Source organism: Photobacterium sp. 270122K (assembly GCF_059941365.1).
Map to the genome: position 1 here is coordinate 230,686 of NZ_JBPOEN010000006.1, position 57,671 is coordinate 288,356.

Below are 57,671 nucleotides of genomic sequence, written 5' to 3' on the forward strand. Positions count from 1 at the left end.
CAAGGCATCTTGTGGTGAAAGGACGGGCTCCGCATTCGAAGCGGATTGTGATAACACATCGGATAAGGCGGGAAGAGGGGCTGTTGTTTCCACATCGCTCAGCGAAGCAGAAAACGGAACAATACCGGTATCACTCGTCGGAGACGTTTGAGCATGCGCCTGACTACCCGCCACCTGAAGACCCATGCAAAGACAGGCTGTCACAATCACTATACCGGTTCGCTTATCCATACCCTTTCTTACGCCTTCTCCTTGATAATATAACGGTTATCATATCGCGAACCGCCGTCGTTTGCAGCAAGGCGACGGCAAATCAAACAGAGACGCGTATCCAATTCCTGATTTCTTAATTAATGGGTTAGCGTGGAAGGCAATAAAATCGAAATAATGTATTCGCGTAAGTCACATGTCGATATCGCCAGATGACCCGCCTAAGAGGGAATGAAAGAAGAGGATGGAATGGATGATTAATGGTGGACGTTATTCATGATGAGAGATATTGGGTGTATCGACAACGAAAGGAGGGATTCGCTCATCCTTGAGCATGATAAATCACTTCGCGTGCTCTACAGTTTCAGTCGCTTGAGAAGCATTCGCGCTATTGATAATGTGCCCTGTCGCTACGCCTTGAGTAGCTTGTTCCATCGACAATCCAGTCGCATTCGCTTGTTGGATAAGGTCACCGTTTAGACCATTATTTGAGCCTGCTGAACCTGCAGCAAAAGCAGAAAGAGAGAAGATGGAGAGAGCGATAATGAATGCGTTTTTCATAATATGTACCTTCTTCGTTATGGTGTTCTTTAATTGGGGTAGTGTTTAGAGGCTTTCCCCTCTCGACATGAATAAGGTTACTGTGATTCTTATCACATGTAGAGGAAACCCTGACTTTCCACTTTGGAAACCAGAGTGACACACCTCACACAACACCTGTATGCAGAATGAACAGACAGTACAAAGGCGAACGAAAACAAGGGTAATGTTTGCGGTAAAATATTAACGCGCGTTGAGAAAACGAATTCGGGAGTGATAAGTAAGATTCACGCTTTCGTTTGATTAAGCACGCGATTGTAGGCTTGGAATAACCACTCCTTTTGTGGATCATTTTGCTTTGCACGATGGTAACTCATCACGCAATTGATTTTGAGATCGGATAAAATCGGTAACGAGATAGCACGGCAACCACTAGGGATAATTCGCGACATCGTGAATGAAAAATGATCCGATTGACGGACGATATTTTCAATAGCAGATATATTCTCGACTTCCACGCAGGGCGTGATTTGATACCCAACACCGGATAAGCGTTCAAGAATGGGGTAACGCACGTCATTCCAACCGGGATTTCGCGTGATCACAAAAGGATATTGAATGAGCTCATCGATGGTTTGGGCGGGGTGTGCATCTCGCACATAAAAGGTAGGAGTGAGTTCGCAAATCGATTTTTGTAGAATAACCTGAGGCAACGTATCATCATAGGTATTCAATAAAACGGCATTCTCCCCTTCCACCAGACGCGCGCGCGCCTCTAAACTCCAATTACGCATTGAAATTTTGGCTAATGGCGCATCTTTCCGTAACTCCAGATAAAGCTTATCGCCAAAGTTATCCCAGAACAGCGCATGGCCATACAGAATGATTTCCTGCTTCAAGGTTTGTGGGGAAAACTCACTGTGGTGAATGGCGTCGAATGTCGTCAAGATATGCTCAAAATGGACAATGTTCGTATCCATGAACAAGGTAGGCTCAAAGCTATACCGCCCTTGAATGAACAAGGGATCGTCAAAATGGGTCTTCAACTTAGAGAGGATTTTGCTAATCGCGCTAGACGTTTTCCCTAATGCGTCCGCAACCAACTTAACATTGCGCAATTCATACATTTTGACCAAGACATAAATGCTTTGTATGTCTAAATTATGTCCCATAAGGCCACTCATCCCTTCATTCACCCTCTTGGAATATAGAGTTATCAATCGTTAACTCAAAATGAAAGCCAACAGAGTGTGAAGTGCATTACATCTTTTTACCAACGGATAAGTTAATCATCGTTACCCACTCGCTATTCATCGCAACCTGACTTGCGTTTTTCTTATCCTTCTACCTCGCCACATTTTGCAGCAACGTCTCAATACTGAACGCATGTTTCGCTAAACAGTTGCGAAATCAATGGTTTTCACGCAATTTTCAGCTCAGATTCTCCACGCAAAATCATCAACCCCCATAAAAGGTGTGATCATGAAAACCAATAAAACGCTTACCGCCTTATTTATCGCTTCTGCACTGTCGTTCGGTTTGGTTCAACCTGCTCAGGCTCATGAATATACGCTTTCAGTACAAGACGCTGAACGTCTTGGTATCAGTGTGCCAAAGATTAACGTGAATTATGATGTGCTTCCCTACCAACACATTTTGTATGGTTTCCAGCTGCATGTTGAACTAGAGGGGGCAACGTTAAACACAACAAACGTCAACACACTGCGCAACGCCACTACCCTATCCACCCACAATGTTGTTCGTCCTTACCGCGTAAGTGCAAACACCATCAGCTACCGTATTTCGGGTGAATTAGACCATCGTGCAGTGAACTTCATTGATTTCACGCTCGATAAAAGCGTGCTGTCTACCGATCATGATTTGACTCTTCGTATTCCCGTCGAGATCGACGTGACGCCGCCAGACGCACCGCACCCGCAGGCTAACCAAACCGCTACATTGAATGTAGACGGTGTGAAATCTGAGGACTTCCTTATCGACACAAATCGTACGGTATATAAAATCACGCTGAATGACGGGGAGTTTTTACCGGGCTGTTCAGACCCAATCGCGCACAGCATTCTTCGCACCAGCAATGTGGATGGCATGGTACGTATTTGGAAAAAGACCAGCAAGACGGTCGAGTTCATTGTTGAAGGTGGCTACCATACGCCAATCGTCGGCAACTGGAACTTTGAGCTTGAACCAAGCACCACAACGCTGAATAAAACGCTGCATATCAGCACACCTATTCAACACTAACCACGGTTCTCTGCCATAAATAAAGCACTCGTTCGCGAGTGCTTTATTCTGAAAGACCAGTGCTTGCTATCATAGTGGGGCAATATCTGTTTTCTTTATGCTAACCGATATGAGAACACCCCTAAAAAAAGGGGATCGTCGGAAATATTACGATTTATCTCTTCAGGTCGGTAAGAAAAATCATACTGTAAAAGAACCCACCGGCACTTGGTTAAATGCTTTTTACTTGCAGAATTCAAAACAGAGTCTTTAAATGTTGGATAATATGACATATCTGAAAGCAGTTTATCAATCTCAATTAATTTATAACCAGAGCAATTACTTTCTTGATTGGATAATTCATAATATCCGACACCACATAAATCTTGTAATACATCTAACTCACAAAAGTCTAAACTAGCGTCATTCATACCCAACCATATAGAAACGACACCATCCTCTTCAAAACCTTGTTCGTAATAATCATCATCTTCAGAATAATCAAACAATGCCATTTCGTCTCCTTATCATTTTAAATACTGTCGTTTAGATAGACGAGCCAGTATCTTGGACAAAAATAATTTTAAACTTATTTATTTCGCCCATCGGCAGCCCATTTCTCGCGAATTTCCTTTGGTGAGGGAGGCGGAAAATTAACGCCACGATCTATCAACTGTTGCTTGACCTTCACCGCCCATTTATAGGCGTCGGTTTCTTTATCTAATAAAATTTTGCTTAAGCTTTTATGAATTCGCCAAGCCATATCAGATCCAGTCGGTGTACGTTCTGTATGATCTGCACCTAACTCCATTAAATAATGAGCAATTTCATATTGACCGATATAGAGTGCATGATGTGCACTATTCACCTGTCTTTTGTTTGATAAGTTGATATCAGCCCCGGCTGCAATTAACATTTTGATCTGTGACCAGTTAGACATACCTATTGCATCAAACAAAGCAGGATAACCATTTGAGTCCAGTGAATTAGGGTCAGCGCCGGCTTGTAACAAAATTTCAAGCATCTCATCATCATTACCACCCGCAACCATTCCTATGGGTGTAGAGCCAATAGGATCAGGAAAATTGGGGTCGGCTCCTAATTGTAACGCTAGCTTCATCGCAGGCTTATCTTTGTTTATAATCAACCAAAACAAAGGCGTTATGCCTTCTTTGCCGTGAACATTCAGCGAAACACCATCACTGATTTTTTCCTCGGCCCGATTTTTATTACCACTTTGTATATCTTGAAGTAATGCAACCATTTCAGGTTGGAAAAAATCAGATGCTTTCATATCTATACCCTCAACATTACACGCACTCAGCAGCCCTGCGATCAAGAGTGTTATTGACTTTAAATAGCGGCGGATATTTAGCATTTTAATCATCCAATAATTAAGGTGACACCCACTCCACTTTATTATCAAAAAATCTCATCAAACGACTATCAATCATTCCAATACTTTATGCCAACTCTTCCGTAACAAATTTCGAGAAGCTTCATGTAATCCGTACTTTATCTATCAATGTCAGACATGACAAACCCTAGACACTTGGCTAGTTGATAAAGGATGGTATATCAGATTTCTCACACTACCTTTAGCACTTTTCGATTGGTGTTTACCTTTTCCACTTGTTGCTGGCCAAGGCGATCTCCATAGCACATTCCAGTTAACAGGCCTTTACCACATAACAATGAACGCCGCACACAGCGAATAGTACGGTGTTGCTTTCTTGTCTTTGGCATAATAGAAACTTCATGATTGGCCCCAGCTAAAAAATTCTATGCTGTGTCCTGAAATTGAAAATTAGCCATTTTTAGTTCAATTATTAATGTTATCAGGAGTATTAATTAAATAGATTAGAACGACTAATAGCCCTACTCATAATTAAAAATAAATTAAGTAACACAACCTAGAACACAAAAAAATATGGGTGTCCTCTTAATTGAAAACACCCGTCATATTAATTTAACATTAACTGTTTTTCATGCCAAATTATTTATTAAATCAGATAATGATTGTGAAACAAATAATATCGATTCATCACTATCAATATCTTCTTCAACATCAACAAATACAATCGGTGGATTTTCATCACAGTTTCTATAATCATACGCAAAAAAACACCCACCACCACCACTAGAAGCTATTGGAATCAGATCATTATATATTTCAGACCATTTCTTCCATTTTTCAATCACACTATAAAACTTTTGGTCTTCTATACTAACTTCCAAGATGTGGTACAGAGGTCCAAATGGTGATGATTGCAATTCTCCACTTGTTACAATCTCTTTGTTTGGAGATTTACCTTGATTATATTTAACCGTATCTTTGTAATCTTGTGGAAGTCTTATTGCAAGGATAGACTCCAATTTATACAAATCACTTAAAGATGCCTCACCTACAGGTGGTTCCACATACACTCGCCATGAAACACTCATATTATCACCATAAAAATTTATCTTTTATAACCACCACCCCATACTGACATTCCGCCGGTATGGGGAACAAATGCTTCATGTTCCGCCTGTGACACTAACTGCATTCTTCCCGTATCTTGATGGTGATGCCATGTTAAACCAAATGGAGATGATTTATAAGCGGGATCTCTCAAAAAATGATCAACTTGGCTGTCAGTTAAACCCATTTTTTGGGCAATCGTTGGATCCATCTCCAACGCTTCTTTTAACCTCTCGTTAGCATACTCAAAATGAGAGCCTGGATCTCTATTCCCCAACATTTCGTCAGGAACAATAGTATCAAATTTACTATTAAAAATGGGGAATCCATTTAAATCTCTTGTAAGGGTTATACCATCTCGAGTTTCCGATTTACCGGCATTCTTAGACAGAATAATTGTTTTTTCTTTACCAGAATTTTTTCCATATTGAATAATAACTTTGTTATTATCTGATATTTGAACACGTCTAGTACCATCAGTAAACTTTTCTAAAGCAGCAGGATCTATAAAGCTGGTACCTTCCAGACTAAGCACTGAATCAAATTTTACAGCATGATTATCAAGCCTATCATCTATAGTCCTTCTTGCATTACCTCGAGCGCCATTCATACTTAATATGCCATGAGGAACTTCTAGTGTTGCTAACTTTAATCCTGCTTTTGCACCTGTCGCTAAATCAATAACATGTGAGCCAGTATTCGCACCCAACTCAAACATATTACCGGCAATTGCGTGATCTATGGTTTCAGAAGCCCAATCTTTCGTGCCTTCCCACATTGCAAGGCCAGTTTCACCTAAACGACTTTTCGCAGCAAAATCCCCATTAAATGTCGCATTAACAAAATCAGACGTTAATCCCTTAGCACTGTTGAATGCATTGCTGATATTGCCATAAGGATCCAATAGAAACTCTGATAACCCGAGTGCGGATTCATAGCCAGCACCTATACCAAAAGCCCCGACTGGGTTAAGCTGACTTAGTTTGTTAACAGCATTTGCAACATCCGTTCGATTATCTACAAGATGTTGATTTGCATAATCAAAAATATTCTTCCCTCCCTTGCAACTCAATTCAAGCGGATCAACCCACTGCAAGGGATTAGGAGTGAATCGGTTCGGATCGAGTGCATCGAATATATCCCCCTCTTTACAGCTCAACCCCAGCGGATCCACCCACTGCACGGGGTTGGGGGCATATTGATAAGGATTGATACCACCCAGTAGCCCAATGGGGTCTTGATGGATGAAGCGGCCTACTTGCGGGTCGTAGTAGCGGAAGCGGTTATAATGCAGGCCCGATTCTTCATCCCAATACTGCCCCTGAAAGCGTAGCGGGTTAGATATGTGTGCAATGCTTGGGGTCGCGACACCCTGTACGCTGTAATCTGCTTGCCAGACAATCTCGCCGTGTGAATTGGTTAATGTCAGCGGGGTACCGAGATGGTCGAGGTGGTAATGATACACCTGCCCGTTCGCCACCAGCGCGACGGGTTTAAAACTGCCCGGCTCATAGAGGTACCACGTAAACTGCCCTGCGCAATGTTCACCAATGAGCTGATCGCCATCCCACAGGTAATCAATTTGCTGACGTTCGCTGATTTTGGCACTGCGTCGCCCTAAAGCATCGTAATGGTATTGGGTGTATTTTCCGGCTTTTTTGAGGCTAATGAGCTGATTGAGCCCATTGAAACACCGCTGCTCATTCCCTTGTGGCCCAAGGGTTTTGGTTTGGTTACCAAACGCGTCGTACCGAAAATAGGCATCATACCACTGTAATAACTGATCCCGTTCGACGTTGATCCGCGGCGCGGTGTCGTCCTCGCTATGGTCTCGCGGGATCTGCCCATCACACGGTAACGGATTACCAAAACTGTCAAACGCAAACAAGGTTTCTGCCTGAGCGTGTCCTGACGGCAATGGCATGGCGCCCTGCGTGAGTTGATCCAACACATCAAAGCTGTACTCACTGTCACCCCGTGTGCTGTCTTTAATGCCCACCAGTTGGTCAGCCACGCTGTAGTGGTAATCACGCTGATGGTCTGGGTGTACCGGCGAGGTGAGCCGCTGTTGCTGCAGTCGTCCTTGTCGATCAAAAACGTGCTGACTCGTCACGCCACTGGCCCACTGCCGCACCGTTTCGCGACCACTGCTATCAAACTGACGCGTAAACACCGGTTGTTGTTGCCATGCCATGGCGATCAAGCGGCCTTGCGCATCGTAGCGGTACTCGATGCGTTGTTGATCAGGCAATACTGTCACTGTGCGACGACCGGCGTTGTCATACTCGTGCTCTACACACCAGTTGTCTTGCCACACGTCACTCGGTTGCCCGTTGGGGTGATACTGTATGCTCACTTTACGCTGGGCATTATTCGCGTATCTGATGCGACCCAAGGTGTCATAGTGAAAATGATTGGCGTGAGTTAAGCCATTCACACTGCAACGCTGCTCAAGCACACGTCCGCACGCATCACGGCGTAAATGGACAAAACGATCGCCATTTTCCGCCACGCTGATCAGCTTGCCCTGCCCGTCATACTGGTATTGCTGGGTGCGGCCATCAAACCCAACCGTCTGTGTGACCCGTTCCTCACCGTCATACTGCAATGAATACGTGACGCCGTCACTTCGCGTGATCGCGGTGAGATTGCGTTCTTTGTCGTAGCCAAAGGTTAACGTGCTGCCGTCAGGCCGAATATGCTGCGTCGGCTGAGCCAACCCTTCATACGCTAATCGATGCGTGCGCTCCAAGGGATCAGTCATCGTGATTGGGCGACCCGCCCAATCATAACTCAGCGAATAATGACGACACTGATCGGCCTGATCATGAGGATACTCGCTGATCTTGACGATCAAGCCGGATCGATCACGCTCATACTGTGTGACCCAGCCATCGGGACTGATGATCCCGTTCATTTCCCCTAACGCATCGTAGCTGTAACGGGTGATTGCTTCGCCTTGTTGCTGCGCAGTAAGCTGACCTTGAGTCCCCCACCAATAACGTTGATCCTGACCGTCGGATTGTTCAATGTGGATTACGCGCCCGTGGCGGTCATAGTGGTACTGTTTTTCAAGGCCACCGGGCAATTGCTGACTCAGTAACCGCCCGAAGCTGTTGTAATCATTCCGCCAAACGCGATTTTCCCCGTCAGTGATCTGAATGACTTGCCCTAAGCGATTGTATTGGTAACGGGTGATACCACCATCTGGTGCTTGCTGCTCACTCAGTTGGCCGTAAGCGTTATACCGAAAATGCGTCACACCACCACTAGGCGTGATGTCAGCCACTTTGCGTGATCGACTGTCGTAACGGTACGCCCAACGGTGCCCAAGCGGCGAAACTTTGGCTAATAAGCGACCGTCACGATTGTGCTCAAAACGCCATTCATTGCCTAAGCTATCGGTACTGATCGCCACATGATTGGCTTCATCGTAGGTGAAACGGTAGTGGTAGTGCCCTTCATCCCCCCACTGGGCAATGCACTTCGCACGCGCTCCTCGCCCTTGCCATTCAAAGTAATGGCGAAAACCAGAAGGACGGGTTCGCTGAACTAATAAGTGGTTGTCATAGCGATATTTTTCAACGTGTTGCTGACGGTTACTCGCTTCGCACAAATCCCCTTCCGCGTTGTAATGATAATGCGCGAGCACTACCGCGTGGGTGATCCGGCCTTGCTCATCGCGCGCATTGGGGGACGGACTCTGTACTTCCGTCAAACATCCCCCACGATCATAGCGAAACTCTAATTGCGCTCCCCCATTGGCAGAAATACCAATTAAGCGCCCGCCACTGGAATAACTGAGCGTATATTGCAGGGTTTCACTTTCACGAATACGATCCATCACCCAACGGCCTTGTTGCTGAGTGAAACGCAGTTGGCGGCCATTTTTAAGGGTGAGGCGATACACGCTGGGGGCATCATGCAATAAGCTAGCACCAGCAGTCAGGTGATAACTGATCTTGCCGACCGCCACAGCGGGAAAAACCAATTTGTCACCCTGATGATCGACAAAGTGCCACGCTATTTTCCCCGTATCTTCATCCGTAACAGGCGTTAGCTCACCGTGAAAATTACTGCGCCAACCATAACCTAACCCCACATTTTGTTGGCTCAGGCTGGAACGGTAGGTGCGCTGCCAATGTATCGCCGCACTGCCCGTTAACACGACATCAGTCAGGGTGAGGATTTCTTCTCCCGTCGCCATCGACACCGGATCACCACAGTAGGCCATTTCATCCGGTGAAGCGGCGACGGGGCTGTCAGTCACACTGTTTTCACCGGTACCGGCAGCCGGACTGTCATCGCGCCCCCCTTGGGTCGTGACGGTGCGTTTCGCACGCGGCGCAGGCGGGGCTTTCGGTGGCGCGTGCACAACCATTGGCTGAGCGACCGGCACCTCATACACACTCAGCGTTTGATCAAATAACGCTTGGGCAAGGGTTTCTTTCGCTTGGGCAAAAGCACGGCTACCCATTGAGCGCGCACGCACTTCGGCTGAAAAATCCAATAATCCTAATACCGCCAACAGATCGGCCCCCTGAATGGGACGTAGGCGAGAAAATTTATCGATATGCAGACGGGCTAGCTGCAAGGTGTGAAAATGCACCGCTTTGCCTCGCCCCTGTTTAGCAACCGTGAATCGGTAAGCTCTGCCATCATTGGCTTTTAGTTGCAGTAGTCCGTCCATGTTTTTCCACAATCATCCACTAAGGTTGCCACGAATAGAGGGCCGCACCGCGATAGAGCACTTCCGAGCTCTCTAGTTGCAGTGTGGGGTGGCGGTATTCCCCCCGCCGATAACGTTCATACAAGTGCAAAAGGTTATATAAGCCGGAACACGCACCTAACTCACCGACCACAGCGCCGTTCATGACAAAGCGGGTATATCGCCCTACGGCGCGATCTAGGTGGTGATACGCCATCGCCCATTCTTCATTACAGTTCTCTCCCCCCAAATAAGGCGCGTAAAACTGATGAATAGGAAGGCCGCAGGCGTGTTGATAACGTGAAAACAAGGCTCCAACCGCCGCATGTGCGGTATGGGTGGCTTTATCTTTGGTTAGGGCTTCATAAGAAAACCACTCGCGCTGTAACCCTTCTGACGCGGCCGATACTTTTACCAACATGACGCTGTCTGTGGCCGTTATGCTTGAGACATGATCCGCCGAATCGGCATCGAGAAGCGGTGACAGCGGTTCACACAATCGGGGATCACAATCCACCGCCAATACCCACACGTAAGGCTGGTCGGCCAATAGCGCGTCAATACGCTTCCAGGCCAATAACATGGCGCCTCGACCGTATGGGTACAAATAACAGGAAGGGTGGGATGACAACGCCGGAATCGCCTCACAGACACTGCCAAACAAAAGAGGATGTTGTGACTGATCAATACTGCCTAATTGCGGTAATAACACAACGACCGGTGCCGCATGCCATTCAATGGATTGTGTTTGTAGCGCATGTGACAAGAGAGCGGTCAAACGCTGGGGAACCGGGCTTGCCGCTATCGGGATCATGGGGGACACCCGTAAACTGCTGTCACCCAACATCCTAAGATGCGGCGGCTCAGCGGGCATGTCGCCAAAGCCTAATAACTGTTCACTGTCGTGATTGTCACCAATCCAAATGCTGTGTGGCTCAATCACCATCGCCTTTGCCCTCACTACCGCTGTTGCGATCTGATCCTATACTGCTGGGCTTTCTCGCCATGCTTGTTTATCGGTGTGGTGTTAGTTCAACGAAATAGAACCGGCTTTAAGTGCAATCGTGCTACCGTTGATCGATATACTGTTACCTTTAATATCAACCGTGCCATCGCTAGACAAGGTGATGGTCGCGCCACCGGATTTCAATACAATTTTGTTCCCCGCATCAATCACCAACTCTTTACCGATAGTTTCGGTTTGGTTGTTATTCACGGTTGAAGTTAGGTCGTTTTGTACCGTTTGCTGAACATTGTTATCCACGTTCAGCGTGAGATTATTCATGATGTGCTGCAGCGCATCATTTTCGATTAAGACTTGCTGATCGTTTTCAATGTGGGTGTGATGATCTTTCTCGGCATGCATGTAAAACAGCTCTGCGCCTTTTTCATCATCAAACCGGATCTCATTGAAATTGGCGTCGCTGCCTTCTTTGGTTGAACGGCTTTTTATCCCACTCACGGTTTTCTGCGCAGGCAGATCATAAGGCGGGTTATTATCCCCGTTATACAGTGCACCACTGATGATCGGCTGGTCCGGGTCGCCATCAAGAAACTCGACTAAGACTTCTTGCCCCACTCGCGGGAAGAAAAAAGCGCCCCAACGGTTACCCGCCCAATTCTGCGCCACTCGGATCCAGCAGGAACTGGTACTGTCAGCCACCCCTTCGCGATCCCAATGGAATAGCACTTTCACGCGCCCGTATTTGTCGATGCAGATTTCGTCGCCTTCATCACCGGTCACACGGGCGGTTTGTGCACCATAAACACGCGGCTTAGGCGTCAAGAGTAAGGGACGGTATAAGGTTTCTTTCGGCACACAGGTAAACTGGTTTTGAACCGTTTGGTAAGCATTTTTGCTCGCCCCGGTCTGGCTGGTAATGGACACTTCCATATTCAGCTGGGTGATCAGAAAGCTTTTCCCTTCTAAACGCTTATCTTCATGAAACTTGAAAGTAAAAAACTGCCCAGCATTAAAACTGCGACAGTTACTGCCACCAGAGGACAATTCCGCGTCGCGTTGCAGCGCATCAACCGTCATATTGGCCGCATTGGTGGCCCGTGTCAGAAACTCTGACTCGGCCAAATATTCATAGACTTCCGTCTGGCCCTGCTGCGGAACCAACGCCGCATCCACACATTGCCCCTGTGGCTTACTGGTTGGCTTGATGAAATCGTACCCTTGTTTCACACTGCTGCCAGGCACCACTTCCAGCCCGCTTGACCACGTGTGAATATGAGATTCCGCCAAACTGCCAGAGGTAAACGCTACCTGCTCTTCCGCGCAGGGGGCATACGCCGTTAAATCATCGGCCAGTACCAAATAATGGGCGTCTTTTTCGTGCTGGAAGAAATAAAATATCCCTTCTTGCTCAAGCAAACGGTGAACAAAATCCAGATCAGATTCATGATACTGCACTTTGTAATCGTAAATAGGGTAGGTCTGTATAAGTTGGGTCTTCACCCTCACGCCATGCTCAGCCAAAATGCCTTTTACAATCTCAATCACATTGAGTTTTTGAAATATACGGCAATTACTGCGTTGTGAAAGGAATTGACAGCCCGGACTGATCTCTAAAACATAGTCCTGATATTTTTCGCCTTCTGCCATCGACGGTACACGACTGCCTGCAGAGCGAATAGCCGTCACAATACCGTTATAGTATTTTTCCACTATGGCATCGTCGATGGTATTAAGAAGGGTAATTGAAACTGACTGACCAATAATGTCATTTGCACTGATTAATTGGCCATTGGTATAGACATGTGCTTGAATAGAAAAAAGCATGGAAATCCCTTCTTGGATTTCCGCTTTGGTAATATGAAAAACATCTTTGCCTAACGGCGTTTCAATTTTTAGAATGTTATTATCTTGTGACGCTTTTTTCATGGGTATTCTATCCAAGCCACTGCTTTATACCCAAACAACCTCAAGACAGTGTGTTTTTTAGTGAGGGTGCTTGGGTATAAACATAAAGTACGGGATAGAAAACCTATCCCGTAACCATTTTGTTTGCTTACATTTTCTGACCAAGCACACCGCTGTAGCCGTAAACGAACTGGCCATCATTGTTGTTCTGATCGTTAGAAGGAAGCACGGTCATTACCATTTCAGTGTAAGAAATGGTGATCGTTTCTACTGGGCGGTCGTCTTGGATAGACACGCTGAAGTTAGAGATCATGGCATCAGTCAGTTTGATGTTCATGATTTCTTCTACTTTATCACCTTGCTTAGTGATGTAGAAAATCGCTGGTACACCTTTACCAATCGTTGCTTCTTGGAATAGCAACGTTGAAGAACGGTCTTGCAGCTTAGTGATTGTCAAATCGTATAGACGTGCAGCACTGGCTTCACGGTCGTGAGACGTACCGGTGTAAGACGTGATTTCACGGCCTACGCTCCAGTCAACAGACAATAGTGTGATTTTATCTTTGAAACCTTCAGCGGTCGCCTCACCTCTAATTCCGTTATAATCCAAGTAAGTATTCGATTGCATGCTAATCTCCTGTAGCATTAATAATTTACCCTGAGCGGGCATTGTCGCCATTAACGATTTCGTCTGACAAGATTTCGATGACTAATGATGTCTATCATTAATGAATCACTTACTAAGTATTCAATGAAAAATGACATCTTCACCATTAGACCTAACTTATTATCCCTGACTAATTCGCTAGAATTAACCAAAGAAAAATCGGATTATGAATTGCCTCGCAATTTATTCATGTATCCGGATACATCTCAGTGAAAATTCACCTTGTATGTGCCATTTTCCATATCTACTAATATGTTATTAAAGCGAGATTTGTCAGCCAGTCGAGACAGTATTTCTGCTGACAACATAGGCAATAAGATATTTTGCAAGTTATTTTGAATCGCACGCGCACCTGAATTACTGTCAAAACAGTTAATATTCAAGTAGCTAACAACTTCATCAGTATATTCAAAGTGCGCATTATGGTGCTCTTTCACTCGTTTACCAATGCGTCCTAATTGCAGATGAATAATATTGGCCAGTACATCTTGCGTTAAAGGGATATAAGGGATCACGTTAATTCGACCTAAAAACGCCGGTTTAAAGACTTTCAACAAGTCATCCTGCAACGCTTTTTTCAGCCCATCAATGGACGGTGCCGTCTCTTCATCGTCATACAATTCGATGGTGGTATCTGTCCCCACGTTCGATGTCATGATGATGATGGTGTTTTTAAAGTCAATATCACGGCCTTCACCGTCTTTGATCGTCCCTTTATCAAACACTTGATAGAAAATGTCCTGCACCCCAGGGTGGGCCTTTTCCATCTCATCCAGCAAAATCACACTGTACGGCTTACGGCGTACCGCTTCGGTTAGGATCCCGCCTTCGCCAAAGCCAACATACCCCGGGGGTGAGCCCAACAACAACGATACCTTGTGCTCTTCTTTGAACTCCGACATGTTAATCACAGTGACATTATCTTCACTGCCGTACACCTGCTCAGCGAGAGCCAAGGCCGATTCTGTTTTACCTACCCCACTCGGGCCCGTCAGTAAGAATACGCCGTTGGGCTTACGTTCATCACTGAGTTGTGCGCGGGCGGTTTGTGCCACTTTACTGATCAAATCGAGTGCATGATCTTGGCCAATCACGCGCGATTTCATGCGCGCATCTAACGTAAGAATGCTTTCGATTTCGTCACTTTGCATGCGACCAAGCGGGATCCCCGTCCAGTCAGAAATCACTTCAGCCACTAGCACTTCATCAACTTCTAAGAACACCATCGGATCGCTGTTCTCGCCAAGGCTTTGCTTAATGCTCTGCAGTTGCGTTTTATCGTCGGCTTCGTTCTCTGACTCTGCCGCCACCAAGCTATGCAATAACCCTTTAGCTTGCTCAACCAGACCGGATTCACTTTCCCACTGTGCTTCAGCCAGTGCCAAATCAGCACGAATTTGCTCACGCTTTTCCGTTAAGGCGTGGAGCTTTTCACTGTGGTCTGTGCCTGTGATTTGCTCTTTTTCGAGGACCGCCATTTCATCCGTCAGTTGCTGCTGATGACGTGTAAGATCTTCCACTTTCCCCGGCATACTTGCTTGGCTCATGGCGACACGCGCACAGGCGGTATCCAGCAAGGCCACGGCTTTGTCCGGCAGTTGACGGCCATTAATGTAACGGCTAGACAGTTTCACGGCGGCCTGTAAGGCGTTATCCGTGATCACCACGTTATGGTGTGCTTCCATCACCGGCAATAACCCACGTAGCATCACCACGGCGGTCGCTTCGTCCGGCTCTTCCACTTTCACCACTTGGAAGCGGCGCGTGAGTGCGGCATCTTTTTCAAAGTATTTTTTGTATTCCGCCCACGTTGTAGCAGCAATGGTGCGTAACTCACCACGTGCGAGCGCGGGTTTAAGCAAGTTAGCGGCATCATTTTGACCCGCTTGCCCGCCGCTGCCAATCAAGGTATGCGCTTCATCAATAAACAAAATAATCGGTGTCGGCGAAGCCTTTACTTCTTTGATGATGGTTTTCAGGCGGTTTTCAAACTCGCCTTTCATGCCCGCACCGGCTTGCAACAACGCTAAGTCCAACACGCGGATCGACACGGTTTTCAGTACATCCGGCACATCGCCTTGACTGATCCGCTGCGCCAACCCTTCCACCACGGCCGTTTTCCCCACCCCAGCTTCACCGGTTAAAATCGGGTTGTTCTGACGACGACGGGTCAGAATATCCACCATTTGGCGAATTTCGTTATCTCGTCCCAAAATCGGGTCAATCTCGCCCGCACGCGCTTGGGCGGTCAGATCAATCGTATATTGATCCAGTGCCTGCGCATTGATGGATGATTGAGCTTGTGCGTCGCCATCACTGGCCGCTGAGGTCTCACCCGATTCTGCGTCAATAGCAGGCCAGCTGATCAATAACTCTGCCGGATCAATCTGTCCCAGTGAACGCACATTGCGTAGCACCAGTGATGCTAAGCTGTCATCTTTAAGCAGGGCATAAATCAGGTGCACACTGCGGATCTGCGGATCACCAAAATCAATGGTGGCCGCCATCCAAGCGGCACGTAACAACGCGACAATATGCGGTGACAATCCCGGTGTGCTGCTGTTACCCGTGCTCAGTTTCTCCAGTCCTTGGCGTAACTCGTTTTGTAGCGCGGGCAAATCCAAATGAAAGTGCGTGGTAATACGCACCAAATCCCCTTGTTGGTCATCCGCCAACACGGCTAACCAATGCTGGATTTCGACACTAAAATGGCTGCGGCTGTTACATAACGCTGCCGCCGCTTCAAGCTGACTTTTACACTGTGGCGATAATTTATCGACTAACGACTTCAACGTCATTGTTGACATGGAACACTCCCTTATTTTCAATGCTTCGCATCACGCTTAGCGCGTGTGATTTCCAATGCGTTCACTCCGCGATCCCACCGGGATGCGTAATATTTGATCCTTGAGCTGGTGATTACTCATTAATGCCCCACCCAGCCCTAAGCCCAACCCTTTACCGTCCAAACTTGCAACAGGCAGGTTTTGGTACGTGGTCACTAAATACCAATCGACACTGATCGCCGGCGGGACGTAATGCGCCACCACGCTTTGCAGCGTAAAGAACACATCCCCTCGGCTCATCAATGCCGTCGCCGTTTGTCGATCACTCGCTTTGATATCAATATCCAACGCGGACGATAAATCCCACGACCGTTGCCCTAGCATACAACTGACGCCGAGCTGGGCATGTTGCCCTTCGGGCTGCAACGCAGAGCCTAATCGGCTTTGCTCTTCCGGCTCTAAATGGATCCAGCGCCCGACAAATTCATCCACCGTCACCGTACAGCCACTGATCGCTTCCAAGGCTTGTCGTAAACTTTGCGTGTTGCGCACTGGGTTGGCAAACAAGCCCCCCAGATAGACATCCAGCGGCTGAGTCGCCCCTGTTAATGACTGCAACACGGTATCAATGGCAGAAGACTGCCCGTTGAGATAGCGCTCGTGCTGAATGGGATGCTGATATTTTTCCCATGCGCGATAACGCAACGCGATCAAACGGTGATTAAACAAGTCAAAAAATTCACGTATCGCCACGTCTTTTAAGCGCGAACGCTGCATCACGGTTTCCGTGTAATGACGCGGTAATACCCCACTTGGGCCTGTTAGCCCCATAAAATTCACGGTCACATCCAACCGGGGCTTACCGTTAACGCCTCGCGTTTCCGTGACCTGCTCGATAGCGGCACCGGGAAAGCCTAAGTTTTGCGACGCTTTAAACCGGATCCGCTCATTGACGGGCAAGGTATCCGTGCCCACTTCACTTTCTTCATGATCGTCGAGCATCGCCCGTTGTAGGGTGTACACCGCGCGGTAAAAATCATCGTGGTCAATCTGTTTAATGAGTTGGCTGATCTTCACAATAACGCCTTGCCCCCAGCACTGGCTGGCCAGCGATAAAACCGTTCCGATTGCCCACGAAAACGCACGCTCAAACGGATAAAGCTATTAATGGCGGTATATTGAGAGAAAAAGTGCGATAGCACACAGCCAAAGAAAAACAAATTGGTGCCTGACAGTTCAATACTACTGAACTCCAGTTCAATATCGGAACCGTGACAAAAGCCTACACGACCATGCTTTACCACCCGCGCATTGGCCGGTTGAATCCGCATATCGGTGATTGCTTCTATCAAGGCCTTGCTCTGTGGCGTTTGCTCAAAATCGTACAGTTTCAAGGTTTCTTTCAATACATCCAGCCCTTGCTCGCCGGAAAAGTGATTTAAGGTCAGGTGCTTGGCAAACTGCCAGCGGGTTTTATCTAACAGTTGAGGGCGTACCGGTTGAGTCGGCGCGGTTAAGCAGCGTACTTCTTTCAATTTATCGGCGCGTCGCACAATGTTCATGGCTGGTTGTCCACCGCCAAAGGGCAAGCGCACGGGTAAGTTACGGTTGCTGCATAAGGCATTGACGGTCACCAGCCAATGTTCGGCTTCATCGACTTCCACACTGCGCGCATTAGGATCAACAATCGACAGGTAGTTTTCACACCCCGGTTCGTCATGCCCGCCCGCCCAATTGGACTGCTCACGACGTAATGACCAGAACATGTCATTCTCAGTCAGGTAATTGCCCATTCCTGTGCCGTAGAAAGGCGCGATGTTGATCTTATTTCGATGTTTATCGAGTGCACTGACCTGCTGCACCTGTATCACTTCACACACCTCTGCTTCACCATAATTGGGGATCAACGGGTATTCGGTTTGTACGGGTTTGAGCTCGATCGGTTCAAGATCTTGCGAAAACAAATTGATGATCGGCGTACAACCGAGCAAGACATGATCCTCTGTCACCTGTTTAGGCAAAAAATCATCGCTCTCATCAAAATAGATATAGAGATCGATTTCATCGCTATCCCCCAACCAATGGGGGTCTAAATCAATCAAATCGAAAAACAGAAATTTTTCAGGAAACAAAAAGTGCTCAACCAACAACCGATAACCACTGAAGGTCCGCTTTTGATACGGCACCACTTCATGCTCATCCTCAAACCCCACCGCGGCAATATGGCGACTTTGTAGGTAGTGGGTTGCACTGTTCGACCCTTTCGGCGCAATGGCAATCCCCGTGGTCGAACGAAAAAGACGTTGATACAGCGCGTAGCTAATTTGCTCCTGGCCGTTCAGGTAAAAACGGAGTTTGTTTATCCCTAACGTACTCAAGCGCGTATTATCAAACTCACAGCTTAAGGTCAGCTTCAGTACCGATTGGGCGGATTTTTGAAAGTTCGCTTGCGGGGCTTTAAACGGCGCATTCTCAAACCGAGCTTGTGTCACCTCCACAGGCCAAAGTTCAGTGTCGTAGCACGTGGTAAAGCGGCAGGTTTTGAACCCTTCAACCCGGCTTTCTACTGCGCTTCCTCTTGGCAATAAAAAACCGTTATCATTGATGTTCTGCGTCGTCATTTTAATGATGGACATCGACGGGATCGTGGCATGGTAATCGGGGTATAGCTGCCCCAATAGCGCTTCCGTCAACTCCGGAAAACTGTCATCAAGACAATAACGGGTTTGCGCCGTCAGTAACGCAAAGCTTTCAATCAACCGTGACACATGCGGGTCTTCCACATGCTCATCACTCAGGCGTAATCGTCCTGCCACCTTCGGATAGCGCTTGGCAAAATCCGCCCCCAAGTGGCGAATATAAGCCAACTCACGGTTGTAATATTTAAGAATTTCATCACTCATAGTTACGACTCATTAATGCGGATGCCCAAACAAACGGGTTCAACTTCCGAATCAAAAATAACCTCTTCTGGCTCCGAAGTGGCATGGAATAAGGCATGGATACGCAAACGTAAGATCCGATCAAGGGGCTGTTCATCCCCCACCACGGATACCGCAACATCTGAAAAACGGGGTTCAAACTTGCGGATCGTACTTTCAATGATCTGACACAGCACTTGACGCCCATCTTTACTGCCCAACGACATGGAGGAAAAATCGGGTAGTCCATAAGACAACAACGAGCAATCTAACTCCGGGTAATGCTCAGACCACACATGCCAATGCACTTTGGCATTAAGCAAGTTTTCCAAGTCTCTGCGCACGCTATGGCGCATATCCCGCCAGGTAAACGGACGGGATAGGGATTGCGGATTTTCAGGGGCATCATCAAGTAACCGGTCAAGCAGTGAAGGCACTAACGGCTGACTGGTTTTCATGTTTCCGTCACCTTATGCCACCGTGGATGCGCTATCTGTCGTCGCACACCTTATTTGCGAGAGCACCAACGCCTCTTCACCAAACAGCACCATTTTCAACCCGGTGCCCACACACACTTCTGTGCCCAACACTTCACACCAATCCGTTTCACGGCCGAGTTTTTCTGCATCACTCTGGCTGCCGATGTAAGTCATAGGAATGAAGGCTTCACCACATAAACCGCCCTCAATTTCGATATCCACTTTGCGCCAGACTTGCTCGATCAACGAACTGACAGGCAAAATTTCCAATCGCTGCACGGCATCAAACGGGACCAAATAATAGTTACCGTCAGTGCCAAATAATTCGAGGAAACCCGCCAGTGAATCGTCCAGATCCCGCAGTTCACTGTTCGTCTGACCATCAATATTCATCGTGACAGGTTGGCGATGTGCTTCTATCTGATGCGCCCACGTCACCACATCTTCAGTCTGCTTTTCACGCAGGGCTAAACGCAGCTGCAGCATGGCGGAAAACGCATCATCCACCTCACGTACCAAGGTGGCGGTAGCGGCCCCTTGTTCAAAATCTAAACGGGATTGCGCAGCACGCAGTAATTGACGAATATTGACCGCCCCAACGAGGCAATCCGGGTATTGCTTGATCAGTAAATTCAGTTGTTTGTCGGCACGTTCAAATTGCCCGTCAATACAAAGCAATTCAATGAAACTGCTGCGCAACTCAATATCTTCCGGGTTGTCTTTTAATTGCGTAGCGACATAAGTAATTGCCTCAGATAATTTTGCTTCCTGCAACAATGCTTTTAATGCGTTCATGGATAACCCTTCCTAATTATTTTGTGACGACAACTCGGTAATTAACCGGATACTCGATACCATTTGATCCAATTGAAAATGCGGCCGTAAATGAATAATCGAATAATAATGACCCGACTGACCGGCTTTTTCTTTTACCCTAATCCGCGCTTCATTGAGCGGATAGCGCGAACGCACTTCATCAGACGCATCTTCCGTGGCGGTGGTATATTGTAAAATCCATTGCTGGAACTCACGTTCAATACTGTCTGCCGTACTGTGTGACCCGACTTTTTCACGTCCCATCACTTTTATATAATGAGCAAACCGTGACACACATAAAATATATTGCAGCATGGAGGACAAACGGGCATTTACCTGCGCCCCCAGCACATCGTAATGCTTCGGTAAGTTGACCGACGCATTACTGAAAAACACCAAGTACTCACTGTAAGGCACCGGTGAGACAGGGATGAACCCACTGTCAGATAACTGCTTTTCTAACCGGTCGCCCACCTGTAAATCAATCGACGGCTTACTCAACCGCGTACGACGTGATGTCACATAAGACGTCGTCGGCAAGTTAAATACTAAGCCACGCTTAAATTGACTCGGTTGTAACCCACGGATCTGGCTGAACCAGCCCGATTCGGTAAACGCCCGAAGGGCAACCGCAGCAAAGCCATAAGCGGCATTGCCCCATAGGTGATCGCTTTGCGGGTCTTCAATGTGTTCCTTGAAGTAAAACCCTTCCCTGCGAGAGCCATCTTGCTCATAAGGTGCCCGCATTAACACATGCGGTAAGGCTAACCCTAAAAAGCGTGAATCTTCCATTTGACGCAAACTGCGCCAATTGCGATATTCAATTTGTGAAAACTGTGCTTGAATATCATTCACGTTAGCCAAATCGGCATAATGATCCACACCAAAGAATGACGGCGCAGCCCCTGTCACAAACGGTGCAAAAGCGGCCGCGGCGGTATTACAAATACCTCTGAGTGTGTCGATATCGTTATAATGAATACCCGCCGTGGGTTTATGTGAAACATGATAATCCCCGATTAACAAACCAAACGGTTCGCCCCCCGGCATATTTAATTCATTATTATAAACAAGACGGAATAAGTCACTCTGGTCAAAGTCAATTGCGCGACCGATATCTCGACTTAATTCTTTCCATGTCAAATTCAGGACTTTTATTTTACAGCTAAGCTCATTATCAAACTCAGACATTTGTTCGGTTAAATACAGCAACCCACGCCAACTGGCTTCCATTTTTTGAAACGTGTCGTGGTGTAAAATAGTATTGACCTGATCGTTAATACGCGTATCTATCGCTTTTATCGCGCGTAATAACAACAATCGGATGCTGTCTTTGGTACAGGTCGACCAACAAAATTCACGGTCTTTCTCCAACCAAATACGTAATGCCCAGAAGTCATCATCCTTTGCTAAGAATTGATCGATTACATCGGTTTGGGCATACCACGCATCGTCATTGTTGGTTGTCTGATCATTACTGGCAAGCTGCTCAGCATCAATGAAGTGAAGCGTTGACTGCATGTATTCGACATCCTGTCTGACGAGAGAAGCAGGTGATAGTCACCTGCTTCTTGAGGGGGGCGCTTAGTGGCCGATTTCCGGAATTTTCGCCACAAGACGTAGCGACGTGGTGAGCTCTTCCATTTGCAACCATGGGCGTAGCCATGCAATGGCATTGTACGCACCCGGTTGGCCTGGAATTTCTTGCACTTTCACTTTCGCTGCAGCCAATGGGTATTTCGCGCGGATCTCCTGACCGCCCCCTTCCGCCGCATTCACGTAAGTCAAAATCCAACGGTTTAGCCAGCTTTCCACGTCTTCCGCTTCCATGAAGCTACCGATCTTGTCTCGTGCCATCACTTTCAGATAATGGGCAAAACGCGAGGTCGCCATGATGTAAGGAAGGCGCGCTGAAATCGCCGCATTCGCCGTCGCTTCAGGGGAGTCCATGATCACCGGTTTCTGCGTAGTTTGTGCGCCAAAGAACACCGCGTAATCGGTATTTTTGTAGTGACACAATGGCAGGAAGCCCAATTTACCCAATTCCGATTCACGGCGATCGGTAATGCCAATTTCCGTCGGGCATTTCATGGCCGGATCACCTTCATCGCTGACATACATGTGAGACGGCAAGTTCTCAACACGGCCACCGCCTTCCGCACCACGGATCGCGGTACAGAATCCGTACTTAGAAAACGCTTCTGTCAAGCGCGTACCTAACATGTACGACGAGTTCATCCAGCAGTAATCTTCGTGATCAACACGTTGCGACAGACCCGTGATCGGATCCAACGGGAATTCTTCATATCTGAATTCTTCGATCGGTGTCGTTGTTTCGCCGTACGGTAAGCGAGCCATCACGCGTGGCATGGTCAATGTCACGAAACGCGAGTCTTGGCTTTCACGGAACGCACGCCACTTGCTGTATTCCACCGAATCAAACAGTTTTTCTAAATCACGCGGTTTGTTGACTTCGTCCCACTCATCAAAGCCGAACAAGTTAGGTGATGCAGCCGACAAGAACGGTGAGAAGCCCGCAGCGGCTACATTTGACATCAAGGTCAACGTTTCGATATCTTCCGGGTGATTAGTAAATTCATAGTCACCGATCAGAGCACCATACGGTTCGCCACCCGGGGTGCCGAATTCCGCTTCGTACACTTTTTTGAAAATCTGGCTTTGATCAAACTCTACCGCTTTGCTCAAATCCTTATGCACTTCTTTCTTGCTAATATTGAGCATACGGATTTTTAACGTTTGACCGGTTTCAGACTTGTGCACTAAGTGGTGCATGCCACGCCAACTGCCTTCCAACTTCTGGAACTGTTCGTTGTGCATGATTTCTGCAAGTTGAACGGATAGCGCGTTATCCAACGCGGCAATCGCTTCACGGAAGGTGATCGTCAGGTTTTTATTCCACGTGACCGTGCCTTTTAGGGCTTCTTCCGTCAACGTACGTATTAGCTCTTCCGCACGCGCGCTTTCGGTTTGCTTGGTGGCCGAAATAGCCTGCTCAAGCAATGAGCTGGTCTGTTCTTCAACAGCGGCATCTAACGCCTCTGAGATTGGCTGACTCATTCTGCTGGCTCCTTCTTCCCTTGATTCAATTCGTCCGATAATTTTTGTAGATCTTCGGTGTTGCTAAGGACGGTTTCCAACAGATTCTCAAGTTCTTCAGAGCGGTCAACTTTGGTCATGAGATCGCGCAGCTTGTTACGGGTTTCCATCAGCTTACGCAGTGGTTCAACCTGGTTCACAATCGCCGCAGGTTCGAAATCTGACATTGACGAGAAGTTCAAGCGAACGTCTAGCTCGCTGTCGTCATCCGATAACTTATTATCCACACGCAGTTTCAATCTCGGGTTCATGCGGTTCAGAACATCATCGAAATTATCACGATCAATCTGAATAAAACGACGGTCTTTGATCGGCTTTAATGCATCGATATTCTGACCCGCAAAGTCCCCCATGACCCCAACTACAAAGGCTAGCTCTTTCTTAACGCTAGCCCCTTCGGTTTCGATATCATAGGTAATGTGTACCCTTGGTTTACGTACCCGTGATAACTTCCCGTGGATACTTCCCATATTGCTCTCCCTATTATTTACATCTTACTTTGATCATTCGCCAACGAACGCCCAAACATTATGAATCATGATTTTCCGGCACTATACCCACTAAGCGGAAATACCCTTTTCTTGCATCGCCATCTGCGATCAGCTCCTCAAGGAGATCCGGCAATGACATATCACTCCAACGCACAACCTGATCAATGCCATAGGCCATGGGGGAATGTGGTTCGGTTTTTTTGAAAAATTCCGCGATCTGTTTCAGGTTATTGATCGCTTCTTGACGCGAATTCAGTTGCACCACTAAATGGGTGGCGGCCGTTTGCGGTGGGAGGGTATCTGCCTCCCCGTCTGTTTCAGTCATCACATTTTCGACAGGCAAGGGCGCCGCCGCTTTCAACTTGTCTTCAGCGAGGTACTGCACCGCATCTAAACACGCTTGCATCCGCTTGCTGATTTGCGAACTCGGCAAGGAGGATTGGCTGGCTTCATCCATCGCAACCACCAACTGATTAAAACTGGCGATGGCTTGTTCAATATCGTGATGCAGTTGGACATAGAAGTTCGCATCTGTCGCTTTCACCGCAGCCAGCACCTTTTTGAGATCCACTGACCCCATATCGATGCGGTGCTTTTTCTTGTCTTCATCCAGCCGATCAATTTCTAGGGCTTGCTCGTACTCCCATAACGAGTACGCTTTCTCACCATCATGCTCCGTTAGCGGAATACACGCGATCGGCAACAACAACGTGCCTTCTCCTTCCACGCCGTTCAGACCGACAATGGGCGCCATGCGGGTTTCCATTCCGTCTTCATCCGGCATCGGATAAAGTTCGGTCCAAAACTGCTCAATCAAGGTGGTGGCGGTATCAAACCCGACCTTCAAACCTTGGAAGCCATGGTGGCGTGCAAGGGCTTCAATGAACCACGCCGCAAACTCCAAATCTTTGCATTCAGTGGTTAAAATCGTCGGCACGCGATCCAAAATCTCAGTCCAATGATGAGCGAGACTGAATAATGGTTCGTTATCCACCAAGGCATGCCGTTCAGCAGCACGTGCGGTATTGCGCACATCCTTCAACGAAAAGTAAGCGGAATACGGTGACGTATCATGGCGGGGATCGTTCCCCGTCGGCGATTCATCACTGATGGCCGTTTGTAGTGCTTCAAAATCTATCATCTCGACATCCCTGCCTGTGCAATGTCCTTTGCGGGTAAATGCATCATGCTCTGTGGTTTATCCGCGAAACACGGGCACCGTGGCATCATTAACCGGTGTATTCAGTCGCTCTTGGGCATCCGTTTCCAAGCAGGTTGCCCGAACCAAAATACACGTCACGTTATCTGACGCTCCCCGCACCAAGGCGGAATGCATCAAGGCTAACCCTGAATCCGACAGGCTATTGGCCTGCAAACAGTGCGCGAGATGTTGATCGCTGAGTTCTTTGGTCAAGCCATCCGAGCACAGCAGGAATTGGTCACCTAACATCAACGGGCCTGACACATGGTCCACCAGCACGTCTTCATTCACGCCAATCGCCCGTGTGATCACGTTCGCCAGCGGGTGATTTTCCGCTTCTTCGGCGGCAAGCAGACCTTGCTCCACCATCTCCATCACTTGGCTGTGATCGCGTGAGCACTGAATCAACTGTTGCTGACGCAGCATGTACATCCGGCTGTCTCCCACCCACAGGCAATGGTATTCACCGTTTTGGATGAACAACACCACCGCGGTGGTTCCCACCGTTTCGCCTTCCATATACCGCTCGGAATAGTCGAAAATCTGCCGGTTTGCGTCATGCAGGGCGTTATGCAGCAAATCTACCGAAATCATGCTGCTCGGCACGGTACGAATATGTTGCTGCACAATATCCACCAACATTTGACTGGCGACATCACCGGCCTGATGCCCGCCCATACCGTCGGCCACCACCCATACGCCCGAATCGGGACAATCTAACAATGCATCTTCGTTATACGCACGCACTTTGCCCGGGTGGCTCTGTGCATAAGAAAAATAGCGCCAATCTATACGGTTCATGGTTTCTACCAACCCCATTTCGCCCAGTCGCCGTCCATCATGGCAGCGAACTGGCTCACCAGCGGCAACCCACTGGTGATTAACATACATCCTGGCAAACGCGCGGAACCCGCGGTCCACCAAATACAATAACGATCAAACTGTTCACGGTACGTTGCATGCAGCAAATGGTTTGCGTGTAATTCGTCATCACAAAGCAACACATACTGCTGGCTTTGCTCAGCCCCTTGCTGAATGACCGGCAGTTCAGAGGCAACGTCCGGTAACCATTCCGCTTTTTTCACTTCTTCTCCCCAGGCCTGAATATCATTGTCATCATCCAGTACTTTGAAGATCTGCTCTTCGGTCTCATTGCACCACTGGCGTTGATGCCAATACATCACCGGTGGCCCTTCCACTTCGGCCGCTAAGGTCAGGAAAAAATGTCGCCCGACCTGATCAATGCTCGGCATCAGGGTACCCACCATGCCACTGCGGCCACAGGCCCCCGGAGAGAGGGCAAAGTGCCACACGGGGCTGGTGAGGTAGCAATCCGCCCACTCTTCCCCCAGTTGCTCCCGACTCACAGCCAGAATGGCTTGTTGCCATTCACTCCAACTGTCAACGAAAGCACTGGGTAATTGCTCTTGTAAAAAATCGCCACGGGCAGGCACTTTGCCAAAATAGCCAAATTGCCCCATTACAATTTCTCCGGCACGCCAAAGCGCTCAATATCATCCAACCAGAAAGGGTTAGTCACACTGTTTGGCAGCAGTTTCAACGTCACACGGTTTCCTTTGTGTTCTAAGTTGATTAACTTGTCTGAGCGGGTTTTCGGACGCTGTTTCGCCGCATTATCCAGCAGGCGGAACAAGCCCCAGCTGCCCGGATAATTCTTGGTGATCGAATGCCCTGAACGCGGTGGCGTAAAGACCAAGCGGATCGGGGTAGACTGACTACGGTCCGGCCACGTGAACGTCGTCATACGCGGCGGCTCATGGCGGTAGATCATTTCCTGATCACCAAACTCAAACTTAAAGTTGCTGATATGTTTATCCAACGACACTGGCGTTAATCCAAATTCCACGTTTGCCTGCTTGCTGCCCGAAGGGAAGAACGCATCGCGAATGTGTCTTGCGCGTTGGAACACCACCAGTGACTGATCGCTCAAGCCCATATTTTTAGTGAAACGCCAACGTCGCTTAGACGTATCCACAAAAGACGACAAATGCTGATCAAAGAACTTGTCCATCGCCCCACCATGACCAAAGAAATCACCAAAGTCTTTCATCTTCACTTCTTTTACCGCGCCTTCAGAGAACGGATATTTACCCGCAATCGATGAACGGTATTGACGTACCACGGTGTTCTTCCACAAGGTATTCAACTGCACCTTCGAGCCTTGCTTAGCCAGCTTGGAGGTTTGCATCGTGATGTCATCGATCCACAAGGTAAACGGTGCAGGTAGCGCATGTTTCGCTTGCGTCATCGAGCCATTGAACGAGGCTTGCTTGTCCCCACTTAATAGGCTGCGGTAAGCAATTTTCTCGGCTTTTTCCGAATTGCTGATATTGACCAGATGGTTATGTAGCATGGTGAACGCTTCTTTCAGAGCAAGCAGCTCCACTTCACCCACGCTCAACAACTCGGTAAAGGCCTCTTCAACAGGCTGCCCAGGCAGATCAATGTCTATCTGTGGCATGTCGTTAGGCAAATAACGGTTAATGTTGTTTTTCTTTTGCGCCAGCGCCACACTCGCCACGCTGCCCGCCACTTCGGTGGCAGCTTTGGCATTGTTGCTCATCGGCAATGCGGTTAAACGCAATTGCTTTTGCAAGCCAACAATCAGGGTTTGCACTGGCTGTTCAGAGCCTGATAGCACACGCGCCTGATACAAGCCGGCATCGACATTGCCGTAAGGGATCAACTCCAAGTCCGCCAGCAAGGCTTCCCACACATAAACGTAATCACGGTAGTATTTCTCACTCACTTCCTTGATCACTTCATCACGGGTGTCATCGCCTAAATCAATCTTATCGCCGTAAACCCAGCTGTCTTCGGTCAAACGTTTCACGATACGCTGCGTCTCGAGCAAAAAGACCGTGTGGAAGCCACTGTAGGTGTACAAGCTTGGGATCCCTTCACTCAGCGGTGCACCGCTGGCGCGCTGGAAGATCTTACGGCTGTGTGCCCCGAGTAAATCGGTGATTCGGAAGTCCGGTACATTGCTCTTGCTGAACTCGACTTTCAAACGCTGGTAAGCACGCTCAGCTAGTGACATATTGGTCAATTCATGACGCGCTGCAAGGATCACGTCTTCATCTTGCGTCACACCATTCAGACCAGCTTTTAGCAGGTTAACGGTATGCGCCATGAGTGACTCACGCAGCGATAGGTTGATGTCTCCAGGGAACGTACGATCGAAGTACAATGAGAACCAACTCAGTACCTGTGACTCGTCATATTTCTCTTCATCAAACAACATCAGGTACGCTTTCAACGTTTCGTACAGGTATTCCAAGTGCTCACGGTTTTCCGTCATATCATCATGCATAGCATTGATCAGGAACGGGGCTAAGTAACCTTGCAGGCCACGATCGTAAGCAGCAACAGCCGGTTGGCCGAGCTTCTCGCCTTGGTACAAACCCGCATGTTTAAACGCATCTTCATTGATCTTGTTGCCACTGTAACCGGCAGGTAAATCACGCAAGGCATTCAAGGCCTGCGTTAAGGTGATCACATCGGTATCCGGTGTCAGTTCCGGCGCCACAATCTCTTGATAGGCCGCTACGGCCACAGAGGCGTCATCCACCAAGGATTTGTTCCAACTGTAACTGGTGAACCACAAGGCCCCCATCGCCACCATCGCGGCACAACTGGTGGCCAATACGCCACGGCGCAACCACAGGTTCTGCTTCTGATGATGACGGTTTACGGAACCAATGTACTGCTCAGGGAAAATGACATCTTCAAACAAACGCTTGATGAAATAACCGTTGGTTTCGCCGCCCGGTTGTTTCAGAGGGACTTGCCCTAAGCCTAAACTGCCTGAGGTTTCCGCCATCACACGGTCAATGGGCACCCCTTCTTGCGTCGCACTGGCAATGTACACACCACGCAACATAGGGGCTTCTTCAAACGAGTTCGGTACAAAGATCTCTTTAAGGAAGTCATCCGCAGCGGATTGGATCAAACGCAGTTGCTTGGGAAATTCATAAATCAGGGTACGCTTGTCGATATCGCGGGTTTGCTGCATGCGATCATTCATGCGGCTCACCAAACGCTCTAACAAGTGGTGGAATTCTTTATTGAACATGCCCACCACACCGCGTTCCGCGTCAACGGCATGCTCAGGGAAGGTGATCCCCCACACTTGCTCGCGCTGATCGGGCGTGAGATCGGAAAAGTACTCACTAAAACCGGCGACTAAGTCAGCCTTCGTCATCACCACATACACGGGGAAATGCATCCCCAGTTGGTTTTTCAGTTCCTGAATACGTTGCTTGATCGCACGGGCATGCAAGTTACGTTCGGTACGTGTTTGGGTCAGCAAGCTCACCAAACTCACGGTCACAATCGCCCCGTTGATCGGGCGACGGGTGCGGTATTTTTTCAGTAACCCCAGAAAGCCTAACCATGCACGGGCATCTTGCTCACTGTTACTGTCTTGCGTGGTATAGCGGCCTGCGGTATCAATTAACACCGCTTGGTTAGTGAACCACCAATCACAGTGACGCGTTCCGCCCACACCGGCGAGCGGATCATTGCCCAATTGATCTTTGAGTGGAAATTCCAATCCCGAATTGTGCAGTGCGGTGGTTTTACCGGTGCCCGGAGGACCAATTAAAATATACCAAGGCAGTTGGTACACGCTTTTGCCACGGCTTGAGCTATTGAGCACCGACATGGCTTGAACAATGCGATCGCGCAGGGTGTCGATTTCACGCTGTGACGCTTCATCCGCCATCGCGCTGTCATCATTGCCGTCTAAGAGAGACTGCACTGCTTTTTCATTCTGCTGCTTCTTACGGGCAAGATGGAATATATTGACCATCCCCCAGATCAGGGCCAGCAAGAGCAGTACCGATAAACGTGACACCGAGCTCGCCAGCGGCTCCGCACCGGCGATAGCCACCAATGGCCCACCAAACCAGATCAAGACTGAAATCGCCAGTAGGCCTAATAAAGACACCGCCCACTTCGAGCTCAACACCTGCCCGATACGTCTGAACATTCCTTTTTTGAACATGACTTCCGTCCGATCCCTGATTATAAGAAGAGTAAGTCGATCTCGACCCGACGATTGCGCGCCCGGTTTGCTTCACTGTCATTCACGTCGCGCGGCTTAGAGTCCCCCAAGCCTTCCGGCCACAAACGGCCGTGCAAATCGGTTCCCATTGCCATGCGGTTCGCGACAGCGGTTGCACGCGCCAATGAGAGGTGCCAATTAGACGGATACTTACTGGTAAAAATAGGACGATCATCGGTGTGGCCGGTGATCATGATGCGACCGTCAGTGGTTTCCAGCGCACGCGCAATTTTCGACAACACCGGAACCACACTTTCTTGTACTTCCGCACTGCCTGAGGCAAAGAGCTCACTGGACTTTAAGATGACCCTGACGCGGTCGGGTAACTCCACCAACTCCACGCTACCGCGCTCAACCTCGGTTTGAAGTAATTGCTGCAACCGTAACGAGGCCGGATCCGCGGTATCGACCACTTGCTGTGCTTGTGGCTCCCAACGCGCCAGCGCGTTCACCTGATTGAAAACTTTGTTGGAGTAGTCATTAATGTGGTAGTTAAAGCCCATATACATGGCCAAAATAAACACCGAAAACACCGAGACAGACACCCATAGCGGCATATCATTCGTCGGTTCAACGCCTTGCAATACGGCATTTTTCCAGCCCGGAGAGAGATCCGGCTCAGAGTCACCATGCAGGCTTTTCAGTGCTTGATAGACTTGCTCACGGTAGTTTTCCAACTTATCGATGCCACGCTCTTCAAGGCGCATCTTGCCGACAAAACCCAGCGACAAGCACATGTACTGCAGCTCGAGCAGTTGCTGATTACTGCGTGGATCGGTCAATGCACGATCGAGCAAAGTATAAAAATATTCCCCGCCGAACGTTTCGCCGTGAAACGTCGACAATAAGCTTTCAATCGACCAGATCGACTGCCCGCCCCACACGGTATTGAGCACGGTTTCATCAATGAAGGAGCACATGCAATAGCGTGCCGCTTCAATCTTGTCGCCACTGACCGACAGCGAACGCAAACGCATCTCATAATCACGGATTTTTTCAATACAACTTTGCTGCAAAAAACCCACATCACTGTGATTACTGGTGCTGCGAATTTGGCCGACAATCGACAACAAGCCTCCCGCTTCTTCCACCAGCGGGTTTTGCCCAAGGGGTTGTACGCGGCGCTGTTGCCCGCTCGGTTTTACTTTGGTCAAGACCAACGTTTGATCGCCAGCGCCCGTCTTCGTGGCTGACGATTTCGTGTCTTGCCCTTTACCACGGACTCCCGGGCGAGGTTTTACTAAGGTAGCCTCAGACATTGTTATCAATCCTTGCTGTTCGCATCATGCCTAATCATTAATCGCCCATAACTGCATCTCTAAATCCGGGTATTTCCCCGATAAATGCAGTGCGATGCCGCCACTGGCACTCAGTCGCTTCCAATAGTCATGGTGTTTATCCAACTGGAAGTAGTGATAGCCCGCGTGATAAGGGATCTGGCGTGGGGCAACCGGTAAGGCCGCCGTCGAAATACCGGGTAATTGGTTATTCACCAAATCACGAATATGTTCCACCGGACCAATTTTGATTTGAGCCGGGAAGCGACGACGCAACTCTTCGGTTTCCACACTGGCTTTCACGGCCAAGACGAACGTTGCACGCTCCAGCAAGGCTTTATCTGCCACGGGCGCCACGCGGATCCCAAATTTGGTCGATTCAATCGGCAATTTCACGGCCGTTTGTTCCAGTACCGAGCTCATGAACTGGTTAAGCACAACCATCAAGCTCCCCATCACCGTGGTGAGATCATCATGCAGGTAGACGGGTAACTCCGGTGGACGCTTACGCTCACACGAAAAGGTCGATAACTCACCGGCCATGGTCAACAATTGCTGACACAGTACTTCGGGGTGCAGTCCTTCCGTGGTATCGAAATGGCGTACCAGTGGCTCATAACGGTTAAGCATTTGCAGCATTAAAAAATCGGCAATCGAACTGGCTGACCCTTGCCCTTGGCTCAGTCGGTTCGCGATGGTATCGGCACGCAATTTGATCATGCCGCGCAGTTCTGCAATGCAGCGCTTCAGCACGGGGTTTTTCTGTGCGTTTAAGCTGGGTGGAATGAATTTGTCATCGGTGATGACACGGCCTTCTTCCGTCACCTCAATAATGCGCGCGATGGGGATAGCGACGTAACCGGATAAGCTTTCGCTAGATAACTTCAGTTCGACACTCATTTGCGATAACTGCAACACTTCGGTCGCATCAGGACCAATGAGCGAATCAACCACTTCATGATCATCAAAACGGTAGCGCGTGACCTGGCCGCTATCAGCGGGGCTGGTATTGACTGTGCCGGCTTTTTCGATCGGCACCGCCAAATACACTTTTTGATCCCGCACGCTTTTATCCACGGTGATCGCATGCGGACGGGGTTCGCGTTTGGGCAGCAGTACAGCGCTACCATCCGGCATCATGGCCGAGACGCGCGCGACCCCAAACTGACTGTGATTGAGCAGGGGCTCATCAATTTGCAACTCATTGATACCCCAAAAATAGGGTGAATGATGGCCCACTACTTGCGCCAATTCATTTAATAAGAAACGTTCTTGCTGCTGGAAATGCTGAGGCCGCAAAAACATCCCCTCGCTCCAGGCAATACGGCTTACATCACTCATACTCTTATTTCCTTCATTGACGCTTTTTCAGTTACTCGTTGACGTAAACTGACAGTTCACCGACTAGCACGTCGTATTTGTCATAGCCAGAGGTATCGATTTCGATCACTTCACGCCAACGGGCATTCTCGAGGTCTTGATATGCCACCAAAATGCCGGCATAACGTGTGCCCGGAGACAGGGTTAAGTCATACGTCTGCTTCGCACCCGGGGAGAATTCAAATTCATTTTTGGTGATCAAATCCGGCCCAAGCACATTTTTCGGTTCGTCATACAGAGCAAAAAAATCTTGGCTGTCGAACAACGTCCGCGATGACAGTTCAAACACTTTCACCACAACCGGTGATGGACGCCCTTCCATATCCGGGTTCACATCTTTTGCCACATCAAAGTTCAACGTGCTATACGGGTCGACCAGTAGCGTACAGCCGCCTAAAAACAACGCCGCCGCGACAGCCATACCCGCACCTTTCCATATTTTCTTCATGCCCATCCTATTTCCCCCCTTTCAAATATGCTTCGTAAGCTTTCACGAAATCTTCTGCATAAAATGAATGCTTTGCGCTATCCAAATCACTGTTTAACCGTTCATACATTTCGACATACGCGGCCCAGCTTTGTGCTTTCTGACTGCCTGATGCCATGCGACCAAAGAACGACGGCTCCCCGGCACCACGAGAAATAGAGTCCGGTGACAGCTGTTTCATCATGCTCTGTACCGATCCTTCCACCCCCGCTAATAACGCTTGTTCGTGCTGTTTAATGTCATCAAACGCTTCATTGATCGCCCTTTCTGGCGTCAGGAAGCTCGCACTCTTGCGGTTGTATAAGTTGTGAATCGCATCTTCCACTGACGCTGAAAATTTCAGTGGGTTGTTTTCCTGACGCTTGAACAAGGTTTGGTTCAAGCGATTGTTTTGTTTAAAGGCTGAACGTTGGTGCAAGCTGTCCATCAAACCGGTCATAAGCAATTGCATCGATGCCCCCATCTCAAACCACCACTGCTCGGCGTGTTGATCCGGTACCATGGTGCTATCAATACCCAATCCTTGAATAAAGGACGCTAAGGCTTGAGCTGAGGCATCGCCATCCAATAGCGGATGCGGTGCCGAACGTGGCGCAGCAGGTTGCGGTGCGGGTGCATGCACAGGTTGTCGTGCCGTGGCAGCGCTTGACTGCGGTGCACCTGAAACAGGCGTGCTTGAAACCGGTGTACGACTTGAGGCCGGTGCCATCGCCGCTGGCTGTGATAACGTTCGCGGCTGCGATACGGCAGGTTGTGCTGCTGGCGCCGCGGGGCGTGCAACCGGTTGAGGGGCGCGTTGTGGGGCTGGCGCAACAGCTTGCTGAACGGGTGCTGGTGCAAATTCAGGATCTGGCGACGCTAAATCAAATTCATCTTCTTCCACATAAGCTGGCTCAGGGGCTGAAACGGCCGGAGTGGGTTGAGGCGCGCGTTGTTGTGGTGCCGGCGTTGGCGCGACGACACGGGCAACAGGTTGTGATGGCACTGCCACAGGCTCTGGCTCTGGCTCTGGCTCTGGTAACACAACGTCAGGGATCGGCGCGGCAGCCTTCGCGAGCACAGGCTCTTTAGCCACAGAAGGGGTAACAACGTTTTCTTCAACCATCGTTGCTTTAGCAACGGGTTTTTCAGCGACATGCGCTTCAGCAATGGGGGCATTAACAACTGGCACTTCAACAACTGGGGGCTCAACGACCGTGTCAGCCAACACAGGGGCATCCACGGTATCGACCACCGGCTCTGCCACAGGGGCGGTAACGGGCTCTACCGTGCGCGCAGGTGGAGCGTCAGATGACGTATCACCCAACAAGTTATCACTCCAATTTTCTGGAATAGCCAGTGGCATCTCTTCATCGTCATACGCGGAAGCCGGGTCTTGCTGACGATCGGGTGCAATAAAATTGTCCTCCAAATCGCCAATAAACAATGACGACGACGACGGCGTACCAACAGGGGTATCAAATAATCCCCCTTGTTGCATCGCTTGCGACGACGCAAGCTGATCGGTGCGAACGCCAAAGTCCCACTCTTCCGGTACGGATTGTGAAACGGGTTCAGCTGGCATCGCCGTCTGTGCGGGTGCATCAACGGGCATGTCAGCTAACGGCGCATCCATTTGCGCGGCTGCCGCCTCACCGATCGCCACTTCGATTTCATAATCCCCAAAAGAAATAAAATCGCCGTCACGTAATTCGTATTGATTATCTTTTCCTAACGCCTCAACCGAGCGGTTAATAAATAACCCATTGGTTGATGTGTCGGTAATAATGAATCCATTACCTTGGCCTTCAATACGGGCATGCTGACCAGAAATAACCCGCTCAGGGTCAGGTAAACACCATTCACACGCTTGTGAGCGCCCGATATGCAGCACGGGTGAAACATCATGAAGAGCAATACTTTTCTTTGCTTCTAAATCAGACGTGAAACGATGATAACTTACAATCGAAAGTATCAACTCCATAATATAAACACCCATCCATAGAACGAAAAAGACAAACAAATCAGATAATTGAAGAGGGCAGGAACGGAAAAACCACAAAATATTAAGTTAAATTCCTACGACGATGGGATACTAAAAACATCTTTTGCAAATAGCAATCAGTGGGGAAATCAGTGTTCAAAATATTCGTCTGAGTTCATAAAAACACAATGTACGCGTTGCATTAAACGAGAATAAAGTTGTGACTGACCGCAATATCCGATTTATCGTCTAGGCGCTGGTCAGAACTATTGATATTTAATGTATTTGTATTTGCATGAATAAGAATGAGTGGAGCCGACACCAACATGGATCGTTCTAAAAATAGCAAGGATAAACAACCTGTTAACGAAATGACCACACCGAGCAACATTGCCACTAACGATCCATCGTCTGACGATAAGACCCTCATACAAACAACGTCTCCACAGCCGGCCACACCACGCGCCAGCAGTAAGCCGGCCTTGTCTGAAGGACAAGTCATTAATGGTCGCTACAAAATCGAGGCCTTAATCGGTCACGGTGGCATGTGTGATGTGTATCGTGCGACCGATCTCATGCTTAATGCGGCAGGAGTAAACACTCCGTTCGTTGCGTTAAAAGTGCTTCAACAACAACACCTTGAGCAACAAGAAACTGCCAAAGTCTTGATCCGAGAAGCACAAAAAACCCAGCGCCTCAGTCATCCAAACATTATTCGTGTTTACGATTTTGGGGTCGAAAAACAAGCCCACTTTTTGGTCATGGAATACATTGACGGGGAAACCTTGGAAGAGGTGATTTTGCGTTCACGACCTCGGGGTTTGAGCTTCCAAAAAGCCATGAGTATTCTCGATCAGGTTATTTCCGCACTAACATATGCTCATGGACAAGGTGTGGTGCACGCAGACTTAAAACCCAGCAATATTATGTTGACCCGTGAAGGCGTGATTAAAATTTTTGACTTCGGGGTATCGCGCGGCCTGAAATTAAATATTGATCATTACGCGACAGACGTGCAGGACGAAACCAATATCATCAGCGGGTATACGCCGACGTATGCCTCCCCGTCTTTGCTTGAAGGGGAAAAGCCGGAATTAAAAGATGATATCTTCGCATTTAGCTGCATGGCCTACGAATTACTGACCAGCCAGCATCCATTCCAACGAAAACCGGCTGACGAAGCACAAAAATCCAACCTGACCGCCAGCAAACCCAAACACATTAATGGGCAGCAATGGCGTACGTTACGTGCTGGTTTGCATTTCCAGGCCAATAAACGCATTGGCAGCTTCCCTGAATTTCAACAACGCCTGCAAAAACGTCGCTGGCCTGCCGTCATGGGCACAGCCACTGTGATTGCGCTCGCAGCGGCGATGGGAGTTGGCTATCAGTTCTACACCCAACAAGTGAATGATTTCACCGCGCAGATCCACACCCTAGAACAAGAGATCATCGACGACAAATCGTTAGCCAAACTGCCGCTGGATCAAGTCGTTGATACGGCGCATCGGTTACCGACTGACAAAGTGCTGTTAAAAGAAGGGTTGTTACGCCAACGTCAATCACAGCTATTGGCGCAGTATGACGATCAGGTCAACGCCATTCTCAATAACCGTGAAAATCGCTACCCAGACTACTATGCGATTGAAGATAAGCTGAAAGAAGCAAAAGCCCTGTATCCGGACTCGCAATTGCTCACTCATTTATCAGAGACCATCACACACAACTGGCAATCGGCGACTGAAATGGTGGAAAACCGCCTGATTTCTTTATTGGAAAAAGGCCTTTACTACCCGCAAGAAAACGGGGATGACATTTACTTGCTGCTAAGCGATTTGCAATCGATACGCAAAAATTACCTTTTCACGCCAAACAAACAATCCGAAGACGTCTTTACCAGTGCGTTTAATACCGCGATCAGCCAACTTGATTTGGCTGAAATTCAGCATTTGCTAAAAATCGGGGAAACCGTCTTTACCCAAAGCGAACATCACAAACAACTGCTCGCCAAAGGGGAAATTCTCAAGTCCTCGATTAAAGCGATGGAAGCCTATGACGAGCAACGTAAGGCGGGTAACCAAGCCGAATTCCCGTATAAAGCCGCGGAGTTAATTTATGATAGCAAGTTTCAAAAATTCAATGAAACCCTTCAAAAATTAACCACGGTTACACAGCTCGATTCGCTGTCTAATTCCGTGCAAGACATGGCAAAGGACGTCCCGATTGACTTTAGTTTGTTAACGCAAATTCGTTTGGCGATGGTCACGAAATACCTGGATTTTGCAGATACTTTCCAGAGTAAAGGGCACCGTCGTTCTGCCGCGCGAGTGAAGAAAAAAGCCAATGCACTCTTAGCAAAAATGAACGAGTAGCCAAAATGAACGACGCGGAATAACGCCTCAATATGCAGCCATAGGCGAAGACTCCAACCGAGATTCGCCTTTTCTTTTCTTGTCGGCAGAGACCCATGTTAACGATTGAAAACGCCCTATCCCAAGCCAAATTTGACCGCACTTTACTGGTGAACCCTGTCGGTCTGTGTTTTGTGATCACGGCGGCCAGCCGCCCGTTAGAGAATGATCCCAGCCAAGCACAAACGCAGTATCGCCACCCTTACCGGGCGAAACAGCTGTTACTAACCCACTCCAACCGCTGGGGCTACCGGTTTGATTTACGCCATTTGTACCATCAGCTGTGCCCAACGCCCCTTCAACACCATAAGACCCGCGATGACATGGTCAACGAACTCAGCCTGCGCATCGCTCACGGTGAGCTACTGGTGTATAAAGTGCATAATTTTATTGAGGCACAAGCGTAAAAAAACCATCACTTTAAAGTGATGGTTTATCTTTTTACCGCTTAACGGCCATACTCGGCCAATTCAATTGCACACTCATAGCAACTCACCATGTTGGCATACTCATACCAACACTGTCTGCTTGTGAATAAATCGAGCTAATGTCTCCACCGAACGGAATATTTCCTTTGTGGAGGCGTCTTGAGCATCCACCACGATGCAATATTTGTTTTTTATTGCCATCCCAAGTTCTAGCGCATCGATAGAATCTAATCCTAACCCATCGTGAAAAAGCGGTGCTTCCGTGTCGATATCATCAACGGTAATATCTTCCAAATTCAACGTGTCGATAATTAGCACTTTCAGATCAAAATACAATGCATCCATGATGTAGACCTTATAGGGTTAATACAAAAACCAGTAACGGAGCGGATCACAATAACTCTGCTCGTCATGGGTTTATCACGACACAGTTTTCACAAATGGGCTAGCGATTAATGAGTGTATTACGAGGCAAAATGAAGAGAATATGAGCCTTTCGCACACGTTACAACGCCTGCTGGAAGATTGATCATCTGACGAAGGAGGAGTGGGACGTTTTTTACGGATAGCGAATAAAAACGCCCACCGAAAAAGGTGGGCGAATATCAACGTCATGGCAAATGCCAGTCATTCAATCCGTCGATTAGTTACGGATTTGGCGCACACGGCATGAACGGCCTTTCAGCTTGCCTTTTTCCAGTTTCTTGTAGGCAATACGCGCAACGTCATTCAACACAGCCACGTAAGAGCAGTAATCAAACACGTTGATTTTGCCCACTTGATCACCACGGATACCGTTTTCACCGGTCAATGCACCCAAGATGTCACCCGGGCGGATTTTTTGGCGCTTACCGCCGTCGATCAACAAGGTCACCATGTTTGGGCGGAACGTAGGTTGATCCAGCAGAGACAACGGTGGCAATGCCGCAGGCTCAATCTCGCGGTCAAGGTACTCTTCCAGCATCAGAATTTTGTAGTGCTCGTTGTCGCTGTACAGTGAGCAAGCAATACCTTGGCTGCCCGCACGGCCTGTACGGCCAATACGGTGAACGTGTACTTCGGTATCACGCGCAAGCTGGTAGTTAATCACACAATCAAGGTTGTCGATATCCAGACCACGTGCTGCCACATCGGTCGCGACCATCACAGACGCACTCTTGTTTGAGAAACGCACCAACGCTTGGTCACGCTGACGCTGATCCAAATCACCGTGTAGCGCAATAGAGCTGTAGCCGAAATCTTCAAGATCGTCAGAAATCTCTTGTGCTTCACGCTTGGTATTACAGAACACCACGGTGGATTCTGGGCGGTGCTGCGCCAGCAACAAACGTACCGCGTTCAAACGGTCTTGGTTGTTGTCGACTTTATAGAAAATCTGCTCGATGCTGCTGTTATCGTGCGTGGCAGCCACTTTCACGATCACTGGCTTTTTCATCACATCCGACGCGATTTTTTCAATCTCTTTCGGGTAAGTCGCACTGAATAGCAAAGTCTGGCGATCCACCGGTGCGTAATCCAAAATCAGATCCAACGCATCTTGGAAGCCCATTTCCAGCATACGGTCAGCTTCGTCCAATACCAGCAGGTTCAAATCGTCCAGCGACAAGTTACCTTTACGTACGTGCTCTTCTACGCGGCCTGGCGTACCCACAATGATGTGTGCGCCGTGCTCTAATGAGCCGATCTGTGGACCAAATGGCATGCCGCCACACAGGGTCAATACTTTGATGTTGTGGATCGCACGCGCCAGCTTGCGGATCTCTTTCGCGACTTGATCTGCCAACTCACGCGTTGGACACAGGATCAACGTTTGCACACGGAAACGCTTCACGTTCAGGTGCTGCAATACGCCCAAACCAAATGCCGCCGTTTTACCTGAACCGGTTTTAGCCTGTGCAATCACATCTTTACCGTCCAAAATGGCTGGCAAGCTTTGTGCTTGGATCGGGGTCATGTTGTCGTAACCCAATGAGCCAAGGTTGCTCAGCAATTCAGGTTTAAGAGAAAGGGTAGAAAAGGCGTCTTTGCTCACGGCCATATATCCTGTCAGAAATAGAAGTATTCGGAAAAAGGAGGTTAGGCGATACCTGTCAGCATCATGACAAGACACAGCAATGAGGTAGTGCTAACCACACGAGGGCAGCGACACTACCAGCATCAGCATGAAAAAGATAGTAGATTAATCGGCAGGATACAGGACACCCAGTGAGGCAGCCCGCGAGGCACCGGTCACTTCTGGCACGTTGCTTGGTAAATCATGTACACGCTGACGCGCCAGCCAGGCAAATGCCATGGCTTCCATATAATCAGGGTCGATTCCCGCATCACGTGTTGTCGCCACGTGCCAATGGGGTAACCGTTCCGCCAACTGCGCCATTAAGGCGGGATTACACGCCCCGCCTCCACACACCGACAGCACAGGATGATCCCCCAACCGGAACGTCTCGACCTGATCCGCTATCGTTACCGCAGTGAACGCCAGCAAGGTGGCTTGTACATCCGCTGCCGACACCGTTAACGCACCATCCACCAATAATCCCGTCTGTAGCAACTGCTGTTCCAACCACAACAGGTTGTAACGCTCACGGCCAGTACTTTTCGGGTACGGTAACGAGAGGTAGGCATCGTCGAGCAATACGCTTAACAGCGGTGCATTCACGCTGCCTTCCAAAGCAAACGCGGCATCGCGATCAAACTTTTCACCACGATGCTGGTACACCCACGCATCCATCAGCATATTGCCGGGGCCGGTGTCGTACCCCAACACAGGCAATGCAGGACGAAGCACCGAAATATTGGCGATCCCGCCAATATTCAGCACCACGGTCGTCGAGGCTTGCTGTGCAAACACCGTGCGGTGAAACGCAGGCACCAAGGGGGCGCCCTGCCCGCCCAGCGCCATATCTTTACGGCGGAAGTCTGCCACCGTCAGTATGCCGGTACGGGCTGCGATCAGGTTGCTGTCACCCAATTGCATCGTGAACGGCTGATCGCCGTCTGGCTGGTGAAACACGGTTTGACCATGGCTGCCTATCGCCGTGATCTGTGCCGGATCGGTCTGGGTGTTCTCTAGCAGCTGATTCACCGCATCCCCAAACAATAAGCCTAATTGGCGATCTAACTCGCCAATCTGCTTGAGGTTGGTTGCCTGACCAATACACACATCCAATAAGGCCGACTTTAATGCCGATGGCATGGGGTAGCAGTCACTGGCCAGCAAGGTCACTTGCGGCTGTGCCTGCGTGATACCTTTGTTCACGGGCGTATCTATCGCCACCAGCGCCGTGTCGACACCGTCCAGGCTGGTGCCTGACATGATCCCTACATACCATTCTTGCGCCATCGTTCTCCCCTTATTGTTGTAAACCGTGTGTATTGGATTACAGCTTAGACACCTGCTTTGTCTCATCACCGGCGATCTTCGCCTCATGACTGGCGGTTTGGATCGGACGGGCAATGTACGGTGATTGGGTCAGCTGTACCTGCATTGAAACCACATTATTGATCATCTTCAGCAGTGACGCCCACTGTACCGTTTTTTCTTTTTCAAACAGGGAGTCGAAATTGTCCGGCGTCCAGTTTACAAACGAGCGCGGATTCAGCGCACGCCCTAAAAAACGCACTTCATAGTGCAGGTGCGGCCCGGTCGATAAACCGGTGTTGCCCGTCCAGCCAATCAAGTCCCCTTTACGCACAAAATGACCGCTGCGCACATTGAATTTATTCATGTGCGAATACGTGGTGGCAAACCCCATGGTATGGGCCAGTTTCAAGAAGTTACCCGAGCCTTTTTTGCTCGGGCGTACCACTTCCACCACGCCATCGGCGGGGGCGTAAATTTTCGTCCCGATATTGGCAGCAAAGTCCAAACCAAGATGGCGCTTACGTTTACCGGTCACCGGGTGCACACGCGTGCCATATTGAGATGACATGCGGATCCCCGGTGTCGGGCTGCCATTGGGGATCATCCGAAAGAGCGTTCCACGCACCGCCGAGCTGATCGCCGCACTGTCTACCCGCTCTTCCAGTGACGCCGGTTTGCCGCCTTCTTCGTCTTGCAACCCTAAAATGGTTTCAACATCGTCAATACGCTGTGTCAGCATCGACAACGCCACTTGCTTTTCGCTTAGTGCATCCATCAAGGCCACGTTTTCGTCGTTTTCTTCTTCCAGTGATGTGCTCAGTTGTTCGGCTTTTATTTGCAGCGCGCTGGCCTGCTCTTGCAACTCGCTTAATTGCACACTGGAATGTTGCTTATCCTGATACAGGGAATACACGTTATAACCGCCCACGCTACACACGGTCATGAGAGCCGTCGCCGCCAGCACAAAATAGCGTTTTTTAAAGCGACTAATTAAATAATGGGAGGTGCCACGATGATCGGACACGGAAATACAAATATTGTCAGACATGATGCGGTATCACTATCCATCGCGGTGGAATACGAACCCTGCGTAACACGCACAACACGGCGTATTGCACGCGCCATTTTGTTCGACATGGCATGGCTACTTTAGCCGTGTTGACAAGGTGTTGGCCTATTCAAAAGGCAGAGCACAGGGATGATTGAACCCGCGATTTTAATGATAAAAATAGCAATTAACCAGAAATATCCAGCCTGAGACAGGAATATTTGATAAAACGATAAAGTAATCACAATTTATTTTTATGCACATTTTAAATGTACAAAATCACAGCATAAAATAAGGCGTAATGAACGATATTAAATATAACCCTCTTCTTTTCGCGTCAATTAAATGACGGCTCGCCGCACGGAGAGCCTGCATGTCTCTATGAATATCCGCATACAGCCACACGCCGTGACTTATTCGTTATGCCCCACCCGCTTTTCATGGTCTAGCAGCCACACTTTTTTATCGAGTCCCCCCGCATAACCGGTCAGTTTGCCGGAACTGCCGATCACACGGTGACACGGCACAATGATCGGGATGGGGTTCTTGCCGTTCGCCGCGCCGACCGCCCGCACCGCCTTAGGATTATCAATGGTATGGGCAATGTCGGCATACGAGCAAATCGCCCCGTAATCAAGCCCCCGCAAGGCTTGCCACACCGCCAACTGAAAAGCCGTGCCTTGGGCAGACAGCGGCACATCAAACACGGTGCGTTCACCGGCAAAATACTCGGCCAATTGCTGGCAACATTGTTCTGTCACCGCATTCGGCGATTGTGTCGCATCCGGATCGGCATCAAAGGTGATCACACACACCGCGTGATGATCCGCAACGATATTCAGCCACCCAATCGGGGTGGCGATCAATTGATTGTTCATGACAAGATCGTCCATAAATACAAGGTTAGATAACTGCGCCAAGGCGCGGCCAAAGCCGGATCACAGTCACACTGCACCAGGGCTTTTTTCACACCGAGATCGCCCACGAGCAGCACATCCGGATCGCTCAGGCCCCGCATGCGCAGGTAGTTCACCGTCCACGGGCCAATACCGGGGATCGCGAGCAACGCCTCGGTATCGCTTAAGTCCCCCTCGCAGGCATAGGCCGCAAACTGGCGCAGCGTTTCTCGACGCCGTTCGGGCATCCCGAGCAGGTTCAAATCATAGGTTAACAGCCGTTCCGGTGTCGGGAAATAGCGCCGTTGTTCGCCATTGTCCAACGCCTCATTGTCCGGATTCATCGCCACTAACTGCGCCACTAAGCGTTTGGCCGCGACCACTGACACTTGCTGCCCGAGAATCGCCCGTATACCGGCTTCGTACGCACTCCATATACCCGGTAAGCGGCCGCCTTCATGCTGAAGCGGACTCGCCCCCAACGCCTGTTGCAGGGCCGCATCAATTTGCGCCGGATCCGCATCCACATCCAAACAGCGCCGAATATGGCGGATAACTGTCGGCAAGTACCTCAGATCAGAGAGTGAAATCGTCACCTCAAAATGCCGATCGGTATGACGCGCCGTAAAGTGGCCTTTTACCTCCCCCGCGTTACTGCCATTGCCCCCGCTCTTTCCTTGGAACGTGCGCCCATAAAAGTCCTCCCCCACCCATTCCAGCCCGGGGATATACCGCGCGGCGTAGAAATCACGTAAGGCAGGCCAGTCATACGGCGGACGATAAGCCAGCGTCACCATAATGGGAGCCCCCGGTGTAGACGGCAGCCCCCCGCGCCGGCGAATATCTCGGGGCGATAACCCAAACTGCTGCTTAAACGCATCATTAAAGCGGCGTACGCTGGCAAAGCCGCTCGCCAAGGCGATCTCTGTGATGGGCAACGCCGTTTCATGCAGCAGTTTTTTGGCCAGTAAACATTGTTGATACACACTGTAGGCTTTGGGTGATACCCCCACCGTGTCGCTGAACAGTTGGCGTAAATAGCGCTCGCTGATCCCCAACCGCGCCGCCAAGTGCGGCAGCCCGCCACTGGCAAGTCCTTCATGATCAATCAACGTCAACGCACGGTGTAACGTGGTTTGCGTACCGCGCCACGCCGGCGAATCCGGCGCACTGTCAGGCCGACACCGCAAACATGGCCGGTACCCCGCCTGTGCGGCGGCGTAGGCCGAAGCAAAATACTCCACGTTTTTCTCCAGCGGCGCGGGGGCCGGACAAATGGAACGGCAATAGATCCCGGTAGTTTTCACTGCCGTGAAAAAGTGACCGTCATAGCGGGCATCACGGGCTAACCGCGCCCGCTGACACGCTTGGGGGCTCATCAACATCGCGCTATCCTTTGGTTTCTTTCATCGCTTGTGATCAGTGTACGGCGTTATCCATGCGATGACTCGCCATTTTCGGCACTCAATGTTGACGGGATAGCAATGCTGAAAAACAAAAAGGCCTCGCACTGGGCGAGGCCTTTCTTCTTTTATATCCGTACGTCGGTGTTATTAACCGACATTATTACCGACGTGACTGCCGATGCCTGTCAGACTTAGAACTGGCCCAGATACTGCCAGTGTTTGTCCGATGGGTCATTCGATGAATTCGGCCATGGGAAGTAGCTGTACCAACCGGTTTTCAGGCGGTAGTAATGGCGGCCACCATGGAAGTCATAGAAATACACATCGCCCACCGTGCCCCATTGGCCTTCATCACCCCAATTACGCAGGCGATCTTGACGGTACCAATCCATCAGATCTTGCTCAAACACGGTTTGATCTTGCCATGCGATCAACTGTTCCGTGATCAGAGGATCCGACGTAATGAAGTACCAATCTGCGTTAGACGTTTCACCGTGCGGGAATTCTCCCCCTTGGCCTGCCACTTTCTGCATGAAGTACGTTTGACTACCATCGTCCTGCGTGTGCGCAAACATTGCAAACGGCTGTGTGGTCGTTGTGCGCTGATCCCAGTTCAATAGTGCATCCACACCAAAGTAGTGCTTAATGCGCGCCGCATGATCCACCTCACTGCGGTTCAATAGGATCGGGTTCAGATCCAGATTCACATACGTCTCTGCTGAGCCCAGGAATTTCCAGTCATCATTACTTTGCTGATCCTGTGGCATCGCCCCCGCATTAACGTGCTTCATCAAGAAGTAATCACGGGTACCCGTCTCTTCGCTCCACTGTGCGTAGAGCGCACCGATAAAGCGCGCGTTGGCGTTATGCCCATCGTTAATGCGGTAGTTACCGGCAAACAACTGGTAAGCTTCTTGCGCCAGCAATTCACGCTCAAACTCACCGATAGTCACAAAATCACGGTTCGCCAGTTCCGTCAGCTGATCAAACATCGGCGCATGGTCGACCCCTTTGTCGTAACCCTGACCTTGGCCGAAGGTGATCGCACGCTGTGGGTATTCGCTGTTAGCCTCAAAGGTACGCGTCGTCAGTTCAACCTGACCTAAGCTGTCAAATGACGGCTTTTCTTCCGCGATGTACTGATCGACCATGTCATCCATGAAACCCAAGAAGGTCCATTGATGGTTAGAGCCTGAATCTGGGAAATACCAGTAAGAATGCGTATTCAGACGGAACAGTTCAACGCGGCCATTACGGTGATAACTGAACACATCACCCGGCGTGCCTTGACGGTTATTTTCGCCCCACTCGAAGAAGCGTTCTTGCGCCACGTCAGCCAGAATGTGCTCCGTCACGATAGTCAGCAAACTGCGCTGCGGACAGCTGATCGCCATGCTTTCTGGCTGTACATCACGCGCCAAGTTCACATGGAACTTGTTACTCATGCTGCCATCAAGACGCATGCCTTCCAGCCCAATACGGTCTTCATGCCCGTCCGCATACGTTACGGTCGCCCAACACTGACCCACCGTTGGCGCAGGTAACTCAAAGACCTGACCCGCACTGCCGTACATTGGCGGGTAGATATAACTCATGTTGGTGTTTTGCGGATCGTAATACCCCACCATGGTCATCACATCCACACCACGCTGTACCGGCTTGAGCTTGGTGGTGTCCGTGACAGGTACCATTTGCTGCTGCTCGGCATCCCAATGGGTATAACCACTTGGGCTGTCCATGTCGAGGAAGTCATAACCGGTCAGGTAATCTTGCATCACCTTGGAGGTGTAACCGGTAAATAGCGGATAGCTGTTCACACGTGAATCAAAGTTACCGCCCGCCATCGGATCTTTACCAAAGCCGACAATACCGGCAAAGTTGCGATCGCCTGACCCGTTTTCATACCACACCACGTTATCCGCCATGCGGCCACGGTAGGCATCGTAACCCCAGCCACTCTTGGTGCTGTGGTAATACGTATCCGGGCCACCCGGCCAATGCCACAAACTGAACGCGTGGCCAATTTCGTGGGTCACTTCGTTCGCCGTTGAATCGACCAACAGGGCCATGCCGTTACCGCCCGACAAACCGTGGGTCACGTTTTCAAGGCTGCCGTCTTTTTTCTTATAACGACCAATGGAATGACCAATCACCACGGTCGGGTAATTGGCTGGCTGCCACTGCTGGGTACCCGCCGTGCTGGTCACACCAAAGTTGGCGTTATTGATACCGGTCTGGATCAGAGACTTGGTGATGTTTTCACGCAAATCACCCGAGTACACATCCGGTTTTTCATAGTAGCTGTAGTCTTCTTCCACTTCACCGTATGCGGTCACCACTTTGTCCAGTTGTACCGGCAAATACGGGCTCAGCGTCATGGTCGAGAACGGGAAGCGTTGGAACAGCTCTGCCCCGTAGTTACCCATTTTTTCTTCCAACGACTTCACCGCCGGGGGCGCCGTCAGCATACCGATACGGATCATCGGCATATCAACATGGATAGGTGCACCGAACTCAATGGCATCGGCAGACAATTCCCCTTCACGGCCGTCATAGGTCATGAAGGTAATGCTCAAACCCTGCTCAACCCAGTTCCAAGGCAGCACGGTGGTGTAAGAGCGCTTAGAGAACAGAATATCCTGACGATCATCCTGACCGACGCGATCAGTTTTCATGATTTGTGTCGGGTTAGTCAAAATGCGCTTTTCCATCAACGCGCCGTGTTGGTACACGCGCATCTCAATGGCTTTGGCATCCAGATTGTCTTTTTCAGGGGTGATCACCAACAGCGCATCACGGTGTGTCACCAGCTTCTGCTGCGATTTATCCGCATTACCCATGGCGTCTGCCGTTTGGTTCTGCACAAAACGCACCTGCGCAGCAAAACTGCCCACTAAATGGTTTTCGACCGGCAATTCATCAATGAAGCCCAGCGCATCCACCGCTTTTTGATCCAGCGGCAAACAGTCTTGGGTTTGCTGCGTCACACCACTGGTCAAATAACGAACATGGCAGTTTTTCCCGTCATCCAGATAGTTAAAGCCGAACTGATCGTGAAAAATGAACACGCCATCTTGCTCGTTCACCAAACGCCACGGTGCTTTGACAAAATCAAACATCGCTTCCGCGGAGCGATCCGCGTAAGTCACATTCTCGTCATACGATGCCCCCAATACAAAAGGCATAAAAAGAGGGAGGTTATCCGGCGACATCGGGTAAAGGTAATCGTTATAACGGAAGAAACGGCGGCCGTTACGCTCTTCCCAGTTTTTCAGATCAGCCGCTAACTGCACTACGTCATTGATGCGTGCTTGCACCTTTTGCGTCATGTCATTCATTAACGCCTGCACATCAGACGTCGCAGAAGGGGCAGTCACCACCGGGGCAGGTGCCGCGAGCACCGCTGGGCTGATCAGCAACAGACTGATCGTCGTTGCTAATAGGTTTTTTTTCATCTTTATTCTCTCTGCCTATTTTCCTAGCCAAGAAGAAACAGCACGCTCACCGTAAGCGGCCATCACGTTCGCGAATGCATGACAGTGAAAAAATGCTTCGCCAGCTAATTAATACGTTAAAAATCAGAGAGTTTATGATTTGGGTTTTTGTCCTTGCCTCAAGATCACATTTTTACACACAAAATAGTGGGATCGATGCGACAATTCAGCCTCATTCCTTATGGCTATTTACTGCCAACTGTGATGAGTCATTATCCAAGTCCACAACATCCATCACTTTGATTTGATACGGGTAAAAGCGCCTCGAAATGCTATGATAGTCGCCACGCCGTGCATCGCGGTACATACCGATTTTCGTCAACAAGGATGGTGACATGCCTGATTTTTCTGAATTTATTAAACACGTTGGCCGTGGCGAAAAAGGCCGACGATCGTTAACCCAAGCAGAAGCCCGCCAAGCTCTCACGCAATACCTTGATGGCGATGCTGAGTTGTTACAGCTGGCAACCTTACTGATGCTGCAACGGGTACGCTGTGAAACGGCAGAAGAAGCGGCGGGCTACATTCAAGCATTGCGGGATCGCATTGCGCCTGCATGGCAACAACTGGATGTTGAGGTCGACTGGCCCTGCTTTGCCGGTAAACGTCGTCAGCCACCGTGGTTGCTGTTAGCGGCCAAACTGCTGGCGCAAAATGGCGTGAAAGTGATGCTCAGCGGCCATGCGGCGGTGGATGCGGTGAAATACCAAATCGAAAGTGCGTGTCCGGCGCTGCACATTCAACAAGCCCATACTCCCGAGCAAGCCCGTGCGATCTTAGCCACCGAGAATATCTGCTACATCCCGCTCTCTGCGTATTGTGAGCCACTGATTGATCTGCTGGCGATCCGCAAATTAGTGGGGCTACGCACTCCCCTCAATACCGTTGCCCGCGCCCTGAACCCAACAGCAGCGCCCTTTGCCATTCACGGCATCTTCCATCAGGGCTATGAAAAATTACATGCCGAAGCCGCTCAGTTAGTAGGGGATCGCAACATGGTGGCATTTAAAGGCGAAGGCGGTGAAAGCGAACGCAGCCCACGCACCAGCTGTTTGATTGCTGGTGTTCATGACGGGGCGTATTTTGATGAAGAGTGGCCAACGTTCCTTGAAGGCGCGTCCGGCAAACACGGCGAGATCAGCGGTGATTACCTGCAAACCATCTGGCTGGGTGAAGACGACAACGAATACGGCCATCACGCCGTCGTATCAACGTTGGCGATAGTCCTGAAGATGATGGGACGCGCACCGGATCAGGCGTCCGCCTTGGCACTTGCGAATAGCTGGTGGGAAGCACGCCATCAGCACAGCGTGCAGAATCAATAACGCGTAGCCAACAGCCTCACCCATTCCCCTTTGCCAACCCTGTTTAGCCACTCTCCGGTGCGCGGCAACATGCCCGCACCGTTTGCTGTCTTTCTGATCAACACGTTGGGAGATTTACCATAAAGTTACCCACCGTTTTTGTGGATAAATCCGTTTAATTTATAAAATACAGCACGTTAGCAAAATCAAGATTTTGATGTGAGATTTTTAAACTGTTTACTCTACGGCTGATTTCACGCATTAAATGTGGCGTATTTGGGGGTATCTGCTTAGATACGTATGAACACAGAAGTGACAATGTCACGGATGTTGTTTTTTTAGAGGTTCGGACTGGTCGCGTTGAAAAGTACGGGGTTGATTGGCTGTTTTCATAGCGCCAGTGTGGCGATATGAGGGGAAAGAAGGGAGCCGGTGTTTTGGTAACTTCAAATTGGACAAAATATGCTAAGAATTGTGATTACTTATAGGAATGACGCCTATAACGTGATATCGATCGCATATACAACCAAAAAACAAATGTAAATTATCACTTTAACTTTAGAGATAAATATATGAGTTTTTGGGATAAAGTACCAGTTGTTAGCTCTTATAGAAAAAGCAGCGAAGCTGATGACATGATTGAGCAAGGTGAGCGCTGGATTCGAAATGCTAACTGGGCATTAGAAGATGCACAGGAGGCATCTAAAGAAATTATCGAGAAATTGATTGATGATAAAACTTACTATACAGGCACCTTAATTCCACAAGTCTTAGATACCTTAAGTAAATGCCAACAAGTCAATAATCTAGATACAAAAATAGCCAAAGATGCTTATGTGGAATTTTCACAACGCACAGCCCCAGCATTAAGACAAGAAAGTACAGTATTTACCGATATCGTAAGTACCGGTATTAAAGGTACCACTACAGGTGCCGCACTTGCTCTTGGATCAATGGGAGCCGTATCCAGCCTAGGTGCAGCGTCAACAGGAACGGCAATCGCAACGTTATCTGGTGCAGCAGCACAAAACGCAACATTAGCATGGTTTGGTGGTGGTGCAATATCAGCAGGCGGTGCAGGTATTGCAGGTGGTACTATGGTTTTAGGTGGAATAGCTCTTGCGCCATTAGCCGTTTTTGGTGCTTATAAATACTCACAGCATGCAGAGAAAAAGCTAACCGAAGCTCGTATTTTTAGAGATAAAGCTGATGTTTATGATGAAGAAATAAAAGTTATTGTTGAAGTAATGGGCGCGGTAAATAATCATATTGATTTGTATAAGACAACATTAAAAGGCATTGCTGATAGATTATTAACTACTGATAACCATTTAAATAATGCATTAGATGCAAAAGATACTGCAACTATTATAAATAGATATAAATTACAGTCCATCTTACTAACAAAAACATTAAAAAGCCTCCTAAGTATTGATTTACTAAATGAAGATCAGAAACCTACACCACAATCATTAAAAATTATATCACACGCAGAACAATTGAATGACTCATCGATTGACTCTTTAATTGCAAAATTAGAGCAAGATGAAAAGACTTTTCAATTTGATGCTGGCGATGATAGCGCAACTTACTTTTGGTTATCTGATAATGAAGAAACAACTATTTCAAGTAAAAATAACAATAAAAAATTGGTAACATATGCATTGTTAATTTTATTTTTCGGTTGTCTAACCTATATTTATTTAAATTAAAAATAATTTTAATAAAAACTAAGGTGGCGATATATGAGTAAATTATCAACTATTCTTAAAGGTGCTTCAAAAAAAGCGAGCCCATTACAATTACTAACTGCAAGTAAAGAATTTTATGATGCTTATAACGAAAACACTCGAATAGTCGAACATGAAAAAACAAAAAGAATTGAATCACAAAATCAAAAAGAAGTATTAATTGAACAGATTCAATCAAAAAAAAATATACTTATAACTGCAATCAATCAAAAACATGATCTCAATAGCCAAGCCGTAACAAAGATCTTTGATGTTATCGATCATGCTCTTGAGAGTGATAATAACGATCAATTGAATTTGGCTCTTTCTGCGATTGTTGAAGTGACTAAACAAAGTTCTTTGCGTGATATTGCTGATATAGGTAGAAAAATACAGGATCCGAACAACATCATAGATATATAAAAGCAAAACAATAACCGTCATACTTGGCTGTCATTTAACGTAAGAAATTTTGATAAGTACTGACTCGTTGTTACATTAAAATCCCCGAAGGCAGCCATCGGGGATTTGTTTTAAACGTTTGTATTAATTGATTTTATAAAAATTAATATTCTAAATGACGCTTTTTGTATCTAGAGATATACCTATTTCTCCACAAGCGTTATTGGTACTTTGAAAAAAGCTCATCAGAACCACAGAGGTTGTTTACCTAACATATTTTCTATTTTTCTTTACCTAGATTTAAAAGACACTTTACTGGTATTAGGATTAATAAGTGAAATGTGTAGTGGATCTATCGTAGATCGGAATGGAGCAAAACCATTTCAACGAACTCCCCATTTAACTCGTTTTCACCTAAGCCGTTATACTTCATCAAGCACTGTGATTTTCAATGTATTCAATGCTGTCTCTCAGGTAACGCAGTTGCATCTCACAGGCCATATTCATTTCTGCTGCCGTCCCTGATCCAGCCCCATTCGCTCTCGCCTTTTTTGCTGACGCTTCATAATCAGGCAGCAATCGCTGCATAACAGAAAGAATTTCGTCTCGTTCATAGGTGATCAATAGCTGATCCAACGCCACGCACACTTGCTCCGGTAACTTCTTAAAATCCCAGTAATGAATGCAAATGATCCCTATTCCCCCTTGACCTGTCTACGGCTTTACAGTTTATGCTTACCCTATTTTGATAGCACTAACACCAAGGACACCACCATGCATTACGGCCTGTATTCCCCTGAACAGACCACTGACATTTGCCAGCTTTTTACCCAAACGTTTAGTGATTCAGAAGGCGAAGCCGAAGGGAAAGTGATTGGCGAACTCGTCACCGCGTTGTTTGACACCACGCCAGAGCACGATCGCTTCGTGTTTGTGGCAATGGACGAACAAACGATCGTCGGCAGTATTCTGTTTACCCGCATGACCTTTGACGAGGCACCAAACACCACTGCGTATCTGCTTTCTCCTGTGGCGGTACACACCGCGCATCAAGGCAATGGCATTGGCCAAGCGCTGATCAACACCGGTTTAGCCACACTACGCGCACAAGGCGTGACAGTGGCATTCACCTATGGCGATCCGGATTTTTACAGCAAGGTGGGCTTTGAGCGCATCACAGAGGCACAATACCCGGCACCACAACCACTGAGCTACCCACACGGCTGGTTGGCACAATCACTCACTGATAAGGCATTAGCGCCAATTTCAGGGGCATCACGCTGTGCACCGGCGCTGGATAAACCGGCATACTGGTAATAACGCTGATCAGAACAGCGCATAACAAGGGACACCCGATGTACCGCATCTCACAATTAGCCGACAAGCTGGGGATCTCCCGCACCACGCTGCTGTACTACGAAAAGCTGGGGCTGATTAAAGGCCACCGGTTGGATAACGGGTACCGCAGCTATACCGAGCACGATGTACAACGGCTGACGTTGCTGCAAAACCTGCAAGCAGGCGGACTGACGTTAAAAGAATGCCAAGCCTGTTTAGATACGAAAGTGGAACGCCACATGCTGGCCGAGCGATTACGCCTGCTGGATGAAGAAATTGCCCACAAACAACAAGCGCGCCAACTTCTCGCGGCGATGTTGGGTGAAAGCAGCCTGACAGACTGGCACCAAACGCTGGAGCAACAGGCACCGGATGCCCACCTCGCATGGCTGATGAAGCAAGGCTTTGATGAAAAACAGGCCATGCGCCTAAAATGGTTATCAAAAGACATGAACACACACGAACGATACATGGCGGACTTCATGCTCGTCTTTAATGGCTTGGAACGCTGGGGGCCAGGCTCTGCTGCCGATACCCTCGCCGCCCTCAAGCAGGTTCCGCATGCGCCTCACGCGATATTAGAGATCGGCTGTGGCAAAGGCGTGGCGACACACGTGCTTGCGGCCCACAGCGCAACTGCGACCCTCACCGCCGTCGACAATGAAGCGGACGCCTTAGCCGCGCTGACAGAGAGTGTCACCCAATGCGGTCTGGCTGATCGCGTCACCACGGTATGTGCCAATATGGAGGCCCTGCCGTTTTCACCACACAGTTTTGATCTGATCTGGTGCGAAGGCAGCGCCTATATCATGGGCGTAGAAGCGGCGTTACAGGCATGGCGACCGTTGCTGTGTGACAAGGGGGTATTGGTGTTCAGTGATTTGGTATGGCGTGAACATGCCGCACACACCGAGGCACACGCGTTCTGGCAGCAAGAATACCCAGATATGACGACCGTAGCGGTACGTAGCGCACAGGCACAAGCCGCGGGCTTTACGGTGCTGGGCAGTTTTGCGCTCAGTGATGCCGCTTGGCATGCGTATTACGGCCCGTTGAAAGCACGGATCGAGGCATTACAAACAGAGTTAGTGGGATCGAAAGCTAACGAGGATTTACACAAAGAGTTGGCGGCTTTTGAGGCACGCGATGGGGCATTTGATTATCAGATGTTTATTTTGCAAGCCAACTAGCGGGCGCTAGGGTAGCAATATGGCGCGCGGCAAGGATGCCAAACGCCAGATACACAAAAGGCCAAGCTATTGATAAACTTGGCCTTTCGTTTTAGCGCTTATCAAAAAGATAAGTGCTGAGCACTATAATAAAATTATAGCTTAACTACGTTAGCAGCTTGAGGACCTTTCTGACCGTTTTCAACGTCGAAAGAAACCTTCTGGCCTTCTGCTAGAGTTTTGAAGCCTTCAGAAGCGATTGCACGGAAGTGAACGAATACGTCAGCGCCGCCGTTGTCTTGACAAATGAAACCAAAACCTTTCTCTTCGTTAAACCACTTTACGATACCAGTTGACTTAGACATGATGTGTCCCTTAATAAATGTATGTTAGATAAATTCACAATCTGTGATGCACTGAAACAACATTATTGAATGTTACGATAAAGCAAGGGAAACACTGAGAACAGCAACAATAACGAAGCGTATCTAAAGGTCTTTCTTTGACTTGATGTTTCATTAATAATTTTTACTACAGAGCGACCGCGATAATACGTTTTTCTGAGTGGATGTAAAGTGTTATTTCACTAAATTAACGCCATACGCACTGCTCGCGCTAAAATTGTCGCCTTTGACCGATATGTAAACAAACGCAGAAAAGCCGCACCATTGCAGTACGGCTTGGGATGTATCTTTTTCTGTGGCCCATGCGACTCGTCAAGTCTGCATCGAGCGTTAACGAACAGAGTAACGTGTGTTGCTGTGTTACGTGTATCTCTATTATCGCTTATGTTACTCATCACTTACTACGTGTTACTTTTGGGCTTCACCACTCATTACGTTGAGTTTGCCGTGTCCGACACAGTGACTGTTTAAACGGACATCATTTTATTGGTGAAGAAGTATCGTATGTTTTGTGTTGCTAACCAAATTGTGACTAGGCAATGTTACGGTGTTGCATGTTGCCGTATTACTGTAACGCGGTGTTGCTGTGTCTCTTTGTTACGGTGTTGCTTACTGTATTGCTATGTCTCTTTGTCGCTTTTTACGGTGTTTCTGTGTTGCCTTTCTAACGAGCAATGTTGCTAACAAACAATGTTGCGTTGCCTAGTGGGTGTTGATTCACATCAACGTGTTTCCTGTTACCCTGAGCCTGACTGAAACAGCTCATTCCTCCACAAGCTTTTACTTAAACAACTCATTAACAGGTCACAAAGTAAATATGGTACCAAATACCACTTTTAGCAAATATGAATGCAAAATATTATTCGATTTTATTTAAGTGATTGAGTGATAAGTCTCGCTACCGAATTATCCCCCTTTCTGGTGTAATATACCGTCGCTCGATCTGTCATCAATGGGCGCAAGCACCGTCTTCGCCATGCGTGAACACACAGGGACAGAACACGTTTTCACCTCCACTTTTCTTCTTTTAAAACAAGGTTGTTTGATTCAATGAAGGCTTTGGCCCATTCGCTGCTACGCATTCCGACTGCGCAAGCTGCCCTTGCGCTTGCGACAACGGGGACCGGTTTAGCCTGGTCACTTTTTTTTCCTGAGGCCGCGGGCTGGGTACGTGGTGTGTGCGCGGTGATCGGGGCGGGGTTACTCGCTCCCGTTTTACTGAAATACCTGCTTAATCCTCAACGCTTTATTCAAGATCTCCGCCACCCGTTGCATGGCAGCTTAATGGCGCCGATGTCGATGGCATTGTTGGTCATTGCTGACTATCTTTCAGTGATCCATGTGCCGATGGCAAAGCTGTTATGGTATCCGGCGCTGTTACTGCATTTGGCAATGATGTGCTTCTTCTTTTATCACCAACTGAAGCATTTTCGTCTGACCCATTTGTACCCGAGCTGGTTTTTATACCCTGTGGGCGCGATCAGCGGCACCTTGGCGGGGCCACAACTCGGCCATCATGCTTTTGCGCTTGCCATGACGGATCTCTGTATTACGATTTACTTCCTGATGCTGCCGGTGGTGCTGTACCGTTTATGTTTTGCCGGTCGCTTGCCCCGCCCAGCCAGACCCACTCTGGCCATCATGGCGGCACCGGTGAACTTGTCACTGACCGCGTACTTGGTGAATGTCGATCACCCCGACCCGATCTTAACGGGGGCTTTAGCCGGCGTAGGCATCACCATGACCATTTTGGTGTATCTGTGCTATTTCAATTTGCTGAAACAACGTTTTCAACCGTCGTTGGCGGCCCTCACCTTCCCCTCTGTGATCAGTGCGGTGGCCTTAGAACGCCTGACCCAATGGTTTAACACCGCCCATCCCCAGTGGGTGTGGTTAGAGCGACTCGGGATCTTTGAACTGCTGGTTGCAACAGGTTTGGTGCTGTGGGTGGGGTGGAATTATCTCGGCCTGTATTGGCCCCAAGCGGCGCCGAGCCGTTTTACAGAAACCCACAAACAAAACTAAAAAACCAGACCATATTTAACTAAAACCCTGTTTTAGTTAAATATAACAGTCATTTCTACCATGCAAGGCCGTCATTCATCACCTAATATAGGTGAAACAGCTAACGGAGGTAAAAATGAGACGACTTGTTTCACTGATGATTGTATTGGGTGTAAGTGGCTGCTCTGGCTTATCGAATGAGGTTGAGCTTGCCCAGCAAAATGAGTGGGAATTGCTGGGGTATCAGGATGGCGAGAAAGGCCAATTGGCGAGAAGCCAAGACGAATTAAGCCAATTGCACCCACTGACACAAGACGCCAACAAGCAGTACCGACTCGGTTATCAATATGGCATTGAGGATTACTGCACCCCTTACAAAACCTTTGATCACGGCAAAGCGGGGATCGCGTATAGTGACCAATGCAAAAATACGCAGAACGAGAAACTGGCTATCCAAGGCTGGAAAGCGGGCTATGACGCCTATATGGAAAACCCGAACGCCCTTTGGCCAAATGATGAATGATGATAGATGACAGATTTTATCCATGAAAAAACGGCCCTGAGCAG

General features: G+C 48.8%; 45 protein-coding genes and 1 pseudogene (1 of these 46 running past the window's edge). 10 read left to right on the forward strand and 36 right to left on the reverse strand.

Features of this window, described 5'->3' with window-relative positions; all coding sequences use genetic code 11:
* The 4 genes and pseudogenes from ACSF8W_RS12965 to ACSF8W_RS12980 all read right to left on the reverse strand — a co-directional run.
* Positions 1-231, reverse strand: partial view of a hypothetical protein gene (locus ACSF8W_RS12965; RefSeq protein ID WP_500847739.1) — the start only. It extends 357 nt beyond the left edge of the window; the window shows 231 of its 588 coding nt (coding positions 1-231); it begins with the start codon at positions 229-231; the stop codon falls past the left edge of the window.
* Between the two features lie 321 nt (positions 232-552).
* On the reverse strand, positions 553-771 hold the full coding sequence (locus tag ACSF8W_RS12970) for a hypothetical protein (RefSeq protein WP_500847740.1): 219 nt from the start codon (positions 769-771) through the stop codon (positions 553-555).
* A gap of 266 nt (positions 772-1,037) precedes the next feature.
* Positions 1,038-1,730, reverse strand: coding sequence for a type 2 periplasmic-binding domain-containing protein (locus tag ACSF8W_RS12975; protein ID WP_500847804.1), 693 nt, complete (start codon positions 1,728-1,730; stop codon positions 1,038-1,040).
* A gap of 18 nt (positions 1,731-1,748) precedes the next feature.
* Positions 1,749-1,934, reverse strand: a pseudogene (locus ACSF8W_RS12980) (LysR family transcriptional regulator); the annotation flags it as partial.
* 298 nt (positions 1,935-2,232) lie between these two features.
* Here ACSF8W_RS12980 and ACSF8W_RS12985 point away from each other — a divergent pair.
* Positions 2,233-3,012, forward strand: coding sequence for a hypothetical protein (locus ACSF8W_RS12985; protein ID WP_500847741.1), 780 nt, complete (start codon positions 2,233-2,235; stop codon positions 3,010-3,012).
* Between the two features lie 95 nt (positions 3,013-3,107).
* On the opposite strand, the gene ACSF8W_RS12990 is transcribed toward ACSF8W_RS12985, so the two are convergent.
* The 23 genes from ACSF8W_RS12990 to tagH form a co-directional block, all read right to left on the reverse strand.
* A complete protein-coding gene (locus ACSF8W_RS12990) occupies positions 3,108-3,506 on the reverse strand; it encodes a hypothetical protein (RefSeq protein ID WP_500847742.1) in 399 nt (132 codons plus the stop codon).
* Between the two features lie 74 nt (positions 3,507-3,580).
* Entirely contained in the window at positions 3,581-4,369 is a 789-nt protein-coding gene (locus ACSF8W_RS12995; RefSeq protein ID WP_500847743.1) for an ankyrin repeat domain-containing protein, read from the reverse strand.
* 608 nt (positions 4,370-4,977) lie between these two features.
* Positions 4,978-5,436 (reverse strand): SMI1/KNR4 family protein, encoded by a 459-nt coding sequence (locus ACSF8W_RS13000; protein ID WP_500847744.1) that lies wholly within the window; start codon positions 5,434-5,436, stop codon positions 4,978-4,980.
* A gap of 17 nt (positions 5,437-5,453) precedes the next feature.
* Positions 5,454-10,145, reverse strand: coding sequence for an RHS repeat-associated core domain-containing protein (locus tag ACSF8W_RS13005; RefSeq protein ID WP_500847745.1), 4,692 nt, complete (start codon positions 10,143-10,145; stop codon positions 5,454-5,456).
* Between the two features lie 19 nt (positions 10,146-10,164).
* Positions 10,165-11,109 (reverse strand): hypothetical protein, encoded by a 945-nt coding sequence (locus ACSF8W_RS13010; RefSeq protein ID WP_500847746.1) that lies wholly within the window; start codon positions 11,107-11,109, stop codon positions 10,165-10,167.
* Between the two features lie 81 nt (positions 11,110-11,190).
* Entirely contained in the window at positions 11,191-13,053 is a 1,863-nt protein-coding gene (gene tssI, locus ACSF8W_RS13015) for a type VI secretion system tip protein TssI/VgrG (RefSeq protein WP_500847747.1), read from the reverse strand.
* Between the two features lie 127 nt (positions 13,054-13,180).
* Positions 13,181-13,660 carry an Hcp family type VI secretion system effector gene (locus ACSF8W_RS13020; protein WP_500847748.1) on the reverse strand — a complete coding sequence of 160 codons (480 nt, stop codon included), beginning with the start codon at positions 13,658-13,660 and terminating at the stop codon, positions 13,181-13,183.
* 245 nt (positions 13,661-13,905) lie between these two features.
* The gene (tssH, locus tag ACSF8W_RS13025) at positions 13,906-16,506 is read right to left on the reverse strand and encodes a type VI secretion system ATPase TssH (protein WP_500847749.1); all 2,601 of its coding nucleotides are present in this window, start codon (positions 16,504-16,506) and stop codon (positions 13,906-13,908) included.
* A 36-nt stretch (positions 16,507-16,542) separates the two neighbouring features.
* Positions 16,543-17,562 carry a type VI secretion system baseplate subunit TssG gene (gene tssG / locus ACSF8W_RS13030; protein WP_500847750.1) on the reverse strand — a complete coding sequence of 340 codons (1,020 nt, stop codon included), beginning with the start codon at positions 17,560-17,562 and terminating at the stop codon, positions 16,543-16,545.
* On the reverse strand, positions 17,559-19,388 hold the full coding sequence (tssF, locus tag ACSF8W_RS13035) for a type VI secretion system baseplate subunit TssF (RefSeq protein ID WP_500847751.1): 1,830 nt from the start codon (positions 19,386-19,388) through the stop codon (positions 17,559-17,561). Before tssF ends, tssG begins: the two co-directional genes overlap by 4 nt.
* 2 nt (positions 19,389-19,390) lie before the next feature.
* Positions 19,391-19,864: a type VI secretion system baseplate subunit TssE gene (gene tssE, locus ACSF8W_RS13040; RefSeq protein WP_500847752.1), complete on the reverse strand. Its 474-nt coding sequence runs from the start codon at positions 19,862-19,864 to the stop codon at positions 19,391-19,393.
* Positions 19,865-19,876: 12 nt separating this feature from the next.
* Positions 19,877-20,680 (reverse strand): type VI secretion system accessory protein TagJ, encoded by an 804-nt coding sequence (locus ACSF8W_RS13045; protein WP_500847753.1) that lies wholly within the window; start codon positions 20,678-20,680, stop codon positions 19,877-19,879.
* 12 nt (positions 20,681-20,692) lie between these two features.
* Positions 20,693-22,222, reverse strand: a complete 1,530-nt coding sequence (gene tssC / locus ACSF8W_RS13050; protein ID WP_500847754.1) for a type VI secretion system contractile sheath large subunit — start codon at positions 22,220-22,222, stop codon at positions 20,693-20,695.
* A gap of 63 nt (positions 22,223-22,285) precedes the next feature.
* A complete protein-coding gene (tssC, locus tag ACSF8W_RS13055; protein ID WP_500847755.1) occupies positions 22,286-23,779 on the reverse strand; it encodes a type VI secretion system contractile sheath large subunit in 1,494 nt (497 codons plus the stop codon).
* Entirely contained in the window at positions 23,776-24,288 is a 513-nt protein-coding gene (tssB, locus tag ACSF8W_RS13060; protein ID WP_428479162.1) for a type VI secretion system contractile sheath small subunit, read from the reverse strand. The genes tssC (ACSF8W_RS13055) and tssB overlap by 4 nt, the downstream gene beginning before the upstream one ends.
* A gap of 58 nt (positions 24,289-24,346) precedes the next feature.
* Complete coding sequence (gene tssA, locus ACSF8W_RS13065) at positions 24,347-25,450, reverse strand: type VI secretion system protein TssA (RefSeq protein WP_500847756.1); 1,104 nt, start codon at positions 25,448-25,450, stop codon at positions 24,347-24,349.
* Between the two features lie 57 nt (positions 25,451-25,507).
* On the reverse strand, positions 25,508-26,302 hold the full coding sequence (locus ACSF8W_RS13070; RefSeq protein ID WP_500847803.1) for a PP2C family protein-serine/threonine phosphatase: 795 nt from the start codon (positions 26,300-26,302) through the stop codon (positions 25,508-25,510).
* A 14-nt stretch (positions 26,303-26,316) separates the two neighbouring features.
* Positions 26,317-26,991 (reverse strand): type VI secretion system-associated protein TagF, encoded by a 675-nt coding sequence (gene tagF, locus ACSF8W_RS13075; protein ID WP_500847757.1) that lies wholly within the window; start codon positions 26,989-26,991, stop codon positions 26,317-26,319.
* Entirely contained in the window at positions 26,991-30,539 is a 3,549-nt protein-coding gene (tssM, locus tag ACSF8W_RS13080) for a type VI secretion system membrane subunit TssM (RefSeq protein WP_500847758.1), read from the reverse strand. The genes tagF and tssM overlap by 1 nt, the downstream gene beginning before the upstream one ends.
* A gap of 20 nt (positions 30,540-30,559) precedes the next feature.
* Entirely contained in the window at positions 30,560-31,858 is a 1,299-nt protein-coding gene (gene tssL / locus ACSF8W_RS13085; protein WP_500847759.1) for a type VI secretion system protein TssL, long form, read from the reverse strand.
* A gap of 30 nt (positions 31,859-31,888) precedes the next feature.
* Entirely contained in the window at positions 31,889-33,217 is a 1,329-nt protein-coding gene (tssK, locus tag ACSF8W_RS13090) for a type VI secretion system baseplate subunit TssK (RefSeq protein ID WP_500847760.1), read from the reverse strand.
* A gap of 31 nt (positions 33,218-33,248) precedes the next feature.
* On the reverse strand, positions 33,249-33,704 hold the full coding sequence (tssJ, locus tag ACSF8W_RS13095; RefSeq protein WP_500847761.1) for a type VI secretion system lipoprotein TssJ: 456 nt from the start codon (positions 33,702-33,704) through the stop codon (positions 33,249-33,251).
* 7 nt (positions 33,705-33,711) lie between these two features.
* Complete coding sequence (gene tagH / locus ACSF8W_RS13100) at positions 33,712-35,706, reverse strand: type VI secretion system-associated FHA domain protein TagH (protein WP_500847762.1); 1,995 nt, start codon at positions 35,704-35,706, stop codon at positions 33,712-33,714.
* A gap of 326 nt (positions 35,707-36,032) precedes the next feature.
* On the opposite strand from tagH, the gene ACSF8W_RS13105 reads away from it, so the two are divergent.
* Together ACSF8W_RS13105 and ACSF8W_RS13110 are read left to right on the forward strand one after the other, a co-directional pair.
* On the forward strand, positions 36,033-38,078 hold the full coding sequence (locus ACSF8W_RS13105; RefSeq protein WP_500847763.1) for a serine/threonine-protein kinase: 2,046 nt from the start codon (positions 36,033-36,035) through the stop codon (positions 38,076-38,078).
* A gap of 95 nt (positions 38,079-38,173) precedes the next feature.
* Positions 38,174-38,524: a hypothetical protein gene (locus ACSF8W_RS13110; RefSeq protein WP_500847764.1), complete on the forward strand. Its 351-nt coding sequence runs from the start codon at positions 38,174-38,176 to the stop codon at positions 38,522-38,524.
* Positions 38,525-38,626: 102 nt separating this feature from the next.
* Here the strand turns inward: ACSF8W_RS13110 and ACSF8W_RS13115 are convergent, their stop codons facing one another.
* The 7 genes from ACSF8W_RS13115 to ACSF8W_RS13145 all read right to left on the reverse strand — a co-directional run bounded on the left by ACSF8W_RS13115 (position 38,627) and on the right by ACSF8W_RS13145 (position 48,714).
* On the reverse strand, positions 38,627-38,890 hold the full coding sequence (locus ACSF8W_RS13115; protein WP_500847765.1) for a phosphopantetheine-binding protein: 264 nt from the start codon (positions 38,888-38,890) through the stop codon (positions 38,627-38,629).
* A gap of 298 nt (positions 38,891-39,188) precedes the next feature.
* The gene (gene dbpA, locus ACSF8W_RS13120; RefSeq protein WP_500847766.1) at positions 39,189-40,577 is read right to left on the reverse strand and encodes an ATP-dependent RNA helicase DbpA; all 1,389 of its coding nucleotides are present in this window, start codon (positions 40,575-40,577) and stop codon (positions 39,189-39,191) included.
* 147 nt (positions 40,578-40,724) lie between these two features.
* Positions 40,725-41,888, reverse strand: coding sequence for an anhydro-N-acetylmuramic acid kinase (locus ACSF8W_RS13125; RefSeq protein WP_500847767.1), 1,164 nt, complete (start codon positions 41,886-41,888; stop codon positions 40,725-40,727).
* A 37-nt stretch (positions 41,889-41,925) separates the two neighbouring features.
* Positions 41,926-42,957 (reverse strand): peptidoglycan DD-metalloendopeptidase family protein, encoded by a 1,032-nt coding sequence (locus ACSF8W_RS13130; protein WP_500847768.1) that lies wholly within the window; start codon positions 42,955-42,957, stop codon positions 41,926-41,928.
* A 413-nt stretch (positions 42,958-43,370) separates the two neighbouring features.
* Positions 43,371-43,835 (reverse strand): methylated-DNA--[protein]-cysteine S-methyltransferase, encoded by a 465-nt coding sequence (locus ACSF8W_RS13135; protein ID WP_500847769.1) that lies wholly within the window; start codon positions 43,833-43,835, stop codon positions 43,371-43,373.
* Positions 43,832-45,238, reverse strand: coding sequence for a DNA-3-methyladenine glycosylase 2 family protein (locus tag ACSF8W_RS13140; RefSeq protein WP_500847770.1), 1,407 nt, complete (start codon positions 45,236-45,238; stop codon positions 43,832-43,834). Before ACSF8W_RS13140 ends, ACSF8W_RS13135 begins: the two co-directional genes overlap by 4 nt.
* A 212-nt stretch (positions 45,239-45,450) precedes the next feature.
* A complete protein-coding gene (locus ACSF8W_RS13145; RefSeq protein WP_500847771.1) occupies positions 45,451-48,714 on the reverse strand; it encodes a M66 family metalloprotease in 3,264 nt (1,087 codons plus the stop codon).
* A 374-nt stretch (positions 48,715-49,088) separates the two neighbouring features.
* On the opposite strand from ACSF8W_RS13145, the gene ACSF8W_RS13150 reads away from it, so the two are divergent.
* From ACSF8W_RS13150 to ACSF8W_RS13160, 3 genes are all read left to right on the forward strand, one after another.
* The gene (locus tag ACSF8W_RS13150; protein WP_500847772.1) at positions 49,089-50,078 is read left to right on the forward strand and encodes a glycosyl transferase family protein; all 990 of its coding nucleotides are present in this window, start codon (positions 49,089-49,091) and stop codon (positions 50,076-50,078) included.
* A 551-nt stretch (positions 50,079-50,629) separates the two neighbouring features.
* The gene (locus tag ACSF8W_RS13155) at positions 50,630-51,769 is read left to right on the forward strand and encodes a hypothetical protein (RefSeq protein WP_500847773.1); all 1,140 of its coding nucleotides are present in this window, start codon (positions 50,630-50,632) and stop codon (positions 51,767-51,769) included.
* Between the two features lie 33 nt (positions 51,770-51,802).
* Positions 51,803-52,210, forward strand: a complete 408-nt coding sequence (locus tag ACSF8W_RS13160; RefSeq protein WP_500847774.1) for a hypothetical protein — start codon at positions 51,803-51,805, stop codon at positions 52,208-52,210.
* A 411-nt stretch (positions 52,211-52,621) separates the two neighbouring features.
* Here the strand turns inward: ACSF8W_RS13160 and ACSF8W_RS13165 are convergent, their stop codons facing one another.
* Positions 52,622-52,831, reverse strand: a complete 210-nt coding sequence (locus tag ACSF8W_RS13165; protein WP_500847775.1) for a hypothetical protein — start codon at positions 52,829-52,831, stop codon at positions 52,622-52,624.
* A gap of 132 nt (positions 52,832-52,963) precedes the next feature.
* On the opposite strand from ACSF8W_RS13165, the gene ACSF8W_RS13170 reads away from it, so the two are divergent.
* Entirely contained in the window at positions 52,964-53,506 is a 543-nt protein-coding gene (locus tag ACSF8W_RS13170) for a GNAT family N-acetyltransferase (protein WP_500847776.1), read from the forward strand.
* Between the two features lie 38 nt (positions 53,507-53,544).
* Positions 53,545-54,717 carry a MerR family transcriptional regulator gene (locus ACSF8W_RS13175; RefSeq protein WP_500847777.1) on the forward strand — a complete coding sequence of 391 codons (1,173 nt, stop codon included), beginning with the start codon at positions 53,545-53,547 and terminating at the stop codon, positions 54,715-54,717.
* Positions 54,718-54,851: 134 nt separating this feature from the next.
* Here the strand turns inward: ACSF8W_RS13175 and cspE are convergent, their stop codons facing one another.
* Complete coding sequence (gene cspE / locus ACSF8W_RS13180) at positions 54,852-55,061, reverse strand: transcription antiterminator/RNA stability regulator CspE (RefSeq protein WP_428478832.1); 210 nt, start codon at positions 55,059-55,061, stop codon at positions 54,852-54,854.
* Positions 55,062-56,150: 1,089 nt separating this feature from the next.
* On the opposite strand from cspE, the gene ACSF8W_RS13185 reads away from it, so the two are divergent.
* Both ACSF8W_RS13185 and ACSF8W_RS13190 read left to right on the forward strand, forming a co-directional pair.
* Positions 56,151-57,125: a TDT family transporter gene (locus tag ACSF8W_RS13185; protein ID WP_500847778.1), complete on the forward strand. Its 975-nt coding sequence runs from the start codon at positions 56,151-56,153 to the stop codon at positions 57,123-57,125.
* A 115-nt stretch (positions 57,126-57,240) separates the two neighbouring features.
* On the forward strand, positions 57,241-57,627 hold the full coding sequence (locus ACSF8W_RS13190; RefSeq protein WP_500847779.1) for a DUF2799 domain-containing protein: 387 nt from the start codon (positions 57,241-57,243) through the stop codon (positions 57,625-57,627).
* Positions 57,628-57,671 lie beyond the last annotated feature (44 nt).

What these genes read in the sequence shown, in the direction of transcription:
- ACSF8W_RS12970 (WP_500847740.1), bottom strand. Translation starts at nt 771, where the DNA reads ATGAAAAACGCATTCATTATCGCTCTCTCCATCTTCTCTCTTTCTGCT.
- ACSF8W_RS12975 (WP_500847804.1), bottom strand. Translation starts at nt 1,730, where the DNA reads ATGGATACGAACATTGTCCATTTTGAGCATATCTTGACGACATTCGAC.
- ACSF8W_RS12985 (WP_500847741.1), top strand. Translation starts at nt 2,233, where the DNA reads ATGAAAACCAATAAAACGCTTACCGCCTTATTTATCGCTTCTGCACTG.
- ACSF8W_RS12990 (WP_500847742.1), bottom strand. Translation starts at nt 3,506, where the DNA reads ATGGCATTGTTTGATTATTCTGAAGATGATGATTATTACGAACAAGGT.
- ACSF8W_RS12995 (WP_500847743.1), bottom strand. Translation starts at nt 4,369, where the DNA reads ATGCTAAATATCCGCCGCTATTTAAAGTCAATAACACTCTTGATCGCA.
- ACSF8W_RS13000 (WP_500847744.1), bottom strand. Translation starts at nt 5,436, where the DNA reads ATGAGTGTTTCATGGCGAGTGTATGTGGAACCACCTGTAGGTGAGGCA.
- ACSF8W_RS13005 (WP_500847745.1), bottom strand. Translation starts at nt 10,145, where the DNA reads ATGGACGGACTACTGCAACTAAAAGCCAATGATGGCAGAGCTTACCGA.
- ACSF8W_RS13010 (WP_500847746.1), bottom strand. Translation starts at nt 11,109, where the DNA reads ATGGTGATTGAGCCACACAGCATTTGGATTGGTGACAATCACGACAGT.
- tssI (WP_500847747.1), bottom strand. Translation starts at nt 13,053, where the DNA reads ATGAAAAAAGCGTCACAAGATAATAACATTCTAAAAATTGAAACGCCG.
- ACSF8W_RS13020 (WP_500847748.1), bottom strand. Translation starts at nt 13,660, where the DNA reads ATGCAATCGAATACTTACTTGGATTATAACGGAATTAGAGGTGAGGCG.
- tssH (WP_500847749.1), bottom strand. Translation starts at nt 16,506, where the DNA reads ATGTCAACAATGACGTTGAAGTCGTTAGTCGATAAATTATCGCCACAG.
- tssF (WP_500847751.1), bottom strand. Translation starts at nt 19,388, where the DNA reads ATGAGTGATGAAATTCTTAAATATTACAACCGTGAGTTGGCTTATATT.
- tssE (WP_500847752.1), bottom strand. Translation starts at nt 19,864, where the DNA reads ATGAAAACCAGTCAGCCGTTAGTGCCTTCACTGCTTGACCGGTTACTT.
- ACSF8W_RS13045 (WP_500847753.1), bottom strand. Translation starts at nt 20,680, where the DNA reads ATGAACGCATTAAAAGCATTGTTGCAGGAAGCAAAATTATCTGAGGCA.
- tssC (WP_500847754.1), bottom strand. Translation starts at nt 22,222, where the DNA reads ATGCAGTCAACGCTTCACTTCATTGATGCTGAGCAGCTTGCCAGTAAT.
- tssC (WP_500847755.1), bottom strand. Translation starts at nt 23,779, where the DNA reads ATGAGTCAGCCAATCTCAGAGGCGTTAGATGCCGCTGTTGAAGAACAG.
- tssB (WP_428479162.1), bottom strand. Translation starts at nt 24,288, where the DNA reads ATGGGAAGTATCCACGGGAAGTTATCACGGGTACGTAAACCAAGGGTA.
- tssA (WP_500847756.1), bottom strand. Translation starts at nt 25,450, where the DNA reads ATGATAGATTTTGAAGCACTACAAACGGCCATCAGTGATGAATCGCCG.
- tagF (WP_500847757.1), bottom strand. Translation starts at nt 26,991, where the DNA reads ATGGGGCAATTTGGCTATTTTGGCAAAGTGCCTGCCCGTGGCGATTTT.
- tssM (WP_500847758.1), bottom strand. Translation starts at nt 30,539, where the DNA reads ATGTTCAAAAAAGGAATGTTCAGACGTATCGGGCAGGTGTTGAGCTCG.
- tssL (WP_500847759.1), bottom strand. Translation starts at nt 31,858, where the DNA reads ATGTCTGAGGCTACCTTAGTAAAACCTCGCCCGGGAGTCCGTGGTAAA.
- tssK (WP_500847760.1), bottom strand. Translation starts at nt 33,217, where the DNA reads ATGAGTGATGTAAGCCGTATTGCCTGGAGCGAGGGGATGTTTTTGCGG.
- tssJ (WP_500847761.1), bottom strand. Translation starts at nt 33,704, where the DNA reads ATGAAGAAAATATGGAAAGGTGCGGGTATGGCTGTCGCGGCGGCGTTG.
- tagH (WP_500847762.1), bottom strand. Translation starts at nt 35,706, where the DNA reads ATGGAGTTGATACTTTCGATTGTAAGTTATCATCGTTTCACGTCTGAT.
- ACSF8W_RS13105 (WP_500847763.1), top strand. Translation starts at nt 36,033, where the DNA reads ATGGATCGTTCTAAAAATAGCAAGGATAAACAACCTGTTAACGAAATG.
- ACSF8W_RS13110 (WP_500847764.1), top strand. Translation starts at nt 38,174, where the DNA reads ATGTTAACGATTGAAAACGCCCTATCCCAAGCCAAATTTGACCGCACT.
- ACSF8W_RS13115 (WP_500847765.1), bottom strand. Translation starts at nt 38,890, where the DNA reads ATGGATGCATTGTATTTTGATCTGAAAGTGCTAATTATCGACACGTTG.
- ACSF8W_RS13125 (WP_500847767.1), bottom strand. Translation starts at nt 41,888, where the DNA reads ATGGCGCAAGAATGGTATGTAGGGATCATGTCAGGCACCAGCCTGGAC.
- ACSF8W_RS13130 (WP_500847768.1), bottom strand. Translation starts at nt 42,957, where the DNA reads ATGTCTGACAATATTTGTATTTCCGTGTCCGATCATCGTGGCACCTCC.
- ACSF8W_RS13135 (WP_500847769.1), bottom strand. Translation starts at nt 43,835, where the DNA reads ATGAACAATCAATTGATCGCCACCCCGATTGGGTGGCTGAATATCGTT.
- ACSF8W_RS13140 (WP_500847770.1), bottom strand. Translation starts at nt 45,238, where the DNA reads ATGTTGATGAGCCCCCAAGCGTGTCAGCGGGCGCGGTTAGCCCGTGAT.
- ACSF8W_RS13145 (WP_500847771.1), bottom strand. Translation starts at nt 48,714, where the DNA reads ATGAAAAAAAACCTATTAGCAACGACGATCAGTCTGTTGCTGATCAGC.
- ACSF8W_RS13150 (WP_500847772.1), top strand. Translation starts at nt 49,089, where the DNA reads ATGCCTGATTTTTCTGAATTTATTAAACACGTTGGCCGTGGCGAAAAA.
- ACSF8W_RS13155 (WP_500847773.1), top strand. Translation starts at nt 50,630, where the DNA reads ATGAGTTTTTGGGATAAAGTACCAGTTGTTAGCTCTTATAGAAAAAGC.
- ACSF8W_RS13160 (WP_500847774.1), top strand. Translation starts at nt 51,803, where the DNA reads ATGAGTAAATTATCAACTATTCTTAAAGGTGCTTCAAAAAAAGCGAGC.
- ACSF8W_RS13170 (WP_500847776.1), top strand. Translation starts at nt 52,964, where the DNA reads ATGCATTACGGCCTGTATTCCCCTGAACAGACCACTGACATTTGCCAG.
- ACSF8W_RS13175 (WP_500847777.1), top strand. Translation starts at nt 53,545, where the DNA reads ATGTACCGCATCTCACAATTAGCCGACAAGCTGGGGATCTCCCGCACC.
- cspE (WP_428478832.1), bottom strand. Translation starts at nt 55,061, where the DNA reads ATGTCTAAGTCAACTGGTATCGTAAAGTGGTTTAACGAAGAGAAAGGT.
- ACSF8W_RS13185 (WP_500847778.1), top strand. Translation starts at nt 56,151, where the DNA reads ATGAAGGCTTTGGCCCATTCGCTGCTACGCATTCCGACTGCGCAAGCT.
- ACSF8W_RS13190 (WP_500847779.1), top strand. Translation starts at nt 57,241, where the DNA reads ATGAGACGACTTGTTTCACTGATGATTGTATTGGGTGTAAGTGGCTGC.